General features: G+C 35.2%; 47 protein-coding genes, 3 tRNA genes, 1 CRISPR repeat array and 1 riboswitch (1 of these 52 running past the window's edge). Of the genes, 29 read left to right on the forward strand and 21 right to left on the reverse strand.

Annotated elements, in window-relative coordinates:
* Positions 1 to 628: 628 nt before the first annotated feature.
* The 3 genes from WFZ86_RS11055 to WFZ86_RS11065 are packed head-to-tail and all read right to left on the reverse strand — an operon-like array spanning position 629 to position 3,589.
* Complete coding sequence (locus WFZ86_RS11055) at positions 629 to 1,414, reverse strand: ABC transporter ATP-binding protein (RefSeq protein ID WP_342691967.1); 786 nt, start codon at positions 1,412 to 1,414, stop codon at positions 629 to 631.
* Positions 1,414 to 2,445 (reverse strand): iron chelate uptake ABC transporter family permease subunit, encoded by a 1,032-nt coding sequence (locus WFZ86_RS11060; protein WP_342691968.1) that lies wholly within the window; start codon positions 2,443 to 2,445, stop codon positions 1,414 to 1,416. Before WFZ86_RS11060 ends, WFZ86_RS11055 begins: the two co-directional genes overlap by 1 nt.
* A gap of 1 nt (position 2,446) precedes the next feature.
* On the reverse strand, positions 2,447 to 3,589 hold the full coding sequence (locus tag WFZ86_RS11065; protein WP_342691969.1) for an ABC transporter substrate-binding protein: 1,143 nt from the start codon (positions 3,587 to 3,589) through the stop codon (positions 2,447 to 2,449).
* A 119-nt stretch (positions 3,590 to 3,708) separates the two neighbouring features.
* Between WFZ86_RS11065 and WFZ86_RS11070 the strand changes: the two genes are divergently transcribed.
* The 7 genes from WFZ86_RS11070 (at position 3,709) to WFZ86_RS11100 (ending at position 11,864) form a co-directional block, all read left to right on the forward strand.
* Positions 3,709 to 4,224 carry a bifunctional adenosylcobinamide kinase/adenosylcobinamide-phosphate guanylyltransferase gene (locus tag WFZ86_RS11070; protein ID WP_342691970.1) on the forward strand — a complete coding sequence of 172 codons (516 nt, stop codon included), beginning with the start codon at positions 3,709 to 3,711 and terminating at the stop codon, positions 4,222 to 4,224.
* 314 nt (positions 4,225 to 4,538) lie between these two features.
* Entirely contained in the window at positions 4,539 to 6,218 is a 1,680-nt protein-coding gene (gene cobT, locus WFZ86_RS11075; RefSeq protein WP_342691971.1) for a nicotinate-nucleotide--dimethylbenzimidazole phosphoribosyltransferase, read from the forward strand.
* Positions 6,219 to 6,692: 474 nt separating this feature from the next.
* Complete coding sequence (tnpA, locus tag WFZ86_RS11080; protein ID WP_342691972.1) at positions 6,693 to 7,133, forward strand: IS200/IS605 family transposase; 441 nt, start codon at positions 6,693 to 6,695, stop codon at positions 7,131 to 7,133.
* The gene (locus tag WFZ86_RS11085; protein WP_342691973.1) at positions 7,130 to 7,930 is read left to right on the forward strand and encodes an adenosylcobinamide-GDP ribazoletransferase; all 801 of its coding nucleotides are present in this window, start codon (positions 7,130 to 7,132) and stop codon (positions 7,928 to 7,930) included. The genes tnpA and WFZ86_RS11085 overlap by 4 nt, the downstream gene beginning before the upstream one ends.
* The gene (cobC, locus tag WFZ86_RS11090; protein WP_342691974.1) at positions 7,915 to 8,457 is read left to right on the forward strand and encodes an alpha-ribazole phosphatase; all 543 of its coding nucleotides are present in this window, start codon (positions 7,915 to 7,917) and stop codon (positions 8,455 to 8,457) included. The genes WFZ86_RS11085 and cobC overlap by 16 nt, the downstream gene beginning before the upstream one ends.
* Before the next feature lie 204 nt (positions 8,458 to 8,661).
* Positions 8,662 to 8,924, forward strand: a riboswitch (cobalamin riboswitch).
* A gap of 32 nt (positions 8,925 to 8,956) precedes the next feature.
* Entirely contained in the window at positions 8,957 to 10,810 is a 1,854-nt protein-coding gene (locus tag WFZ86_RS11095) for a TonB-dependent receptor plug domain-containing protein (protein WP_342691975.1), read from the forward strand.
* A 4-nt stretch (positions 10,811 to 10,814) separates the two neighbouring features.
* Positions 10,815 to 11,864 carry a YncE family protein gene (locus WFZ86_RS11100; protein ID WP_342691976.1) on the forward strand — a complete coding sequence of 350 codons (1,050 nt, stop codon included), beginning with the start codon at positions 10,815 to 10,817 and terminating at the stop codon, positions 11,862 to 11,864.
* Positions 11,865 to 11,945: 81 nt separating this feature from the next.
* Here the strand turns inward: WFZ86_RS11100 and WFZ86_RS11105 are convergent, their stop codons facing one another.
* A complete protein-coding gene (locus tag WFZ86_RS11105; RefSeq protein ID WP_342691977.1) occupies positions 11,946 to 13,394 on the reverse strand; it encodes a S41 family peptidase in 1,449 nt (482 codons plus the stop codon).
* A 125-nt stretch (positions 13,395 to 13,519) separates the two neighbouring features.
* Here WFZ86_RS11105 and WFZ86_RS11110 point away from each other — a divergent pair, with 125 nt between their 5' ends.
* The 4 genes from WFZ86_RS11110 to WFZ86_RS11125 all read left to right on the forward strand — a co-directional run bounded on the left by WFZ86_RS11110 (position 13,520) and on the right by WFZ86_RS11125 (position 15,800).
* Positions 13,520 to 14,029, forward strand: coding sequence for an RNA polymerase sigma factor (locus WFZ86_RS11110; RefSeq protein WP_342691978.1), 510 nt, complete (start codon positions 13,520 to 13,522; stop codon positions 14,027 to 14,029).
* Positions 14,016 to 14,483, forward strand: coding sequence for a hypothetical protein (locus WFZ86_RS11115; protein ID WP_342691979.1), 468 nt, complete (start codon positions 14,016 to 14,018; stop codon positions 14,481 to 14,483). Before WFZ86_RS11110 ends, WFZ86_RS11115 begins: the two co-directional genes overlap by 14 nt.
* A gap of 13 nt (positions 14,484 to 14,496) precedes the next feature.
* A complete protein-coding gene (locus tag WFZ86_RS11120; protein ID WP_342691980.1) occupies positions 14,497 to 15,072 on the forward strand; it encodes a DUF4252 domain-containing protein in 576 nt (191 codons plus the stop codon).
* Positions 15,073 to 15,260: 188 nt separating this feature from the next.
* Complete coding sequence (locus tag WFZ86_RS11125; protein ID WP_342691981.1) at positions 15,261 to 15,800, forward strand: DUF4252 domain-containing protein; 540 nt, start codon at positions 15,261 to 15,263, stop codon at positions 15,798 to 15,800.
* A gap of 526 nt (positions 15,801 to 16,326) precedes the next feature.
* Here WFZ86_RS11125 and WFZ86_RS11130 read toward each other — a convergent pair.
* The 5 genes from WFZ86_RS11130 to WFZ86_RS11150 form a co-directional block, all read right to left on the reverse strand.
* Positions 16,327 to 17,079: a hypothetical protein gene (locus WFZ86_RS11130; RefSeq protein WP_342691982.1), complete on the reverse strand. Its 753-nt coding sequence runs from the start codon at positions 17,077 to 17,079 to the stop codon at positions 16,327 to 16,329.
* A gap of 1,119 nt (positions 17,080 to 18,198) precedes the next feature.
* Complete coding sequence (locus WFZ86_RS11135) at positions 18,199 to 18,828, reverse strand: nucleotidyltransferase family protein (RefSeq protein ID WP_342691983.1); 630 nt, start codon at positions 18,826 to 18,828, stop codon at positions 18,199 to 18,201.
* Entirely contained in the window at positions 18,818 to 19,579 is a 762-nt protein-coding gene (gene xdhC, locus WFZ86_RS11140; RefSeq protein ID WP_342691984.1) for a xanthine dehydrogenase accessory protein XdhC, read from the reverse strand. Before xdhC ends, WFZ86_RS11135 begins: the two co-directional genes overlap by 11 nt.
* A 163-nt stretch (positions 19,580 to 19,742) precedes the next feature.
* Positions 19,743 to 21,926: a xanthine dehydrogenase family protein molybdopterin-binding subunit gene (locus tag WFZ86_RS11145; protein WP_342691985.1), complete on the reverse strand. Its 2,184-nt coding sequence runs from the start codon at positions 21,924 to 21,926 to the stop codon at positions 19,743 to 19,745.
* Positions 21,926 to 22,387, reverse strand: coding sequence for a (2Fe-2S)-binding protein (locus tag WFZ86_RS11150; RefSeq protein WP_342691986.1), 462 nt, complete (start codon positions 22,385 to 22,387; stop codon positions 21,926 to 21,928). Before WFZ86_RS11150 ends, WFZ86_RS11145 begins: the two co-directional genes overlap by 1 nt.
* Before the next feature lie 246 nt (positions 22,388 to 22,633).
* Between WFZ86_RS11150 and WFZ86_RS11155 the strand changes: the two genes are divergently transcribed.
* From WFZ86_RS11155 to WFZ86_RS11175, 5 genes are all read left to right on the forward strand, one after another.
* The gene (locus tag WFZ86_RS11155) at positions 22,634 to 22,990 is read left to right on the forward strand and encodes a hypothetical protein (protein WP_342691987.1); all 357 of its coding nucleotides are present in this window, start codon (positions 22,634 to 22,636) and stop codon (positions 22,988 to 22,990) included.
* 161 nt (positions 22,991 to 23,151) lie between these two features.
* Positions 23,152 to 24,234 (forward strand): efflux RND transporter periplasmic adaptor subunit, encoded by a 1,083-nt coding sequence (locus WFZ86_RS11160; RefSeq protein WP_342691988.1) that lies wholly within the window; start codon positions 23,152 to 23,154, stop codon positions 24,232 to 24,234.
* A 25-nt stretch (positions 24,235 to 24,259) separates the two neighbouring features.
* Positions 24,260 to 27,424, forward strand: a complete 3,165-nt coding sequence (locus WFZ86_RS11165; RefSeq protein ID WP_342691989.1) for an efflux RND transporter permease subunit — start codon at positions 24,260 to 24,262, stop codon at positions 27,422 to 27,424.
* Entirely contained in the window at positions 27,417 to 28,847 is a 1,431-nt protein-coding gene (locus tag WFZ86_RS11170; protein WP_342691990.1) for a TolC family protein, read from the forward strand. Before WFZ86_RS11165 ends, WFZ86_RS11170 begins: the two co-directional genes overlap by 8 nt.
* A gap of 158 nt (positions 28,848 to 29,005) precedes the next feature.
* Positions 29,006 to 29,524, forward strand: coding sequence for a DUF421 domain-containing protein (locus WFZ86_RS11175; RefSeq protein WP_342691991.1), 519 nt, complete (start codon positions 29,006 to 29,008; stop codon positions 29,522 to 29,524).
* Between the two features lie 46 nt (positions 29,525 to 29,570).
* Here the strand turns inward: WFZ86_RS11175 and WFZ86_RS11180 are convergent.
* From WFZ86_RS11180 to WFZ86_RS11190, 3 genes are all read right to left on the reverse strand, one after another.
* Positions 29,571 to 29,653, reverse strand: a tRNA-Leu gene (locus tag WFZ86_RS11180).
* Between the two features lie 43 nt (positions 29,654 to 29,696).
* Positions 29,697 to 29,769: transfer RNA gene (locus WFZ86_RS11185), tRNA-Lys, on the reverse strand.
* A 38-nt stretch (positions 29,770 to 29,807) separates the two neighbouring features.
* Positions 29,808 to 29,880: transfer RNA gene (locus tag WFZ86_RS11190), tRNA-Lys, on the reverse strand.
* 126 nt (positions 29,881 to 30,006) lie between these two features.
* On the opposite strand from WFZ86_RS11190, the gene WFZ86_RS11195 reads away from it, so the two are divergent.
* Positions 30,007 to 30,525 (forward strand): shikimate kinase, encoded by a 519-nt coding sequence (locus WFZ86_RS11195; RefSeq protein ID WP_342691992.1) that lies wholly within the window; start codon positions 30,007 to 30,009, stop codon positions 30,523 to 30,525.
* Here WFZ86_RS11195 and WFZ86_RS11200 read toward each other — a convergent pair.
* A complete protein-coding gene (locus tag WFZ86_RS11200) occupies positions 30,517 to 31,017 on the reverse strand; it encodes a phosphoribosyltransferase domain-containing protein (RefSeq protein WP_315144595.1) in 501 nt (166 codons plus the stop codon). The genes WFZ86_RS11195 and WFZ86_RS11200 overlap by 9 nt on opposite strands.
* 84 nt (positions 31,018 to 31,101) lie before the next feature.
* Positions 31,102 to 31,500 (reverse strand): RNA-binding S4 domain-containing protein, encoded by a 399-nt coding sequence (locus WFZ86_RS11205; protein WP_342691993.1) that lies wholly within the window; start codon positions 31,498 to 31,500, stop codon positions 31,102 to 31,104.
* A gap of 78 nt (positions 31,501 to 31,578) precedes the next feature.
* On the opposite strand from WFZ86_RS11205, the gene bamM reads away from it, so the two are divergent.
* Entirely contained in the window at positions 31,579 to 32,547 is a 969-nt protein-coding gene (gene bamM / locus WFZ86_RS11210; RefSeq protein ID WP_342691994.1) for a BamM family beta-barrel-assembly machinery protein, read from the forward strand.
* 237 nt (positions 32,548 to 32,784) lie between these two features.
* Here the strand turns inward: bamM and WFZ86_RS11215 are convergent, their stop codons facing one another.
* The 7 genes from WFZ86_RS11215 to cas9 form a co-directional block, all read right to left on the reverse strand.
* Complete coding sequence (locus tag WFZ86_RS11215; protein WP_342691995.1) at positions 32,785 to 33,738, reverse strand: transketolase family protein; 954 nt, start codon at positions 33,736 to 33,738, stop codon at positions 32,785 to 32,787.
* 130 nt (positions 33,739 to 33,868) lie between these two features.
* The gene (locus WFZ86_RS11220) at positions 33,869 to 34,717 is read right to left on the reverse strand and encodes a transketolase (RefSeq protein ID WP_342691996.1); all 849 of its coding nucleotides are present in this window, start codon (positions 34,715 to 34,717) and stop codon (positions 33,869 to 33,871) included.
* A gap of 317 nt (positions 34,718 to 35,034) precedes the next feature.
* On the reverse strand, positions 35,035 to 35,349 hold the full coding sequence (locus WFZ86_RS11225; protein ID WP_342691997.1) for a rhodanese-like domain-containing protein: 315 nt from the start codon (positions 35,347 to 35,349) through the stop codon (positions 35,035 to 35,037).
* A gap of 1 nt (position 35,350) precedes the next feature.
* A complete protein-coding gene (locus WFZ86_RS11230; protein ID WP_342691998.1) occupies positions 35,351 to 35,644 on the reverse strand; it encodes a rhodanese-like domain-containing protein in 294 nt (97 codons plus the stop codon).
* 86 nt (positions 35,645 to 35,730) lie between these two features.
* Positions 35,731 to 40,175: a CRISPR direct-repeat array (repeat unit 46 nt; unit sequence GTTGTGAATTGCTTTCAAAATTGTATTTTAGCTTATAATTCCCAAC).
* Positions 40,176 to 40,289: 114 nt separating this feature from the next.
* Positions 40,290 to 40,637 (reverse strand): CRISPR-associated endonuclease Cas2, encoded by a 348-nt coding sequence (gene cas2 / locus WFZ86_RS11235; RefSeq protein WP_243234943.1) that lies wholly within the window; start codon positions 40,635 to 40,637, stop codon positions 40,290 to 40,292.
* Positions 40,638 to 40,712: 75 nt separating this feature from the next.
* Positions 40,713 to 41,609 (reverse strand): type II CRISPR-associated endonuclease Cas1, encoded by an 897-nt coding sequence (gene cas1, locus WFZ86_RS11240; protein ID WP_342691999.1) that lies wholly within the window; start codon positions 41,607 to 41,609, stop codon positions 40,713 to 40,715.
* A complete protein-coding gene (gene cas9, locus WFZ86_RS11245) occupies positions 41,606 to 46,264 on the reverse strand; it encodes a type II CRISPR RNA-guided endonuclease Cas9 (protein ID WP_342692000.1) in 4,659 nt (1,552 codons plus the stop codon). Before cas9 ends, cas1 begins: the two co-directional genes overlap by 4 nt.
* A 472-nt stretch (positions 46,265 to 46,736) precedes the next feature.
* Here cas9 and tgt point away from each other — a divergent pair, with 472 nt between their 5' ends.
* From tgt to cobA, 11 genes are all read left to right on the forward strand, one after another.
* Entirely contained in the window at positions 46,737 to 47,867 is a 1,131-nt protein-coding gene (tgt, locus tag WFZ86_RS11250) for a tRNA guanosine(34) transglycosylase Tgt (RefSeq protein WP_342692001.1), read from the forward strand.
* 94 nt (positions 47,868 to 47,961) lie between these two features.
* Positions 47,962 to 49,053, forward strand: a complete 1,092-nt coding sequence (locus WFZ86_RS11255; protein WP_342692002.1) for an LptF/LptG family permease — start codon at positions 47,962 to 47,964, stop codon at positions 49,051 to 49,053.
* Positions 49,040 to 49,930, forward strand: a complete 891-nt coding sequence (locus tag WFZ86_RS11260; RefSeq protein ID WP_342692003.1) for a DMT family transporter — start codon at positions 49,040 to 49,042, stop codon at positions 49,928 to 49,930. Before WFZ86_RS11255 ends, WFZ86_RS11260 begins: the two co-directional genes overlap by 14 nt.
* 109 nt (positions 49,931 to 50,039) lie before the next feature.
* The gene (locus WFZ86_RS11265; protein ID WP_342692004.1) at positions 50,040 to 50,993 is read left to right on the forward strand and encodes an acetyl-CoA carboxylase carboxyltransferase subunit alpha; all 954 of its coding nucleotides are present in this window, start codon (positions 50,040 to 50,042) and stop codon (positions 50,991 to 50,993) included.
* A gap of 141 nt (positions 50,994 to 51,134) precedes the next feature.
* Positions 51,135 to 52,673: a replicative DNA helicase gene (gene dnaB / locus WFZ86_RS11270; RefSeq protein ID WP_342692005.1), complete on the forward strand. Its 1,539-nt coding sequence runs from the start codon at positions 51,135 to 51,137 to the stop codon at positions 52,671 to 52,673.
* A 123-nt stretch (positions 52,674 to 52,796) separates the two neighbouring features.
* Positions 52,797 to 53,174 carry a hypothetical protein gene (locus tag WFZ86_RS11275; protein ID WP_342692006.1) on the forward strand — a complete coding sequence of 126 codons (378 nt, stop codon included), beginning with the start codon at positions 52,797 to 52,799 and terminating at the stop codon, positions 53,172 to 53,174.
* Positions 53,175 to 53,176: 2 nt separating this feature from the next.
* On the forward strand, positions 53,177 to 53,800 hold the full coding sequence (locus WFZ86_RS11280; protein ID WP_342692007.1) for a hypothetical protein: 624 nt from the start codon (positions 53,177 to 53,179) through the stop codon (positions 53,798 to 53,800).
* A 99-nt stretch (positions 53,801 to 53,899) separates the two neighbouring features.
* A complete protein-coding gene (locus WFZ86_RS11285) occupies positions 53,900 to 54,691 on the forward strand; it encodes a sensor histidine kinase (RefSeq protein ID WP_342692008.1) in 792 nt (263 codons plus the stop codon).
* A gap of 2 nt (positions 54,692 to 54,693) precedes the next feature.
* On the forward strand, positions 54,694 to 55,356 hold the full coding sequence (locus tag WFZ86_RS11290) for a response regulator transcription factor (protein ID WP_342692009.1): 663 nt from the start codon (positions 54,694 to 54,696) through the stop codon (positions 55,354 to 55,356).
* 384 nt (positions 55,357 to 55,740) lie between these two features.
* Positions 55,741 to 57,003, forward strand: coding sequence for an asparagine synthetase B (locus tag WFZ86_RS11295; protein ID WP_342692010.1), 1,263 nt, complete (start codon positions 55,741 to 55,743; stop codon positions 57,001 to 57,003).
* Positions 57,004 to 57,204: 201 nt separating this feature from the next.
* On the forward strand, positions 57,205 to 57,671 hold the 5' portion of the coding sequence (gene cobA, locus WFZ86_RS11300) for a uroporphyrinogen-III C-methyltransferase (protein ID WP_342692011.1). It continues 307 nt past the right edge of the window; 467 of the gene's 774 nt are visible here — the first part of the coding sequence; its start codon is at positions 57,205 to 57,207; the stop codon falls past the right edge of the window.

Here is a 57,671-nt window from a genome sequence, read left to right on the forward strand (position 1 = left end):
AGAAAAACTATGGAAGAACTATTATCGAAAAAACACTATCATTGTAAACTAATTCTAGTATTAAAAAAAAATGTAAACCTATTCTAGGTATTAATTAAAAACTGTAAACTTTTTTTAGGACGATACAATTGTTTAACTGTTTAATTGTTAGTGTGCTTCGTGTCTTTTTTGTGAATCTTTGTGTTTGAATTTTTTCAGCTATAGATTTCAAAACTAAACTTATATGTCCTTATTTGCCTTATATGGTTCAAAATAAGCATTCCTATTCATAAAAACTTCCATGACTTATATGTTTTTATTTTTTTTGCGAACTTAGCGGTTAAACTTTTTTGCCACGGATTACACGGATTACACGGATATACAGTAATTGTTTACCTGTTTAATTGTTAGTGTGCTTCGTGTCTTCTTTGTGAATCTTTGTGTTTGAATTTTTTCAGCTATAGATTTCAAAACTAAACTTATATGCCCTTATTTGCCTTATATGGTTCAAAATAAGCTGTCAATTCAAAAACTGCTATGACTTATATGTTTTTATTTTTTTTGCGCCCTTTGCGTTATGAATTTGCGAACTTAGCGTTTAATTTTTTTACAACAAGGATTTTATTCCCCCTTTTGGGGGTTAGGGGGCTTAATCCGTAATCACAAACTTCCCTTTTTCAGCATCAAAAACAATATGCTCATCTTTAAAAAGCGTATTGAAGCTTCCTTTTGCAATCAAATTACAAGGTTCATCTTGCACTAAGGTTTCAGGCGTCATAATAATCATTTCGTCACTTAATTGAATCGCCATATCGATATCGTGAGTAGAGAAAAGAATACATTTTTCCGTTTCGTGGGTAAGTTTTTTGAGTAGTTTCAATAACGAAACTTTGTGTAGCAAATCCAAGTGCGTAGTAGGTTCATCCAAAATAATCAAAGGGGTATCTTGGGCTAAAGAGCGTGCAATGAGTACTTTTTGCAATTGCCCATCACTAATTTGATAATGCTTTTTATCGGCCAAATGACTGATTTGAGTAAGCGACAAGGCTCTTTCAACTTGAATTTTATCTTCCTCGGTTAAGGTGCCAATCCAATTGGTGTAAGGCTGACGTCCTAATGCGACTAATTCATATACAGTCAAATTACTGGGAGGTAATTTCTCGGTCAATACCAAACTCATTTTTTGTGACAAATCGGAAGCGCTGAAGGTTGCTATATTTTTGTCGTGTAACAAAACATCACCCTCAAGAGGCTTTTGAATTCCAGTAATGGTTTTTAAAAGTGTCGATTTTCCAATGCCGTTGGCACCGATCAAAGCCGTTAGTTTTCCTTTTTTTAGCGCTATAGAAACGGCTTTAGCAACAAGAGTGTTTACTTTTTTGTTTTGATAACCAATACTTATCGATTGGGTTTGAAGGATTATAGTGTGTTCCATTAGCCCATCATTTTTTGTTTTCTAACCAATAACCAAATCACCACTGGAGCCCCTAAGATAGAAGTCACCGCATTAATGGGTAGACTCACTTCGGTGCCAGGTACTTGTGTAAATATATCGCAAACCAACATAATGCCTGCTCCAAAAAGAAGCGTACTCCAATACAACACACGATGATTACTAGTCTGGAAGGTCAATTTGGCGATATGAGGAACGGCCAACCCAACAAAAGCAATCGGACCGGCAAAAGCGGTAATGCTTCCAGCTAGTATACTAGTGGCAAAAATAATAATCATTCGTGCTTTGTTGTAGTTGAGCCCCATACTCTTGGCGTAGTTTTCACCCAAAAGCAAAGCATTAAGCGGTTTGATGCTAAAGGCACTTAGAACCAGTCCAATTCCCACACAAAGACTCAAAATCGACACCGATTCCCAAGATAAGTTTCCTAAATTCCCCAACGACCAAAAGGTGAATTTTTGCAATTGCTCCGCCGAACTAAAATAGGTGAGTGTCCCAACAATGGCCGAAGTTAAGCTGCCAAACATAAGGCCAATAATGAGTATCGCCATAGTATCACGTAAACGTTGCGATACAATGAGAACTAGTAATAGTACACTGCTGCTTCCAATGGTCGAAGCTAAAACAATACCATAGTTCGAAAGCAACAAGGGAATTAAAAAGGAAGGCATAAAACCAGCACCCAAAATCACAAAAGCAACTCCTAAACTGGCACCAGAACTCAATCCCAACACATAGGGTCCAGCCATTGGATTTCTAAACAACGTTTGCATCAATAGACCACTCATCGATAAGCCCATACCAACCAATACAGCCGTAATCGCTTTGGGCAAACGATAATGTAAGATAATGTATTCCCAAGTGTCTTTGGAAGCGGTTTGTCCTAATAAACTTTTTAAAACTTCTTTAGCAGGAATAGCGATAGAGCCATAACAAATATTGCCCACAAACAGCCCAAATAATCCTAGACTTAAGGTGATAAAAAGAAGAGTATGTGTGTAGTAAGACCTCAATTTATTGTAATTTTTCGGCAAAGGTAAACGTATAATTCGGAAGTAATTCGGGATGGAAAATTTTGATATAATCTTTCAAGACCAAATCGGGTCTACTTGCTGCCAATTCATAATAAACAGTACCACCGGTGGCTCCGTGTTTGTTTTCAAAAGTATAGACGTTTTTGTTTTTCACAGCATCAAATTGTTGGTAATGCGGATTGCTATTTTGCAATTCCGCTAAGTTTTTGAAGGAGCCCGTGGCAATCCAATACTCAGCTTTTTGGGCTTTTTCCAAAATCTTCTCAAAGGGCAACGACAAGCTTCCTGTTCCTTTGGTAGTGCTCCACAAATAATTAGATTTGGCATCTTTTAAAAACTGTGCCACCCAGCTGTCGCCTTTGGCCACAAACCATTGTTCTTGGTACATCGAACCATACAATACGGTTGGATTTGTCTTTTTTTGAGGGACCAAGGCTAGTGTTTCGTTGTAACTTTTTACGATGTCATTAAATAAAACTTCAGCTTCTTTTTCTTTGCCAAACAAAGCGCCGTACAATTTAATCCATTCGGCTTTGCCTAGTGGCGTTTGTTCCATCCAATCGGCTTGAATGAGTACTTTTAAACCGCTTTTTTGTAAGTTATCAATCGTGGGATTCGAATTATCAATACCAAAAGCCACAATCAAATTAGGACTCAAATCAATCAATTGTTCGGTGTCTAATTTTTCATTTTGTCCAATATTTTTCACCTTTCCTGCATCGATTAGTTGTCGTGTTTTTGGAGACGAAATATAATCGGTGTGCGGAAAGCCAAGTAATTTTTGCTCCACACCCAACATCTCCAAAAACGGAATATTGGTAGTCGAAGTCACCACTATGCTTTGTAAAGGCACAGGGATTGTTGGGTATTTTTGTAAACTATCTGGAACAATGCCGTTTTTTTCTTTTAAAATATAAGTGAAGTTCTGTTTCGCATCAGGCCAAGCATTGCGAACCGTTACCACCGAAAATCCTTGGTTTTTCTGTATCGAAAGTCCAGAAGCATAGCGAATACTATTGGTGGCAGCCGTTTCCGAAAGAGGGGTAGTGTTTCCTTTTTTCTCGCAAGCACTCAAAGAGAGTAGCAAGCTAACAAAAGTAATAAGAACAATTTTAGTCTTCATAATCAAATTTTGATAGGAGCAAATGTAACGCAAAAACTAAAATTTCTTGTTTATTTTTAACACTAAAAAATTCAACAAAGACTATCTTTGCTCTTTAATGAAGCCATAAATTATCCCAAATGATGTACTTGATTACTGGAGGAGAACGTTCTGGAAAGAGCGGTTTTGCTGAAAAAATAGCCAAAGAAAAGTCGGATCATCCAATATATGTAGCCACAGCGCGTCAGTGGGATGCCGATTTTAAAAATCGCATCGACAGACACCAAAAAGACCGTGACGAACGTTGGGAAAACATCGAAAAGGAAAAATTCCTGAGCGAGATCAATTTCGAAGACCGTGTGGCTGTCATCGATTGTGTGACTCTGTGGTTGACCAATTTTTTTGTAGACAACAAAAACGACATCGATTTGTGTTTGGCACAAGCCAAGAAAGAAATTGATGCCCTTGCACAGCAACCCAACACCACCATCATTATCGTTTCGAACGAAATCGGGATGGGCTTGCACGCAGATACACACATCGGTCGAAAATTCACCGAGTTGCAAGGCTGGACCAATCAATACATCGCCCAAAAAGCCGATACCGTGGTTTTTATGGTAGCTGGAATCCCAATGGTGATTAAAGGCGAAGTATAAAATAAGATGCTACTCCAATTGTTTGGGTTTGTAATTGATAATAAAAGTAAACACGAATTACACTAATTGACACCAAAAAGAGACCATTTTAAATACATAAATGTATTGACGCCAAAGATATTTGTGTAATTATATTTTAAATTGAATAGTTTTCGTGTAATTCGTGTCGAAATTTGTATCCATACTATTTGAGTTAGAACCTATACTAAAATAGATTTGGGCGTTTCCACAAGGGCCGGGCTGTTCGTTATATCTTTACTGCCGAACCCCGGCAGTAAAGGATGCCACTACCATCCCTAACGCAAAAAAAGACTATGACACTACAAGAAATCATACAATCCCGTCGCGATACCCGCCACTTCACCACCGACGAAGTGCCAGAATATGTCTTGCAAAAAGCATTACAAGCTGGTCATTACGCACCTTCTGTCGGACTTACCGATGCCACTCGATATTACTTTATACGTTCCTCCGAAGTCAAAAAAGCAATCAAGCTTTTGTTTGAAGACTACGATAAAAAAGCAGCCAATGCCACCGATAACGAGCAACAAAAGCAACAATACCAAGCCCTAAAACTCGAAGCCATCGAAGAAGCCCCTGTGGGATTGGTCATTGCTTACGACCGCTCGGTGCTGAATAGCTTTACCATCGGAACGGTGGGGAGTAATGAAGCGATTAAGTTTAGCGCGGTTTGTACGGCACAAAACATTTGGTTATCCTTAACCGAACAAGGCTATTCTATGGGATGGGTGTCGATTCTAAACTATCACGAATTCAAATCTATTTTGGGATTACCCGAAAATATAGAACCCTTGGGCTATTTTTGCGTAGGTAAACCTGCCTCTAATTATGAGCATCAGCCGATGTTGCAACAACTAGGTTGGAAGAAAAAAGAGACATTTCCTTCTGTCACTACGATTGATTCGATACAATCAAAAGAAACTATAATTTCCTCCTCCGAAGAAAAAGTAACGGAGTCCAACGCGATTTTATCGAACCAATTGCAACACAAAATCGATAACAAAACTAAGCCTACAGGAGCCTTGGGAGATTTAGAAGCACTCGCTCACCAAATAGGGATGGTGTTTCAAACTACTTCGCCTCAAATTAAACAACCGCATTTGGTCGTTTTTGCTGCGGACCACGGTATTGCCAATCACGGCGTAAGTGCCTATCCACAAGAAGTAACCCGACAAATGGTAACTAATTTTTTGGAAGGGGGAGCAGCAATCAACGTGTTTTGTACCCAAAACCAAATCGAACTATCGATTGTAGATGCGGGGGTGAATTATGATTTTCCTACTAACACGAAGTTGATTCATAATAAAATTGGCAAAGGCACGCAGTCGTTTTTACATACCGCTGCGATGAGTCCTTTAGAAGTAGCGACTTGTTTTTCGAAGGGCGCTGCTGTTGTGACTCAAATTGCGCAATCAGGCACAAATTGCATCGGTTTTGGAGAAATGGGGATTGGGAATACAGCGACCGCTTCGGTAGTAATGCATTTTCTGACCCAAATTCCCTTAGTAGATTGTATCGGAAAAGGAACGGGGGTTTCAGATGAAAAGCTGCAAAACAAACATCAAATTTTAACAACAGCGATTGCCAATTATAAAGGCGCTACCGATTTAGACTCGATTTTGGCGTATTTTGGAGGTTTCGAAATCCTGCAAATAGCTGGCGGAATGCTCGAAGCACATAAAAATAAGATGTTGATTTTGGTCGATGGATTTATTGCGACAGTAGCCTTTTTGATTGCTTTTAAGAAAAACCCCGCTATTCTGAGCAATGCTGTTTTTTGCCACGCCTCGGCTGAAAAAGGACACCAACAGCTCTTGGAGTATCTAGGAGCAAAAGCATTGTTGCACCTCCAATTGCGCTTGGGAGAAGGAACGGGTTGTGCTTTGGCTTTTCCTTTAGTACAATCAGCAGTAGCGTTTTTAAATGAGATGGCCAGTTTTGAATCGGCTGGGGTGAATAACAGAAAGGAATAATTGTTTTGGCTAAAGCCAATTTGTGACAAATACTAATTTTATTCATCCAGATAGATCTGGAGGCAATTCAAAAGAGAGAATTATAAAAAACATTGTTTTAGATAAATTTGGAAGCAATTCAAATTGAGGAATAATAAAAACATTGTTTTGGATAAATCTGGAGGTAGTTTAAAAGATGAAATATAAAATTCTCTGTTTTGATTGCAAAATTTGAATAGGGATGGGTTTTAACCCATCCTTTAGAATGATTTTAATATTGGGCTTTAGCCAAACTATTGTTATTTTGGCTAAAGCCATTTTGAAGCAAATGCTAATTTTATTCCTCCAGATAAATTTGGAAGCAATTCAAAAAAATGAATAATAAAAATAGTGTCTATTTTATTGCAAAATTTGAATAGGAATGGGCTTTAGCTCATTCTTTAAAATAAAATCTCTAAATTGGTTTGAGCCGAATTTTAAACTAAAAATATAAGAATGCCATTTGTAAAAGTCTATCTTCATTGTGTTTGGAGTACTAAAAATAGAATTCCGTATTTAGATTCTATTGAATTACGCCAAAAAGTTTGGAACCATATAAGAGAGAACGCCATTCAAAAAGGAATTTATATTGATTTTATAAATGGATATTCTGACCACTGTCATTGTTTGATTTCCTTAGGTGTGGACCAGAACATTCAAAAAGTAATTCAGCTTATCAAAGGAGAATCCTCTTTTTGGATTAACAAAAATGAATTGACTAAAGAAAAATTTCAATGGCAGGAGGAATATTTTGCAGTTTCTGTGTCTGAATCGATTCTTGATAAAGTTAGAGATTATATTAAAAATCAAGAGGAACATCATAAAAAGAAGTCATTTCAAGAAGAGTATGACGAATTTATTTTAAAATATGGATTTAAAATGGTTGATAATAAATGAAAAAACAACTCCACATCTTTTTTACCGCTTTGATGTTCTATACCCGAATTCCGTGTCCGAAGAACATTGACCATAATCCTGATTATTTGAACAAAGCGTCTCGTTATTTTCCATTAATTGGTTGGATTGTGGGGGCAATCGCTTTTGGAGTGTATGTTGCGGCGTCTTGGTTGTGGAATGCTGAGATTGGGGTGATTCTTTCGATGATTGCGAGTGTGTTGGTTACAGGCGCTTTTCACGAAGATGGTTTTGCCGATGTCTGCGACGGATTTGGTGGGGGTTGGACTAAAACTAAGATTTTAACCATTATGAAAGACAGCGCTATTGGTGCTTATGGTGCGATTGGTTTGGTATTGCTTTTTTTGCTGAAGTATATGAGTTTGGTCACTTTGGCCAAAGACGATTCACTACTCACAAATTACCATTCACTTTTCACTCTTTTTTTGGTTTTCATAACAGGGCATTCTTTGAGTCGATTGGCGGCGATTTCGATTGTGTTTACTCACGAATATTCTCGCGAGGATGCTACGAGTAAAAGCAAACCCATTGCGCAACAGTATTCTTGGAAAGAAGTTTTGGGCGCTTTGTTTTTTGGGCTATTACCTTTGCTGGTTTTGATGACGAGTCACGCGATTATTGGGTTGGTGGTATTACCTGTTTTTTTGGCCCGTTATTTTTTGGCTCGTTATTTCCAGAAATGGATTGACGGCTACACGGGTGATTGTTTGGGAGCCACACAACAAGTATGTGAAGTTATTTTTTACCTAACCTTACTAGCGATATGGAAATTTATTTAGTGCGCCACACCGAAACCGTTTGTGAAAAAGGGATTTGTTATGGCCAAAGCGATGTTGGCATTCGAGCTCCATATGATGCGATTTTTGATGCGATTTTGGAGCAATTGCCAGAGCAAGGCGTTTTATATACGAGTCCGTTGCAACGCTGTTCGATTTTGGCACAGCATATTCAAAAAGCTAAAGGAATTCCAATAATTGCCGAAGAACCTCGATTGAAAGAGATGCATTTTGGGGACTGGGAATTGCAAGCTTGGAACGCCATTCCGAGGACTGTTTTGGACCCGTGGATGAATGATTTTGTGAATGTTGCGGTGCCCAATGGCGAATCATTTATCGATTTGAACCAACGAGTTTGGGAATTTTTGGAGGAGGAATTAGAAAAACCCAATGAAAAACCGCTGATTTTAGTGACGCATTCTGGGGTGATTCGAAGTGTTTTGTGTAGAATAAATAACATTCCATTGCAGGAGGCTTTTGTTACACCTTTGGATTACGGATTGGTAGTGAAAGTGGAGTATACTCGTTAAGAAGGGTTTGCGTGAGGGATGGCAGTGGAGCTCTCCCGATTTTTTCTATCGGGAAGCGGGAACGTACAGCCCGACCCGACTTTTTCAGGAGGGGCACGCCCAAATTATGAATGGGGTGGTTTATGTTGTTGTATTGTAATGGTTTATGGTTTTTTTTGCTTGTTTTTTGAGTTTTAATTTTAGTATTCCATTTTTTTAAGGCTATATTTGCATCCGAATTGAGGTTGCGTTTTACTTTTTTTAGAAGACGCATTAAAAGGGAATTAGGTTTAAAACCTAAGCTGTACCCGCAACTGTAAGCTACTAAGCTTGTTGTTATCTACAAAGCCACTGTTTTATAAAGTGGGAAATTAGAAATTAGAAATAGAAGTATAACTTCTAAGCTCTAACTTCTAACTTCTAACTTGGAATGGGAAGGTCAACAACAAGACGCAAGCCAGGAGACCTGCCTTTTTTCTCAACCAATAGCGAACTTTCGGGAAAAAAGGTTCAGGAAATTATGGCACATTTTAAATCTTTTCTTTGTTTTTGCTTGCTGGCAAGTCAACTGATTTTTGCTCAGAATGATTCGATTACTCGCTTAAAAGAAGTCGTCATAGCTGATGCGAAGCTGCGCAAATTCTCTAGTTCTCAAACGATTCTTAGTTTGAATGATTCTATTTTGTCTAAAAATAGTGCGTTGCTGACCAATTTACTCAATTACAATTCGGTTTTGTATTTTAAAGAATACGGTCGTGGGATGCTTTCGACAGTGGCTTTTAGGGGAACCACTGCGTCGCAAACTGCGGTGATTTGGAACGGCATCAACATCAATTCCCAAATGAATGGGAGTACCGATTTTAATACAATTTCAGGAACGGATTATAATTCGATTGCTGTCAAAGGAGGTGGAGGAAGTGTGATTTATGGCAGTGGGGCTATTGGTGGCACGGTGCATTTGAACAATGACTTGCGATTTGAGCGTTCTTTTTCAAATCAATTGCGTCTGGATTATGGAAGTTTCAACACGCAGGGCATACATTATAACAGCCAGTTTTCAAATACAAAATGGTCGACTCAAATTGGTTTTTCCAGAAACTATTCTGATAACGATTACGACTATCCTGGTCTTTTTGATTGGAAAGGCAATCAACGTTTTAATGAAAACGGGGAGTATGAAGTGATTGGGTTTAATGCAGCAATTGGTTTTGAAATTTCGGACAAACAAATACTAAAAGCATACAGTCAGTCTTCGAATACCGATAGGAATATTTCTTTGCTATCGCCCTCGGAGTCAAGAACGAAATACAAGAATGATTTTAGCAGAAATTTGTTGGAATACAATGGTGTTTTTGACCAATGGACGATGAATGGTAAGATGGCTTACCTCACCGAAGGCTATCAGTATTATCCGAACAAGTCGCTACAACAATACAGTTTTGGGGATTCTAAGACTTGGATTACCAAAGCAGATGTCAGTTTTCAGGCATCGCCCTCATTTTTGATAAATACGATTTTAGAATACAATACAACCCAAGGTAAAGGCTCTGGATTTGGATACCACGAAAGACAGATTGGTGCAGCATCTGTGTTGGTCAAATATGAAATCGATTCGAAATGGCAAAATGAATTGGGGATTCGTAAGGAGTTTACCAATAATTATAAATCGCCTGTTCTTTTTTCGGCTGGAAGTGCTTTGCGCATCGCACCTTGGTACCAATTAAAAGTCAATGTTTCGCACAATTTCCGCATTCCTACCTACAATGATTTGTATTGGGAAGAAGGCGGTAATCCCAATTTAAAACCCGAAAGTGCGTACCAAGGCGAACTAGCCAATGTTTTTACTTATAAAAATATCAGTTTGACGCAAACGGCCTATTACAATAAAATTAAAGATTTGCTGCGTTGGGTTCCGGGGAATAATGGGATTTGGTCTCCTCAAAATACGGATCGCGTAGCCGCTTATGGAATAGAAGCTTTATTGGCTTGGAAACAACAATTTGGGAAGAGCATTTGGCAAATCAATGGGACGTATGCGTATACCATTTCTAAGAATGAGGAAACCCAAAAGCAATTGTTTTTTGTGCCTTATCACAAAGCTACCGCTGCTTTGGCCTACAGTTATAAAAAATGGAGTGCCAATTATCAATTCCTATTTAATGGTTTTGTCTATACGCAATCCGATAACGATCCTAGCGCTATCGTTCCTTCGTATTGGGTTGCTAATGTGGGCGTAGATTATGAATTTTTTAAACGTAATCCAATAAAAATTGGCGCTCAAGTGCTTAATCTTTGGAATGAAAAATATGAAAGTCTGGAAAATAGAATGATGCCCGGACGTAATTTTAATTTGTATCTAATCTTTAAATTTTAATATAATGAAGTTAACTAGAGTTTTATTAGTAGCCTTTACTTTTGCCTTTTTGGCATCTTGTACAAACGACGACAACGAAAATGTGTCTAAAGGGAATTATGATAATGGCGTATTCATTCTAAATGAAGGCAATGGTTCAGGAAATAGTTCTGTATCGTTTTTAGGAGATGATTTGACTACTTTTAAACAAGATGTGTATGGAGCAGAAAACGGAGGTGATTTTTTTGGACTATATGTACAAAATATCTTTTTTTATGGGGATAAAGCCTATGTGATTGCAGGTGGTTCTAATGTGATTAATGTAGTGAATCGTTATACGTTTAAGTTATTAGCTAAAATCGAAACAGGTTTAATCACGCCAAGATATGGAGTAGTGAAAAATGGTAAAGCTTATGTAACCAATGCTAATACCTATGGAGGAACATCAGGAAACACTGATGATTTTGTAGCTGTTATCGATTTGGCCACGAATAAAGTGGAATCTAAAATTAACTTGAATGCTACCGCCAATCGTATTGTTTTAGAAGGTGATAAGTTGTACATCACAGAACCTTATAATAGCGACAAAGTTTTGGTTGTAAATACGACAACTAAGGCTTTAGAAACACCAATAACCGTTGGGTCAAGCGCCAATACAATGGAAGTAAAAAACGGTGTTTTGTATGTGTTAGCGGCTCCTTACGGAAGTGCAAGCAAAATTGTAAAAGTGAAATTATCGGATAAATCGGTTACAGAAGTGGTGTTTCCAACGGCTTTGACAGATGCAGGAAATTTGGATATCTATGGTTCTAAAATCTATTTCACAAAAGATACTGGAGTGTATAGTATGGATATCACGGCAACACAGCCTTCAGACAAACCTATTTTTAACTACTCGTCTACTTCTCAATATGGAGTGATGTATGGTTTTGCGGTAGAGAATGATAAAATTTACATTGCTGATGGAGGGGACTTCGCTTCGAATAGTAAGGCCTATGTGTATTCTTTAACTGGTGCTTTGCAAAAAGAAATAACAGTAGGAGTTGGACCAAACGGATTCTATTTTAATAATTAATAGGGTTAGCTTAAAAACAAAAAAGGCGTTTTCGAAATGAAAACGCCTTTTTTTGTTTGGAGAGGAGTGATCTCCTATTTTTTACAATGATTTTAATAAACCTTCAGGAATAGTTTCTAAATACATGTCGTTTCTAAAGCCTCTGATGGATTTACCATCTTTAAAAAATTCAAATGTTTTACCTTTGGTGGCAGGGATTGCTTTTGACGTACCTGTAATTTTTCCGATGGCTAGTTTTAACAAAGGCTCGTTAACATCCCCCAAAACTCCAAAAGTACTTATGGTTTCTGCTTGTTGGAAAGTTGGAGTTAAACCACTTTGGTAGTCACCAAAGCCATCAGCGTTTACAATCTTGAGCACCAGAGGTTGCATGGCATATTTGTGAGAAGGGTTTACGTTTTCTTTTTGAAAAGTTGGAGAATCATACAAAGTAATTGATCCTACGTTTTTACCAGTGGTAACATCCCCAATTTGAACGACATTGATAAAAGGTTTCAAGCCATTAATTACTAATTCACTAGCAGAAGCCGTACTTTTTGTGGTGATAATGTATACTTTGGTTAAATTCAAACTATTGATTGGTGTGCTTTCAATTTTATCAGTGAAAAAGTTTTTGAGCGCGTCTGGATTATTAGTACTGAAATAAGCCTCAACTTTTTCGTTCCATTGTTGTTTAGCAAATACTTTTCCAGTGAATTGTCCAGTAATCATACTTGCTAATCGAGTAGCGGTTTGTACAGAACCTCCTCCATTATAGCGTAGGTCCAAAACTAAATCGGTGATGCCTTGTGACTTTAAACTTGCAAAAGCTTCGTTGAGTTGGGTGTCATAATTAGCAAAAAAGCCGTTGTACATCAAGTATCCTATTTTTTTTCCTCCCGTTTCGATTACTTTATTAATTAAAATTGGGTTCTCGTTCAAGACGGTTTTGGTTAGAGCAACAGATTTTCCGTTGCTCACAATGGTCGAACCGTTATAATCGGCTAAATTCAAGGTGTAGCTTTCGGCATTTAACAATAAAGTTTGGTAGTTACTGGCAGTTAATTGGGTTCCGTTTACGGCTGTAAACATATCACCACGTTTAATAGCTTTGGACGAAGCATCAGATCCAGGGATAATGTAACGAACATAACCAAAAATTTCGGTAGTACTTCCTGGTTTGTAGCTTAAGCCAAAATCTACACCATCGTTTTTAGTAGTGCCTTGAAAGGATTGCTCTAACGAAACATAATCATCAACAATCCAGCTAAAACGATCGATGGATTTGTCTACTCGTAAGGCTTCGAATAAACTTTCTGGGGTGCTGTAATTTTTTAGAAAGGCATTTAATTCCGATTGATTTTTAAATTTATCATCGGCCAAATTAGGCACATCACTTTGCCATAAGTAATATTGATTCATCCCTTTCCAAACAAAGTTCTGAATTTCTAAGGCTTTTGGTGCAGCAATATCATCTTCGTCTTTTTGACAACTCTGTAAAATGAAAAGGCTTGTAAATAAAAGGAATACAATTTTATAGGTAGTTTTCATAAATTGAGGTTAAATGGAATTAGTTTTTGTAAAAATACTAACTTTAAAATTATTTTTTTATTGTTTGTAACAAAAATAATTGTCGTTCGTCTTGCTTATATGAACCGCTAGAAATAACTATTAGAATGAACCAAAATGAGTTTGTACAATTGATTACTCCTTTCAAAGACAAGGTCTTTCGATTGGCCAAACGATTACTCGTTAGTACCGAGGAGGCTGAAGATGCTACACAAGATGTTTTGGTAAAGTTGTGGAATAAAAATGAAAGTTTATCCGGTTATGCTAGCGTTGAAGCCTTGGCCATGACCATGACTAAGAATCATTGTTTGGATCAGTTGAAAGCAAAACGTTCCAGTAATTTGAGAATTGTACATAACAATTACACCGATCGAGAACCAAGCTTGCAGCAAAAAGTTGAAGACAATGATAGTTTGAATTGGGTGGCTAAAATAATTGATCAGTTGCCAGAACAGCAACGTATGATTATTCAGCTTCGAGAAGTAGAACAATATGAGTTTGAAGAAATCGCCAAATTATTAGAAATGAATGAAACCGCCATTCGCGTGGCACTCTCTAGGGCTAGAAAAACCATTAGAGAGCATATGATAAAAACACACCGTTATGGAACTGTATAAAATAGAAGAGCTTTTAGAAAAATACTTTCAAGGAGAAACTAGTATTGCCGAGGAAAAAGAATTGACGAATTATTTTTCTTCATTGAATGTTGCGCAGCATTTAGAGCAATACAAACCAATGTTTGGTTATTTCTCTTTAGCAAAAGAACAAATAAACCCTAAAGAATTACCAGAATTACCTACCCAAAAAGAGGCTATTTCAAAACCCGTTTGGTGGTCTTTAGCGGCTTCATTAGTGATTTTGCTCGGAATAGGAATGTATGTTTATACCAACAATGAAACAAAAACTAGTATAGCTTCTAACGAATTGGGAACTTACGATACGCCCGAAGAAGCGTTTAGAGAAACCCAAAAAGCACTAGCACTGTTATCAGGTCACGTAAATACCGGCATAGAAAGTGTGCAGGTCATTCAGGAATACAATGAATCAAAAGGAAAAGTTTTTAATCAATAAATCAAAAAACAACATGAAATCAACAGTTATAATTAGCAACAAAACTCGTTTCACTTCAGTAACGAAAAAAGTATTTTTAGCTTTAGTATTTTTACTAGTCGCTACCCCCTTTTTTGCACAAGGTGCCTTCGACAAATTCGATGGTCAAGACGATGTCACTTCGGTTATCGTCAACAAAAAAATGTTCGAAATGATGAGTAAAGTCAAAGTAGATGCCTCTGATAAAGAAATGCAACAATATCATCGTTTAATCAAAAAATTAGACAACTTAAAGGTGTTTACTACCAAAAGTTCTCGTGTTGAGGCCGAGATGAAAGCAACAGCTGAACGTTACATGAAAACGGCTAATCTAGAAGAACTTATGCGTGTAAACGATAATGGTCGTAGCATTAAAATTTTAGTAAAATCAGGAGCCAAAGACACACAAATCAGAGAACTATTGATGTTTATTGATGGTGGAAAAGGAGAAGACAGTGTATTGATGTCCTTGACAGGCGATTTTGATTTGAATGAGATCTCAGTATTGACCGATAAAATGCGCTTTCCTGGCGGAGATGATTTGAAAAAAGCCACCAAAGGGAAAAAGTAGTAACTAATGCTTAGCTGTGAGTGATTAGTAATTAGCTTACTCTTCAATAATAGTTTATTTCAAAACCTTATAGGTCTGTTTTCAGAATCTTAAAGTGCAAAAACAAAAAAGGAACTAGAAGGAATTGGAATAGACTTAGCGTAAGAGTATTCAAAATGGAACGCAATTAATATAAAAAGGGTAAAAAAATGAAAACAGTAGTTGGTTTGGCTATTTTCCTATGCCTATGGTTGACAAGTTGTAACTCTGAACCGAGTTTGCAAAAGTATTTTGTAGAAAATACAGAAAATAAAAATTTCATAGCGTTTGATATTTCCTCTTCGATTTTGAATGTGGACAAAACGAAACTCTCTCTAGAGCAGCAACAAGCCTTACAATCGTTTGAAAAAATAAATATTTTGGCTTTTAAACGCAATCCAAATAATACTGCTGAGTTTGAAACTGAGCGTTCCAAATTAAACGGAATTTTGAAAAACCCAAAGTACCAACAACTCATGAAGTTTGGTTCTGGTAAAGAAGGTGCTTCGGTAAGTTTTGTAGGAGCAGATGAGCATATCGAAGAGTTTATTTTATTTGCCAACCAAAAAGAAACGGGTTTTGCAGTAGTTCGGGTATTAGGGAAAGACATGAATCCTACCCATATTATGAACATGATGTCGGTTTTGCAGCAATCAAAAATCGATTTGGATCAGTTGAAACCATTACAGGGATTGTTGAAGAAGCAATAATTTCAGATAATTATCAATAAGAACGGCTGGCGAATTGCTAGCCGTTTTTTTGTTGATAAACTGAAATCAAATAATAATTTAGTATAAAATATTAGGCAAAAGCTCTCCCAATTATTAGTTGATAGCATTCGATTGATTGCAAGTATTCTAACTAACATGAATAACAGTTTAGTTTGATGGAAAAAAGTAGTAAAAAATTACTTATTAAACTGTCAATAATTCAAATAGTTAATGATGAGCTAAAAATATTTACTAGCTTGAACAATTTAGTCATAGCTCATTTATTACTACCTTTTTGCAAATTTTATCGCTAGAATAATAGTTACTTACAATTTTCTACTTAGACAACTTTCTTTAAAATATGAATACTTAAAAAGCAAACAATTAGTTATCTTTATATTGATTGAGTTCAGGTTTGTTATTGAATATGGTGAATTTTATTTTTAGGACTTCTTAATAACTGTAGTAATCTAAAAGGGTAGTTAGCTTCATGCTTCACTACCCTTTAAAAGTATAAAAGAAAAGCTTATTTTCTACCTCTTACTATTCCAGAACAAGTGGCTCCAACTATTGTAGCACCAACTTGTATGCCTACTATATTGCCACCAGTAATAAACCCACCTGCAAAGCCTCCAACAATACAACCCGCAACATCTGCACAAACGGCAGCGGTTTTTTTATTACATTTTTTCTTTGATGCTTTGGGGCCAATTCCATCATTTATTTCATCATCGCCTTTATCTATATTCAGCCAATAATGTGCGCTATAACGTGCAGTACTTAATGCACTAAGAAGAACTGTTCGTTCCTGAGCTACCCAATCTGTTGACATAATGCGCTTTTCCCAAGATCGGCTTGCCTCTAATGAACTAATGATGTTATTTTGCCCCCCACTCATCAAAATTAGATTTAAAAGCCACTTCAATTCTTGCTTGCAAGGGTTAGTCATTTTTATTCCCTCTAGAACATCAAAGATAGAATTGTTACTATTTTGAAGATTGGTAATAACTTTGTTTGCTTCCAATTGCAATTTGTCAATAAATGTTTTATCAAAGGTATTGATAAAACCACCATCCAATTTACTGTACCATTTTGCAGTCATTTGGATATTTTTATCAATAGAGTCTGTCTGATTCTGCATGAGCATGGTTAATAGCTCATTGTGTTGTATACCCACTAAATTCATTAGGTTGTACTGATCGTCAGAAATAAAATCTACTTTTTGAGAATTAGTAGATACCGTTAGTTTTTCTTCAGAAATAAAATCTTGTTTTGTCATTTTAATTAAATATTAATTGTTTTTGCCTACTCTTGTATACGGTTTTCAGCTTCCCCATTTTTAATTTTTTATTAAATCTTAATTTTAAATAATTTCTATACTTGGCAATTAGCTTCTCGATGTTTATTATTACATCAAGGAAAAACATATAAAATTTTCGCTTGAGTTTTTCACTTATATATGTAAAGTAAAATTGACTTTAGTGATAGTATCTATTTTTTAGTTGATTGATATTGATCGATGATTTTTCTCATATTTTTAAGAATGCAATACACGATTAACTCCATTCATAATGTTTAAGTGCTATTGTGATAAATAGGTTTGTATAAGCTAGAATTTTTATTTAAATAAGCTAAAACTTTGTACAAATGAGTTTGTATCTTTTTTATAATTGTCTTTACCATTAATAATGATTTATTTGATATGCATAAAAAACAATGTTTTTTTATACTGGTTTACGATTGTAAAGTCATGAATTTTCAAACAAACATTCAAGAGGATAAACACTAATTTTTTAGGGGTGTTTTCCCTGTGGGAGCTATATTTATTTCCAATGATGAACTCAGAATAATTCTTTGTTCAAAGTTTAAAAAAAGGAAGTTATATCAAATAGACATATATTTTTAGAAGATATTTATTTAGATATCGTTAATTAAATATTTTCAACATATCACTTTGACAAAGAATTGTATGAACTCACATTTCGAAAGATCGATAAATTACTATGGCAAGTTCTGATAAAATGAATAAGGAAACTTTCTGAGGTTGTGAATCTTCGATTGAATATATGGTATTGATTCAGAAAGAAGTTTTTGGGATGTAAGTATAGTAGAGATTACGTTAGCTAAAAGCTTTTTTAATTGTTAATTTATTAAAACACACTTGTGCTAATATGAAAATAGTTTAATGGAAATAAGAAAACAAATTTTGCTTCGTAAACTGTCAATAATCGAAATGGTTAACGATGAGCAAAAAATATTACTAACTTACGTACTTTAGACATAACTTATTTATAAACTTTTAATCAATCTTATTGCTAGAATAATTGTCTATAATTTTTTACTTAATACACTTTTTTAAAATGCAAAATATTTAAAAACAAATAGTTAGATGTTTTTTTTATTTGTCGATTTTAGTTTGATAACTGATCCAATCCTCAGGTGTATTCAGATTCAGAATTACCTCCGAATTTTCAACGGGTACAATGCCAATCATTGACAAAGGACAAGCTTTAATCAAATAATCCAACCGACTGTTACTCGGATTCAGTTGAACTAGCGATTTCCAAAAGGAAGGGTTCATCACGATAGGATGTCCGTTTTTGCCTTTGTAATTAGGGATAGCAATGGCTTGCTGTTTTTCTAAAAGTAGTTCTAGTGTTTCGTCTTTGGGTATTGGGACATCAATGGGGCAGAGTAGTATAGTTTTAGGTTTTTCTATTTGAGAAAGAACCGTTTGTAAGCTCGAAAAAGAACCTCGTTCAGGGTTTGGATTTTGAACGGCTCGTATGTTGAGATTTAAATAAGTGATAGGTACTTGTAAAGCTGAGGTTAACCAAGGTAGTGTCTCACAATAAGCGGCCGTATGAAACCCCAATGCGATATAAACTTCGGTACCACCAGCGGAAGCTATGCTTTTTAATTGGGTTTCGAGCCAATATTCTTCTTTGTTGAATAGTAATCCTTTGGGTTGCCCCATTCGTTCTGATTTTCCTCCTGCCAATACTACAAAAGCAACATTATTTTTCATAGTAAACTTGTAGTAGTTGAGCGGCAATGCTAATGGCAATTTCTTTTGGAGTATGACCTCCCAAGTCTAATCCAACGGGGCAATGCACGGGATTCATACCTGCTTCAAAACCCAATTCGTCTCTAAGCATATGATGGAATTTATAGCGTTTGGTTTTACTTCCAATGAGGCCAATAAATTTTGTGCTTTCTGCTAGGCATAAGGCAGTGATTTCAAAATCCAATTTATGGTCGTGGGTGACAATGATGGCATAACAATTTGGTCCCCAATGTACACTGCTTTTATACAAATCAAAAGGTGCAGCGCTATAGGTTACGGAAGCGGGAAGTGACAAGGTACTTTCCCATTGTTCTCTCGTATCCAATAGTGTGATTTGAAACGGGGTATTGGCTAGTACTTCGCACAAGGCAACACCAATATGGCCTGCGCCAAAGAGATACAGTTCTGGATTTTGATTCATAGGTTCGATTAAAAGGGTTACTTTACCGCCACAGCATTGTTCGAATTCGGGGCCTAACGTATAAGTAGTAGATTGGATTTGATTTTCTTGAATGGCTTTTTGTGCTTGAGTAATGATATGAAATTCAAGTTTCCCTCCTCCAATGGTGCCAAAAATCTCTTTTTGATGGGTTACAATCATTTTTGAACCTATTTTACAAGGAGCTGAGCCCAACACTTGAGTTACAGTGACCAAGGCAATCGGTGTTTTGGTGGTTTTGAAAGTATGTAATAGTGTAATCCAATCGTTCATAGAAAGGGGAAATGTTTTTGCGTTAGGGATAGTAGTGGAAAACCTTTTTATACCCGTAGCCATTGCGAAGGGTATAAAAAGTTTGGGAACGGATAGCCCGACCCCGAGGAGCAGTGACTTGTGGTTTAGTAAAGTCGTGTGCCTCGGGGGTACGCCCCATAAATTATCCTACGATTTCATAATCAATTAAAGGTAAATTATAGTATTTTTTTCCAGTGAGTTGAAACAAAGCATTGACGATGGCTGGTGCGATTACGGGTACGCCAGGTTCACCTACACCAGTTGGGTTTTCGGTGCTTTCTACGATTTCTACGTGTATTTTTGGCGCTTCGTTCATACGAATTAAAGGATAATCACTAAAGCTGTTTTGTTCGATGGCGCCGTCTTTGGCGGTGATTTTGCCGTAATAGGTCAAAGACATTCCGAATATAGCGGCACCTTCTAATTGTGCTTTTACTGTATCGCGATTGATGACGGTACCACAATCGATAACGGTGTACACATTATGAACTTTTACTTTATTGTTGATGAATGACACTTCGACCACGGAGGCGACATAGGAATAAAAACTGTATTGAACCGCGATACCAAAGGCGTGACCTTGAGGTAAAGCTTTTCCATAGTTGGCATTTTTTGCAGCTTGTCGCAAGACGTGTTTCATTCTTGCCGTGTTGTATTTTATGGCGTCTTGTGTATTTTCAATGCGGTCAGGTCCGATGAGTTTCAAGCGGAATTCCAAAGGGTCTTTTTTAGCGGCATGCGCTAACTCGTTAGCAAAAACATTCACAGAAAAACCGTGAGGAATATTGATAACAGAGCGCATCCAGCCGATTCGGACGTGAGCGGGCGCTTTGCCTGTTTCTACTTTAAAATTGGGGACATCTAACGGTATGTCTGTGGCACTTCCAGCTTCCCATTCGGCAGGATATTCGGTACCGGGTACAAAAGTAGACATAATAGAAGGCAAGGCAAAACGGTGTAGCCAAGCGGTTACATTGCCTTGTGCATCCAAAGCGGCTTTGAGATATTGGGCACTTTCGGTATGATAATAACCGTGTTTGATTTCGTCTTCGCGAGTCCAAACTACTTGCACGGGTGCATTGATAGCTTTGGAAACCATTACGGCTTCTACGATATAATCGGGTTTTGATTTACGGCCAAAACCTCCGCCAAGGAAGGTAATATTTACTGAAACCTTGTCTAAAGGAATTTTTAAATAATCTGCCACTTCTTTACGAGCGGTTTGTGGGTCTTGAGTAGGTGCCCAAACTTCGCAGGAATCGCCTTTTACCCAGGCAACAGCATTAGGCACTTCCATTGGTGCGTGCGCTAATAAAGGCAATTGTATGGTGCTTTCGACAATTTGATGCGCTTTAGCAAAAGCTTGATCTATATCGCCAATCGATTTAGCTACTTTTCCAGGTTGCAACACGCCCTCGGTGATTGTTTTTTGATAATCGGCTGAGGTATAGGATGCATTGGAACCATAATTCCATTCTATAGTTAAGGCTTTCTTACCCTCAAAGGCAGCCCAAGTATTCGAAGCAATCACAGCCACACCGCCTAATGGACCAAATGGTTTGGCAATTCTAGGGATTTCTATGACATCGATCACCCCACGAATTTTGAGTGCTGCTTTTTTATCGAATGATTTTACAGTGCCAAAAGTGACTGGACAGCGGGCAATAGCCACGAATTTCATATTGGGTATGCGTTTGTCAATACCAAAGACAGCACTTCCATTGGCATAGTTGGCAACATCGACACTTTTTAAGGTTTTACCAATATATTTAAAGTCTTTCGGGTTTTTTAAAGTAACGTTTTTAGGGAATTCTAAAGTTTTGGCAGTAGCAGCGAGTTCGCCAAATCCTAATTTTTTACCACTACTGTGAACAATAAAATGATGTTGAGCGATACATTCTGCTTCAGGAACGTTCCATTTTTGCGCAGCAGCAGTAATGAGTAAAGCCTTGGCTGTGGCGCCCATTTTTCGCATGGTTTCATAGAGGTATAAAATACTTCGAGAGCCATCAGTATTTTGATCGCCATATTTTGCGTCTCCCAAAGCTTGTTGCACCACTACTTTAGACCAATCGGCTTCCATTTCGTCAGCTATAATTGAGGGTAACGAAGTACGAACGCCATTACCCATTTCGGAACGTGAAGCGATAAGCGTAAGCGTGCCATCGGTTTGCAAGTAGACAAATAAATTAGGGTTGAAAGTTTCTATAGCTGAGGTTGATTCAGAAGCAAATAAGGAACTATTTGCAGCAAGTAGTAATCCTCCAGATGCCAATCCAATGGTTTTGACAAAATCACGTCGACTGTAGTTTTGAATTGCCTCCATTATTTTCCTTGTTTTTTGAGTTCAACGGTATGGTGAATGGCATTTTTAATACGTTGGTAAGTACCACATCTGCATAAATTGCCTGACATAGCGGCATCAATTTCTGTCTCAGAAGGCGACGGGTTCGAATTGAGTAAGGAAGTAGCTGTAATCAATTGTCCGGGTTGGCAATAGCCACATTGTGGTACATTGTACTCAGCCCAAGCTTCTTGCAGCAGTTGCAAATTAGGGATTTTGCCTTCAATAGTGATGATTTTTTTGCCTTTGGCATCGCTGACAGGAGTCAAACACGAGTACGTTGCTTCGTTATTGATCAGGATTTTACAAGCGCCACAAGCACCGATACCGCAGCCAAATTTAGTGCCCGTTAACCCGACTATGTCGCGAATCGCCCATAATAAAGGCATTTCGGGAGCAACATCGAGATTGTATTTTTTACCATTGATATCGAGTGTGACCATAACAAGAAAAATAAAGTTAGACGGTACAAGTTACACTTTTTTTATGGAGATGCTATAGCCTTTTATTTAGAGATTTTTGTTTCGTCAATTGGTTGTTTGGCTTTTACTATTTTTACTATTAAATTTTATGATTTTATTATAAATTTTATAAACCCTTACAAAGAAATTTTTTCTAATCTTTGTGATTGATAAAAGTTTCTTTTAATAATTATGAGGGTAAGTCTGTTTTTTTTACAACTTTATTTTTTGCTGCTTGCTGGAGTGGGGGCTTTGCATGCGGCTCAAAATAAAAGTGTTGTAACAAACGGAATCCAATCAATTATAGAAAAAAAAGAGGGGCCGACATACAAAGCGTATACGCCCGGAACTAACTTTGTTCAAGAAATTAGTGTTGAGATTGAGGAAGAATTACTAAACAGTCATGAACGCACTGATAACAAAGGAGCTTATTCTGTAGTTATAACTACTGGCTTACAACCTTGGCATTTAGTTTTTTCTTTTCAAACTTCTCCCACAAAAAGTATCACGAACTTAAAATACTTCAAACAAGTTCATCGATATGCTAATCCTATCTATATTCTTCACAACGTACTGAGAATATGATGTAATTATGGAAGCACATCAATTCTGTAGTGTGCTTTAATCGTAAAAAATAGTGTATATAGACTTCTTGTTTCAAGGAGTTATTCTTTACGTATTCATTTTTTAGCTAAAGGAATTTTTTGAATTCCAATATCAATAAATTTTAATTCCCAATTTACATCATGAAGAAAATAATCATGTGCACAGGCTTGATGGCCTTGTTGTGCTTAACCAATTGTACCTCAAAAAAAGAAGAAAAGGAAGAGCAAGTGAAGTTTACGGTAACCAATCCTATCGCTATCGATACTTCATTTACCAAAGAATATGTTTCTCAAATTCGTTCCATTCGTAATATAGAACTGCGTACTCAAGAGAAAGGTTTCCTTCAAAATATTTATGTAGACGAAGGACAATTTGTAAAAGCAGGTCAGCTTTTGTTCCGAATTATGCCAGGCTTGTATCAAGCGGAGTTTCTAAAAGCACAAGCCGAAGCAAAAGGAGCAGAAATTGAACTTCAAAATGCAAAAACATTAGCCAATAAAAACATTGTTTCTAAAAATGAGCAAGCAATGGCTCAAGCCAAACTAGATCAGGCAAGAGCTGAGGTTGCTTTGGCGAAATTGCATTTGTCATTTACAGAAATTAGGGCGCCATTTGACGGAATCATTGACCGAATCCCCAAAAAATTAGGAAGCCTTGTAGAAGAAGGTGAGTTACTTACCAGTCTTTCGGATAATACTAAGATGTTTGCTTATTTCAATGTGTCTGAACCAGAATATTTGGAATACCAAAACAATGTAAAAGGAAGAGGAAGTAGTACGGTTGGATTGCTTCTGGCTAATGGTGAAGCGCTTAAATACAAAGGAAAAGTAGAAGTAATTGAGAGTGAATTTGATAATGAAACTGGAAATATTGCTTTTCGTGCTAGTTTTCCTAACACAGATCGATTACTGAAAAACGGACAAACGGGAAAAGTTTTAATGAAAATTCCAGTTAGAAACGCCTTGATTATTCCCCAAAAAGCTACCTATGAAATTCAAGATAAAAAATATGTTTTTGTGGTAGGTAAAAACAATGTGTTGAAATCTGTTGAAATCACGATTAAAGGAGAAATGCCAGACGTATATGTTGTGAATACTGGAATAACAGCTGCGGATAAAATTGTCTTAGATGGTATTCAGAAGGCAAATGATAATGATAAGATTACCTATGATTATCAAAATCCAAAAGAAGTTTTGGCACACTTGAGATTAAAGACAGAGTAGCGTTTAACAATTTAAAAGATAAAAAATGTTTAGCAAATTTATACAAAGACCAGTATTGTCGATAGTGATATCGCTAGTTGTTGTCTTTTTGGGTGTATTGGCAATGACCAGTTTACCTATAACACAATTTCCCTCAATTTCCCCTCCTAAAGTAAATATCACGGCAGATTATCCTGGTGCAAATGGTGAGTTAATGGTGAAAGCTGTAGTTATTCCTTTAGAAAGAGCGCTGAATGGTGTTCCTGGAATGAAATACATTACTTCTGATGCAGGGAATGATGGTGAAGCTTCTATTCAAGTAGTCTTTAATTTAGGCACAGATCCTAATCAAGCGGCTATTAATGTGCAAAACCGTGTAGCATCGGTCATCAATAAATTACCTCCTTTAGTAGTAAGAGAAGGGGTGAAGATTACACGAGAAGAACCTAATATGCTTTTGTATGTCAATTTATTTAGCAAAGAAAAATCTGCAGACCAAAAATTCTTATACAATTATGCTGATATTAATATTCTATCGGATTTAAAAAGGGTAAATGGAGTAGGTTTTGCTGATATTTTAGGTAATCGTGACTATGCGATGCGTATTTGGTTGAAACCAGACAGAATGTTAGCGTATAAAATTTCCGCCGATGAAATAATGGAATCCTTGAGTAACCAAAGTTTGGAAGCTTCGCCAGGAAAAACAGGAGAAAGTTCAGGGAAAAGATCTCAAGCTTTTGAATATGTTTTAAAATACAAAGGACGATACACGACTAAAGAAGGTTATGAAAATATTGTAGTTAGGTCCAATGCTAACGGAGAATTACTTCGTTTGAAAGATGTGGCCAATGTCGAATTTGGAAGCTCTATGTATGACATCTATTCTAGTATTGATGGAAAACCTTCAGCAGCAATTACAATCAAACAGTCATATGGAAGTAATGCGAGTCAAGTTATTAAAGATGTAAAAGCAAAACTTGAAGAATTAAAGAAATCGTTTCCCAAAGGAATGGATTACGAAATTAGTTATGACGTTTCAAAATTTTTGGATGCTTCTATTGAAAAAGTAATTCACACGCTTGTTGAGGCTTTTGTTTTGGTAGGTTTAGTAGTCTTTTTGTTCTTGGGAGATTGGCGCTCTACCTTAATTCCTGCCATTGCGGTACCGGTGTCTTTAATAGGAACATTTGCTTTTATGCAGCTCTTTGGAATTACAATTAATTTAATAACGCTTTTTGCTTTGGTTTTAGCCATTGGAGTCGTCGTTGACGATGCGATTGTGGTCATCGAAGCGGTGCACGCCAAAATGGAAGAGGAACATCTCTCTGCTCGAAAAGCGACTAAAAAGGCGATGAGCGAAATTGGTGGAGCTATTATAGCAATTACCTTTTTGATGGCGGCTGTTTTTATTCCTGTTGCTTTTATGTCAGGACCTGTAGGGATTTTTTACCGTCAATTCTCGATAACAATGGCTACTGCGATTATACTTTCTGGAATTGTAGCACTAACCTTAACGCCTGCATTGTGTGCATTATTGTTGAAAAATAATCACGGAAAAGAAAGACCTAAGAATTTGGTGAATCGTTTTTTAGATGGTTTCAACAATAAGTTCAATACACTGTCAAAAGGATATCAAAAGGTATTAGCTATATTAATAAATAGAAGATCCATTTCATTAATTGTATTGATTGGATTTTGCGCAGGGATCTTTTTCATCAACAATAGCCTTCCTTCTGGCTTTATTCCTAGTGAAGATCAAGGGATGTTTTATGCTATTATTCAGACACCACCAGGTTCTTCACTCGAAAGAACCAATCAAATTGCTCAGAAATTACAAAAAGTAGCCGAAAAAATTGAGGGTGTAAAATCCGTTTCGGCTTTGGCAGGGTATGAGATTCTAACCGAAGGTACAGGGTCCAATACTGGAACTTGTTTGATTAATTTGAAAGATTGGAAAGAACGCGATCACAATGTAGAAGAGATCATTAAAGAATTAGAAGAAGAAACTAAAAATATTTCGGGAGCGACAATCGAGTATTTTCAGCCGCCTGCCGTACCGGGCTATGGAGCCGCTGGTGGATTTGAGCTGCGATTACTTGATAAAGGAGGCTCTGGAGATTATAAAAAAATGGAAACAGTAAGTAAGGACTTTGTTCGTGAATTAAAAAAACGTCCCGAATTAACCTCTGTTTTTACGTTTTATAGTGCAAGTTTTCCTCAGTATATGCTCGATATCGATAATGATTTGGCGCAACAAAAGGGAGTGAGTATAGAGAATGCAATGAATACTTTGTCGACATTGGTAGGAAGTAATTATGAAACTAACTTTATCAAATACGACCGTCAGTACAAGGTAATTGTTCAGGCCTCACCTGAATACAGAGCGCTTCCAGAAGATATTTTGAAATTGTATGTCAAAAATGATAGAGATGAGATGGTTCCTTTTTCGGCTTTTATGAAAATGAAAAAAGTGTATGGTCTTTCTGAAATTACTAGACACAATATGTACAATGCTTCCGAAATTAGTGGAGCTCCTGCTATTGGGTACAGTAGTGGAACGGCCATTGAGGTGGTAAAAGAGGTGGCTGCCAAAACGCTTCCTAGAGGTTTTGGGATTGATTGGGCTGGAATTTCGGCAGATGAGGTAGCAAGAGGGAACGAAGCAGTTTATATTTTCTTGATTTGTTTGGGCTTTGTTTATCTCGTTTTAGCGGCACAATACGAGAGTTTTGTTTTGCCGCTGATTGTGATTTTATCCTTGCCAGCTGGAATTTTTGGAGCCTTTTTATTTCTAAAACTTTTTGGATTAGCTAATAATATTTATGCTCAGGTGGCATTTGTAATGCTAATCGGTTTATTGGGTAAAAACGCCGTACTGATTGTAGAGTTTGCCGCCCAGAAGCACAGTCAGGGCGCCTCTGTTCTTGATGCTGCAATGGAAGGAGCTGCGGTTCGTTTTCGCCCTATTTTAATGACTTCTTTTGCATTTATTGCGGGATTAATTCCGTTAGCAGTTGCTACAGATCCTGGAAAAATAGGCAATAGAACTTTAGGATCTGCAGCAGCTGGAGGTATGTTTGTAGGTACAGTTTGTGGGGTTTTAATTATTCCTAGCTTGTACTACATTTTTGCCAAAATTTCAGAAAAATACAAATTGTCTAAGGACGAAGATGAAAATCCATTCACCGAATATTTGAATCACAATGAATAAGACAAAGTTTAAAAGATATATAGTACTACTAAGTTTTGGTTTAGTGGTCATCAGTTGTAGTCCAACATTAACTCCTTTGGCAGCGACCAAAGGAGTTCCCGAGTCATTCGATAAAAAAACGGATACTACCAATACTGCAACAATGCCGTGGCGTACCTATTTTAAAGATCAAAATCTGATCAACTTGATAGATATGGCCTTAAAAAACAATCAAGAATTGCAAATCACTTTGCAAGAGATTGAAATTGCTAAAAATGATATCCGAGTGCGAAAAGGAGCTATTTTGCCCAAAGTAGCAATAGGTGCGGGTTCAGGAGTTGAAAAAGTTGGAAGGTATACCAGCCAAGGTGCTGGCGATGCCTCTACCCAAATAAAACCTGGAAAAGAAATGCCAAATCCTTTGGGAGACTTTAAATTAGGAGCTTATGCCAACTGGGAAGTTGATATTTGGAAGAAATTGCGCAATTCCAAAAAAGCCGCAGTCAATAGGTATTTGTCTACCATTGAAGGTAAAAATTTTGTGACTACCAATCTTATTGCAGAAGTAGCAAATTCCTACTACGAGTTATTGGCATTGGATAGTCAACTCGAAATTGTGAAGAAAAACATCGCCTTGCAAAGCGACGCGCTAGAGATTGTTAAAGTTCAAAAAGAAGCTGCGAGAGCTACAGAATTAGCGGTGCAGAAATTTCAAGCTGAAGTTTTGGCTTCAAAAAATATGGAATTTGATATTCTTCAAAGCATTAAGGAAACTGAGAATAAAATCAATTTTTTGCTAGGGCAGTATCCTCAGGAAATTAAACGGGACAGGAGTGATTTGGTAAAATTGTTGCCTAATACGCTGTATTCTGGTGTTCCTTCTCAATTGCTAACCAATCGCCCTGATGTTAAACAAGCAGAATTTGAATTGGAAGCAGCAAAACTCGATGTGAAAACTGCTCGTGCAGAATTTTATCCCTCGCTAGATATTACGGCATCAATTGGAGTAAATGCTTTCAAACCGACTTATTTATTTACATTTCCGGAGTCGTTGTTGTATTCTCTAGCGGGTGATTTGGTAGCGCCTATAATTAATAGAAATGCAATTAAAGCCGAATACAGTTCTGCTAATTCACGTCAGATTCAAGCGTTGTATAATTACGAACGCACTGTTTTGAATGCTTTTGTAGAAGTGAGTAGTCAAATGTCTAGAATCGATAATTTAGAGAAAAGTTATACTTTAAAATCGCAACAAGTGGCGGCAATGAACCGTTCGATTGATGTGGCTGGTGATTTGTTTAAGTCTGCAAGAGTAGATTATTTTGAGGTTTTAATGACACAAAGAGATGCTTTGGAATCACAACTTGAACTTATTGCTACCAAAAAAGAGCAATTCAATAGTGCGATTACACTTTACAAAGTGTTAGGTGGAGGTTGGAAATAGTTTGCTTTTTGTTGATACAAAAACCGCAAAAGCTTAAGGAAAGTGATTGCGGTTTTTTATTTGTTAGCTTAAGGTTTGTCAATCAAAATACAGCTAAAAGTACTTACCTTTGAAGGGCTTAGGAGTAAGAATAGAGTGTTAAATTAATTTTTAGACTAATGAATGATCCGTATATAGAAGTAGTTTTTCGAAGTGTTAGCGTGTACTTGTTCATGATAATTGCGCTTCGCGTTTTTGGAAAAAAGCAATTGTCACAGTTGAATACGGCCGATGTGATTTTGATTTTATTGATCAGTAATTCGGTTCAAAATGCAATGGTTGGAAGTAATGTTTCTCTTATGGGCGGTATACTTGCTGCTTTGTCTTTATTTGTTATGAATCTTATTTTTAAAAAATTGGTATTCAAGTCTGAGTTGATAAAAAGTTGGATACAAGATAAGCCTCAAATTTTAGTCCATAATGGTAAAATTGAATTTGAGACCGCAGCCAAGTTAGGAATTACTTCTGAGGAATTAGAGGAAGTGATGCGTGAACATGGAATAGAACATTTTAGAGATATCAAGTTGGCTATGCTTGAAATTGATGGTGATATTAGTATGATATCAGGTAATAACACCTTACGACAGACACATCATAAACGAAAAATCCACAAATCACTTGGGGATGTGGGAGAGTAATAAATTAAAAAAGGTATAAATGAAATTCATTTATACCTTTTTTTTGTGACCACGGTGGGATTTGAACCCACACGCCCTTACGAGCACCACCCCCTCAAGATGGCAAGTCTACCGTTTCTCCACGTGGCCTTCAAATAAAAAAAAGGTCATTCACCGTAGCGAACAACCTTTGTGACCCGACTGGGGCTCGAACCCAGGACCCCATCATTAAAAGTGATGTGCTCTACCGACTGAGCTATCGAGTCAATCATTCAAGAAACTAATGCGTAGTTCACAGTATTTGTGACCCGACTGGGGCTCGAACCCAGGACCCCATCATTAAAAGTGATGTGCTCTACCGACTGAGCTATCGAGTCATTTCGTTTCTTGAATGCGGGTGCAAATATACGTACTTTTTTTTCAAGTTTCAAAGCAATTTTATTATAAATTTGTCTTTTTTAATTAAAAAGCCACAATGCCTTAATTAGTAAGGTTTTATTGCCATGAAAAAAATTATATTATTAGGGTATATGGGCTGCGGTAAGTCGACCATTGCCAATAAACTGTCTGAAAAGACAACTATTCCTTTTTTGGATTTAGATCAATATATAGAAGAAAAAGCCAATTTAAGCATCAAAGAACTTTTTGAAAAGCACGGAGAAGTCTATTTTCGTAAATTAGAACACGAAGCTTTTGTAACGCTTTTAGAGCAAGAACAAGCCATAATCCTTGGTCTTGGTGGAGGAACTCCTTGTTATGCGAACAATCACGAATTATTGCTACGACCTGATGTAATCTCAATTTATCTAAAAGCTTCAGTGACTACTTTGTTCGAAAGATTGTCTAGAAATAAAAGCAAACGCCCTTTGATTGCTAATTTAAACGATGCCGAATTACAAGAATTTATTGCCAAACATTTATTCGACAGAAGCTATTATTACAATCAAGCAAAATACAAAGTAGCTGTTGATGGTAAAACAATAGATGAAACGGTTGATGATATTCTAGCTTTATTAGCTTAAATAGGCATAGCTGTTTCCTGAGTCTTCAAAAACTACTTGAACATGTTCGAACAAGGAAGTAGATAATGAAATTCCTTTAAAATCAGCTTTTACGGGATATTTTTTGTGATTTCTGTCAATGAGTACCGCTGTTTTGAATTTTTTTAGAGGAACTTCTAAGAAATGACGAACGGCATAAATTAATGTTGTTCCTGAATTCAAAACGTCATCAACTAAAACCAATCCTTTGTCAGTATAGTTTTCTTTAGCCAATGAAGTGCGAATAGCCAAATCAGGTTGGTGTTTGTTGAGCTCGACTTCGCAAAGCGAAACTTTAATAGGAGCAATCAAGGCTAGAGCAGCAGCAATTTTTTGAGCAAATACAAAGCCGTTTTTGGTAATCCCAGCGAGTACAATTTCTTCTTCGTCTACAAAGGTTTCATAAATTTGGTAGGCAATTCGCTTGATTTTGTGTTCTATTTCTTGATGGGTTAGAATGATATTTTGGCTCATAGTTTTTATTTTGAAAGGTACAAAAGGAATAATTTGAGTTTGATTTTAGAGATGATTTTTTTATTTATTTTAGAAGTTTGCTCATTATAAAAGGGAGTCCTCTTCTTCGTCCTCTACAATGATATTGCCAAATTCATCAATGTCACGACGGTCTTTTTTAGTTGGGCGTCCAGTTCCGTTTTTTCGATAATGTTCTTTTGAAAGTTTTAGTAATTCTAAATGTTGATAGACTTCTGCCGGGGTGTCATTGCGTCGATATATGTCGACTAATTTCGCGCCTACACGACTTTCTGGGATGTCTAAAACGGTTATGATTTGGGTAATTTGATCTTTACGAAAGGTGATTTTGTCTGTAGGGAAAACTTCTTTTGAAGCTTTAGCTACTTGACCATTTACGGTTACATGATTTTTTTTACAAGCCTCGGTAACCATATTTCTGGTTTTGTAATAACGAACGCACCATAAATATTTATCTATTCGCATATATTTTCAAAAATCAAAGTTAAATAGTTTATCAAAATCAATCTAAATTGTATCTTGCGCACTCAAAAAGCAGTACTAATGAACAAAATTAAGTTTTATTTTATTTTATCAATGCTATCCTTGGCATTATTTTCATGTTCTAAAGACAAAGACGAGGAGGTAACACCACCAAGAGAATTTAGTGTACAATATGCCACTGACATTAAAGACATTGAAGAATATTTAAAAACTTATTATATTGAAGAAGTTACCACAAACTTCGATATTAAGATTTCTAAAATTCCTACAGGAGGTTCTCAGAAATCAGTTTGGGATCAAACGACTTATCCACTTCAATTCAGAGAGGTGAATTTACATGGATTAAAGTACAAACTGTATTATTTGATTTTAAATGAAGGAGTTGGAGTTTCACCAGTTAATATAGATAGTTATTATGTAGCGTATAAAGGAGATTATTTACAGCAAGTTACTAAAGAATCAGTTACTACGCTTACAGTAACCGAATTTGAAAGAAATAGTTTTACTTTGCTTTCAGGTGTTATAACAGGATTTTCCGAATTCATGCCTAAATTAAAGACAGGAACTTATAGTTCTAATCCAGATGGTACAGTAGCATATAAAGATTTTGGGGCTGGTGTGGTTTTTATTCCTTCAGGATTGGGGTATTATAATAGTTCACAGGGTAGTATTCCCGCTTATTCGCCGCTTGTCTTTAATATTAAAGCTTATGAAATCCAACGTAATGATCAAGATGGCGATGGTATTCCTTCATATTTAGAAGATTTAGATGGTGATGGCTATATGTATAGTTTTACCAATACTACTTTGTATCCGACCAAACCCACTACTAATTTGGATGACACAGATGGTGATGAGGTGCCAGATTGTTTTGATGTAGATGATGATGGAGATAATTATACCACCAAATTAGAGCGTTCTTATAAAGATGCTAACGGAGTGGTCAAATACTATGATTTTGCAAACATTCCTTTGTGTACTGGAGGTAACGGTAAGAAAAGACATTTGGATCCAAAATGTCATGATTAAAAAAATATATTTCTTAGAATATTTGAAACCGTTCCTAAATTTGGAACGGTTTTTTTTTTTGGAGTCAACTTAGGTTTTGGTTTACTTTTTTAGTTAGCAATACAAGATAATAGTGCTTCGTGTAATCTCAGTTTTTGGTTGGGTTTCAGTATAATTTAGAAGTAATGATTTAAAACGTCAAGGCATAAAAAAATCCCGCCAAGTAGTACTTGACGGGATAAAATAAAAACGCTAATATTATTTTCTAGCCAATACACGCTCAACAGCGGCTTCAATCGCTTGATGATTCAATTGGTATTTTTCCATTAATTGTTCTGGGGTTCCAGATTCTCCAAAGCTATCGTTAACGGCTACGAATTCTTGTGGAGCAGGCGTGTTTAAAGCTAAAACTCTAGAGACGCTTTCGCCTAAACCGCCTAAGATATTGTGTTCTTCAGCTGTTACCACACATTTAGTTTTGGTAACTGATTTCAAAATCGCTTCTTCATCCAAAGGTTTGATGGTGTGAATGTTGATGACTTCGGCAGAAATTCCTTTAGCTTCCAAAGCTTCTGCAGCGATTAAGGCTTCCCAAACTAAGTGACCTGTGGCAACAATCGTAACATCTGTTCCTTCGTTTAATAAAATAGCTTTTCCAATTACAAAAGGTTCGTCGGCTGGCATAAAGTTAGGCACCACTGGACGACCAAAACGTAAATAAGCAGGACCATGGTGATCTGCTAAGGCAATTGTAGCTGCTTTAGTTTGGTTGTAATCACAAGTGTTGATTACTGTCATACCTGGTAACATTTTCATTAAACCAATATCTTCTAAGATTTGGTGTGTAGCTCCATCTTCACCAAGCGTTAATCCTGCGTGAGAAGCACAAATTTTTACATTTTTGTCAGAATATGCTACCGATTGACGAATTTGATCGTAAACACGACCTGTAGAAAAGTTAGCAAAAGTTCCTGTAAATGGAATTTTGCCTCCAATAGTTAAACCAGCTGCAATTCCAATCATGTTAGCTTCTGCAATTCCGATTTGGAAAAAACGCTCTGGGTGGTTTTTTTTGAAATCATCGAATTTTAATGACCCAATTAAATCCGCACAAAGTGCTACTACATTTTCGTTCTTCTGACCCAATTCTGTCATTCCCGCTCCAAAACCTGAGCGAGTATCTTTACTACCTGTATTTGTATATTTTTTCATAAGCCTCCCCCAACCCCTCCAAAGGAGGGGAGTTCCTATTGGGGTAAATAGGATTTATATTTTTTTTTCTTTTTTCTTTTCTTTTCTAAGTTTCTTAAGCTTTTATTTCCCCCTTTGGGGGATAGGGGGCTTAATAATCTGCTAAAGTTGAAATGTTTTGTGCTAATCCATTTTCTAATTGAGCATCATTAGGTGCTTTACCATGCCAAGCATGTGTATGCATCATGAAATCTACACCATTACCCATTTCAGTATATAATAATACACAAACAGGTTTTCCTTTTCCTGTTTTAGCTTTAGCTTCAGTCATTCCAGCAATAATTGCATCGATGTTGTTTCCTTCTTTGATTTCAAGAACATCCCAATCAAAAGCTTCAAATTTAGCTTTTAAGCTTCCCATGTTCAATACTTCATCAGTAGTACCATCAATTTGTTTTCCGTTTACGTCAACAGTTGCAATAAGGTTGTCTACATTTTTGGCAGAAGCATACATAATAGCTTCCCAGTTTTGACCTTCTTGCAATTCGCCGTCTCCATGCAAAGTATAAACGATATGTGAATCTTTATTTAATTTTTTCGCTTGAGCAGCACCCAGAGCAACCGATAGACCTTGACCTAAAGAACCAGAAGCCATTCTAATACCTGGTAAACCTTCGTGAGTAGTTGGGTGTCCTTGCAAACGAGAGTTTAATAATCGAAAAGTAGCCAACTCAGCTACAGGGAAATAACCGCTTCTAGCCAATACGCTATAGAATACTGGGGAAATATGACCATTAGACAAGAAGAAAACATCTTCTCCAATACCGTCCATGTCAAATCCTTCTTTGCGATCCATTAAGTATTGATAAAGAGTAACCAAAAATTCTGTGCATCCTAGAGAACCACCTGGGTGTCCAGAATTAACAGCGTGTACCATACGAAGAATATCTCTTCTAACTTGGATAGTTAAATCGTTTAATTGTTGTGTGTTAGGCTTCATTTTGTGTGTAAAAGTTAAACTGGTGCAAAAGTAATTTTTATTTTCGGGAAGACCAATGATTTTGTATGCAATTTCAAGAGAATGTTGAGGTCACTTCTAAATTTTAAAACTGCGTAGGAATTGTAATAAAAAAGACCAGCGAGAAGCCAGTCTTAAATTAATTAAAGTCAAGGATTGAAGAAATGTAAAGTCAAGAACATCCTTGTTCTGTAGTGTTTGCCTATTCATGATTCATGCTAATAACTACAAGCCATAAACTAGATGCTTTGAACTATAAACAATTAACCATAAACTACAAATCCTTAACATCAAAAGGTTTACAATTTGCTTTTTAGACTACTCCAGCCACCACCATTGTACACTTCGGTGTAGCCACTTGCTTTTAAGATGCTTTTGGCTGAGGCACTTCGCATGCCCGATGCACAACACGTAATAATGACTTGGTTTTTATTTTTTAATTGGTTTAAATTTTGACGTAACACATCAACAGGAATATTAAGAGAACCTTGGATGTGACCTCCGTTGAATTCACCTTTGCTGCGTACATCTACGATTATGGCGCCTTGTTGAAGTAATGTTTTATAATTTATGGCTGGCCCCAGACCTAAAAGGCGTTTTAAAAAAGTTAGCATATTAATCGATTTTGTTTTGTAAGGATTGATAAAAATTCACGTTTAACCAAGAGCCGCCATTCAGACACTCTATGCCTTGTTGTGATAGGTAATGTTCAGCTTGACCGCTCCGACCGCCAGAAGCACAACACAAAATAAGAGGGCTTGTTAAGGCTTTGATTTCTTCCATGCGCTCTGGAATTTCATTTAGCGGAATATTGATTGAAGTGGCTACATGTCCGCCCATAAATTCCTCTCGGGTTCTTACGTCTACAATGGTACCGCGTTTTTCTTTAATGAAATGTTCTACTGTCATAAGAATTCAATTTTGTTTTTTGTTTGACTAAGGCAAAAGTAAAGGTACAAAATGGTTTTTTGAGTAACAATTGTTACATAACTCTCGTTGTGAATTGCTTTCAAAATTGTATTTTAGCTTATAATTCCCAACGAGTGGTATGTTGTTATAAACCACGTCGTTGTTGTGAATTGCTTTCAAAATTGTATTTTAGCTTATAATTCCCAACAAATATTAGAAAGGACAACATCAAAATCAAGTTGTGAATTGCTTTCAAAATTGTATTTTAGCTTATAATTCCCAACCTATTTTAATATCTGATTTAGCCATATTTTGTTGTGAATTGCTTTCAAAATTGTATTTTAGCTTATAATTCCCAACTTTTCTGATGGGGATTTAGATTATGTTTTTGTTGTGAATTGCTTTCAAAATTGTATTTTAGCTTATAATTCCCAACAGTTGTTATGAATATAGTATCAATAAATCAGTTGTGAATTGCTTTCAAAATTGTATTTTAGCTTATAATTCCCAACCAGCCTAAATTGAAGGTTAGATTCTGACCGTTGTGAATTGCTTTCAAAATTGTATTTTAGCTTATAATTCCCAACTTCAAAAGGCGGTGGAATGGGAATCATTTCGTTGTGAATTGCTTTCAAAATTGTATTTTAGCTTATAATTCCCAACACAAAATCCATATAAAGTATCTCCTATGTTGTTGTGAATTGCTTTCAAAATTGTATTTTAGCTTATAATTCCCAACGAAAAACTTAAATACAACAACTATTTTATTGTTGTGAATTGCTTTCAAAATTGTATTTTAGCTTATAATTCCCAACTACAAAAAAGCGCAGGAAAAGTACCAGCTTGTTGTGAATTGCTTTCAAAATTGTATTTTAGCTTATAATTCCCAACACAATCAACAACAGAAAGCAAAGGACGTATGTTGTGAATTGCTTTCAAAATTGTATTTTAGCTTATAATTCCCAACCGATAGTAAGAAATGAACTCACAAAAGCACGTTGTGAATTGCTTTCAAAATTGTATTTTAGCTTATAATTCCCAACACAAACAAAAGGCGTTGCGTGATGCCGCCGTTGTGAATTGCTTTCAAAATTGTATTTTAGCTTATAATTCCCAACCTTTGACAGCTTTGGAAATCCCCTTGGTTAGTTGTGAATTGCTTTCAAAATTGTATTTTAGCTTATAATTCCCAACCTGAAACTGGCTTGGTTAAATCTATATCCAGTTGTGAATTGCTTTCAAAATTGTATTTTAGCTTATAATTCCCAACTTAGCATTTTGTAAAGATATAAAAAAACCTGTTGTGAATTGCTTTCAAAATTGTATTTTAGCTTATAATTCCCAACTTTACCAGATATTACTTTTATGCTTTCGGAGTTGTGAATTGCTTTCAAAATTGTATTTTAGCTTATAATTCCCAACCTTTCCCATTAGCTCCAGAACCTGCCCCAGGTTGTGAATTGCTTTCAAAATTGTATTTTAGCTTATAATTCCCAACATAATCCGGCATCAAAATAACGTGCATTCTGTTGTGAATTGCTTTCAAAATTGTATTTTAGCTTATAATTCCCAACCGAGGTTTTCCGTTAATTAACTCGTGTTGAGTTGTGAATTGCTTTCAAAATTGTATTTTAGCTTATAATTCCCAACTCACGAATATTATTGTTGTCCCAACAATTCGTTGTGAATTGCTTTCAAAATTGTATTTTAGCTTATAATTCCCAACAATAGAAGATTTTAAGATTAAAAGTCATTAGTTGTGAATTGCTTTCAAAATTGTATTTTAGCTTATAATTCCCAACTTAATTTTTCTAAAAATACGTCCATTTTAGGTTGTGAATTGCTTTCAAAATTGTATTTTAGCTTATAATTCCCAACACAACAACTGTTGGAACAAATGTATTTCTAGTTGTGAATTGCTTTCAAAATTGTATTTTAGCTTATAATTCCCAACAATATAATGCAAACCTAAAACAAATTTTTCGTTGTGAATTGCTTTCAAAATTGTATTTTAGCTTATAATTCCCAACACATTTGTAGCTAGATTGCGTCACGCAGTAGTTGTGAATTGCTTTCAAAATTGTATTTTAGCTTATAATTCCCAACAATATTCCTCTCTTTTTGTATCAATTGATTGTTGTGAATTGCTTTCAAAATTGTATTTTAGCTTATAATTCCCAACCACCAAAAAAAACAAACTTTAAAACATTGTGTTGTGAATTGCTTTCAAAATTGTATTTTAGCTTATAATTCCCAACACGTATTATATTTTTCATTATATTTACGCAGTTGTGAATTGCTTTCAAAATTGTATTTTAGCTTATAATTCCCAACCTTTGAACCAGGTTTGTTCATCCATCCTTCGTTGTGAATTGCTTTCAAAATTGTATTTTAGCTTATAATTCCCAACCACGTTTGCTTTATAAACCCCGTCAATCATGTTGTGAATTGCTTTCAAAATTGTATTTTAGCTTATAATTCCCAACAGACCAACAGGACTGTTTGCCCCAATCATGTTGTGAATTGCTTTCAAAATTGTATTTTAGCTTATAATTCCCAACAAGTTTGGGCTTGGTTTATTGAAGGCTTGAGTTGTGAATTGCTTTCAAAATTGTATTTTAGCTTATAATTCCCAACATATATAAAAACATATGATAACAACGGCTCGTTGTGAATTGCTTTCAAAATTGTATTTTAGCTTATAATTCCCAACGTCCGATATTTGGCAATTTATAGACGCCCGTTGTGAATTGCTTTCAAAATTGTATTTTAGCTTATAATTCCCAACATGTATTTCGTGAAGCAAAGGTGCCAGTTGGTTGTGAATTGCTTTCAAAATTGTATTTTAGCTTATAATTCCCAACTGACTGAAACGGCTGATAAAATTTCAATTTGTTGTGAATTGCTTTCAAAATTGTATTTTAGCTTATAATTCCCAACAATCGTGGGAACGTTAGCAAACATTGATTAGTTGTGAATTGCTTTCAAAATTGTATTTTAGCTTATAATTCCCAACGATATTTTCTAATGCAGCATCAATCGTATTGTTGTGAATTGCTTTCAAAATTGTATTTTAGCTTATAATTCCCAACATATTGCAGTAAGGCTTTCGAGCCTTACTGTTGTGAATTGCTTTCAAAATTGTATTTTAGCTTATAATTCCCAACAAATAAGTGTGAGGGAGATTATAACTTTCTGTTGTGAATTGCTTTCAAAATTGTATTTTAGCTTATAATTCCCAACTCTTGTGGACTACGCGCGTTTTCCAATGCTGTTGTGAATTGCTTTCAAAATTGTATTTTAGCTTATAATTCCCAACAAGTTAGGCGATAACTTGCTCAGCATCGTGTTGTGAATTGCTTTCAAAATTGTATTTTAGCTTATAATTCCCAACTGGAATTTCGGCTGTTTTGCCGTTGTCGTAGTTGTGAATTGCTTTCAAAATTGTATTTTAGCTTATAATTCCCAACTTTATTTTCTGGCTCTGTATTGCTGATATTGTTGTGAATTGCTTTCAAAATTGTATTTTAGCTTATAATTCCCAACATCAAAAAAGATATAAAACAATACTGCATCGTTGTGAATTGCTTTCAAAATTGTATTTTAGCTTATAATTCCCAACGCATAACATCATCCGTATTGCCATCAATGGTTGTGAATTGCTTTCAAAATTGTATTTTAGCTTATAATTCCCAACGACTTGGAATGAAAGTATCTGGATTCTGTTGTTGTGAATTGCTTTCAAAATTGTATTTTAGCTTATAATTCCCAACCAGTATTCAGTTTTTAACATTAGACGTTATGTTGTGAATTGCTTTCAAAATTGTATTTTAGCTTATAATTCCCAACAGAAGCAGAATTAGTATTAACAACAAACGGTTGTGAATTGCTTTCAAAATTGTATTTTAGCTTATAATTCCCAACCTACATAATATGGAAGCAAAGCAAAGAAAAGTTGTGAATTGCTTTCAAAATTGTATTTTAGCTTATAATTCCCAACTCATTGGAGCAGGCTATGTTACCATTTATGTTGTGAATTGCTTTCAAAATTGTATTTTAGCTTATAATTCCCAACTTTAAAATTTGAATATTTAACCTATGATGAGTTGTGAATTGCTTTCAAAATTGTATTTTAGCTTATAATTCCCAACTCTTGCGTTTGCATACCCATCAGTACGTCAGTTGTGAATTGCTTTCAAAATTGTATTTTAGCTTATAATTCCCAACGGCACCTTCGAAAAGTATATTGCATGTTGCGTTGTGAATTGCTTTCAAAATTGTATTTTAGCTTATAATTCCCAACATAATGGCTAATTTTGTAGAATACGTAACTGTTGTGAATTGCTTTCAAAATTGTATTTTAGCTTATAATTCCCAACCTAGTTGTAGCTATGATTATTTACATTTTAGTTGTGAATTGCTTTCAAAATTGTATTTTAGCTTATAATTCCCAACCGCCTGGTACAATTTCTTGGACATGACAAGGTTGTGAATTGCTTTCAAAATTGTATTTTAGCTTATAATTCCCAACATATATCGAGTTAATCGACTGATATGTTGGTAGTTATGGGTTGTTTTTGAAGCTAAAAAAAAGCATTATTTATGTACTGAGCTTCAGAAGATTATCCTTTTTTTAAATTCTAGTTTAAAAAAGTTCTAATTGTTGCGATGGTTTTTCAGGTTCTACTGGTTTCTTCCCATAAAAAAGTTCCATCATTCCAAATTGTTTGTCTGTGATTTGCATCACACCAATTTTTCCGTGTTCGGGCAGACTGTTTTTGATTCTTTTGGTGTGGACTTCTGCATTTTCACGGCTCGCACAAAAACGCATATAGATGGAAAATTGAAACATAGAAAAGCCATCATCCAACAATTTCTTGCGAAATCCACTGGCAATTTTACGCTCTTTACGTGTTTCGGTGGGCAGATCAAAGAATACTAATATCCACAAACTTCTATATTGGTTTAAACGGGTGTAATGTTCGTCATACATATAGCCTCCTAACCCCTAAAGGGGGGAATTAATAGTATCGAAATAAAAAGGTTTTTTCATTTTAGATAGTTTGAATTAGGTGTAAATTGGGTATAAAATTTTCCTTGCTGTTCCTTCAAAACATTCGTGTAAGGAATGAGTAGTTCTACTCATGGCAACCATCAACGGACTGTTCTTTCCGTCTATAAATACATCAATAGTGGCAATACTTAACAATTGTTTTTTGATTTCGATGGTCAGTTCCTCATACGAATCTTCGGTTTCCATAATGTGGCAAACAATCAAATCTACATAAGGCCGATAAGGTTCCATAATGTCATCGGAAAGACAATAGGCATTGTATTTGTTCCGATGAAAAATACCCAACGTGGGTAACATTCCAGAACTGACAATCGCTCTTGCTGTAATGGCTCTAAGAATTGCATAACCATAATTCAGTAAATTGTTCGGTGGAATTCCTTTTTGACCTCTGGTAAAGTTTTCTATTGTGATGAGGTTTTGCCAATAAAAAACCGCCGCTCTCGATTCGTGATTAAGCGCATCCCCAGAGGTAACTTCTTTAGCCCAAAGTTCCATTTTTCGGCAAGGAATTCCTTTTTCTTTCAATAATCCCGCTTGGTTTGATATTTTTGCACTAATGGTTTGTTGCCACAAATTCTTTTTGAGTGGCACAGAAGCATTAATTTGGTTTTTAAAACGTTCTGTTTGTTCCGTATGCCCGTTGAGTGGCATTAACAAACCAATAGGCAAGTGCTGTTGGTCACAATTGATTAATGCTACATTGTTATGGGTTAGTTTTTCGAGTAAACCATTGGTAATAGTGATTTGCTGGTTTTCCAAAACGATCACGCCAATATCCTCGATAGCCACTGTTTTGGTTTCTTGATCCTTGTCGGGATAAGAAATTACGAGTTGCTCGTTTTTAGTACTCAAATAAGCGGGATTACCAAAGAAAAGGGTGCGTTTTATCATCGGATGATTTTTTTAATTTTTCCAAGTCTATCAACTTCTAGTTTCCAACAAACAGATTTAATTTGAATTCCATTTAAAGAATTTTGATTTTTTGACTGTGGGCTTCCTAATCCATATTCATTTTGTATAGGATAACTTAAGCCGATTTTCTCTTGATCTTTTTTTGTTATACTGAATATTAAACTTGAAGAACTTGCAGGTATGAAATTACAAGTTGTATCACTACTGTCGGTAAATTTGTATATTCTTTGGGTTTGTTCTTTTGTGAAGTTTTGAATATTAATATTGTCAGGATTTTCAATTTCTTCAATAGTAGGTACAAATACTAAATCGTTAGGATTTAGATAAAACAGAAGAGAAGATAATTCTTGAGTTTTTTCATCTATATAAATATTTGGAACTGAACATTCGTTAGGTTTTAGTTTTTCAAAAGCACCTATTTTTTGACTCTCAATGACTTCATTTAAAGGAATCGTTTTATAATTTCTTTTACCATTATTGTCTTTGTAAATTGCAAAGAATAGATTTGTTCCTGATGCAGTTTCTACAAATTTGTCTTTTTTGTTTCCTGTATCTCCAAGGAAGAATCTTCCACTTTCCTCAAAAACTCTAACTTTCTTTATGGGTTGATGATTTTTGCCATTATTTAAAGTTGTTATATTTTTATTTAATTCATTTAAACCATTTTCAGAAAAGGCAATTTCGTGTGCAGGGATTTTTTTACCATTTTCATCCATCGCATTTTGATACATTTCTTGTTTCAAATGGTTTAATAGAATTTTTTGTATTCCTGTATCGGTTATTTTTTCAATTTTCTTTTCATCAAAAGAATTGTCAAGTGTTTTTCTTGTGGCTGTGGCTTCTATAGTTTCATAAATCTGAACTTTGTCAATTGCTTTACCATCAATCATTACCGGAAAAGCTTTGAGGTGTTTTTTTAAACCTACCAAATTGGTTGGATATTGTTTAATTTTTTCCGTCAATTGTTTTTTAACTTCCTTATCAACAATTAATTCTATTTGCTCAATAGCATTTGCAATAGTAATATGACTTTGTTTAATTCGTTTCAAAAATACTTTTCCGCTTACGGTTTCTGCGTGCATTGGTTTTCTAATTGCCCAATTATCGCCTTTTGTTTGTTTTAGGGTGACTTTTTTCATTGCGCCATCTTCTTCTTTCCAAGCCTGATATTTATTAACTGTTTTGTTAATAACACGGGTGTTTTGTTTGAAACTGATAATGGTTTGATCCAATTGATCTTCTGCTTTTTTTGTAAAATTATCCCAAGGTTTATGGAATTCTTTTGCAATTTTTTGTTTTTTTTCATTTATTACAATTTCTTCAGTTCTACGTAGTTTAGAAACTAAAAAATAATTGGTTCTTTCAGAGTTGATTGAGTTTAAATAATTAATATGGTCTTTTGTTACACAAGCAATTACCAAAGCATCCAATGCGTGATGGCGGTGGTCAATTCTTTTTTTTGTAAAACCTTTGGCAAGAGCATCGGGTACTGTGGTCTGAAAAACTTGTTTGCCTTTGTTTCCAAATTCATCTTTTTTGAGTTCTATTTTTCCAAAATCGCTCGAGTTTGTTAAGGCATTCAAACGTTCAAAACGTGGTGTAACGATGTTGTTCCAAACATCATTCAAGCCCCAATCTTGTTTCATTCTTGATGTGATGGAACCATTTAAGGAAACAATATGTTTTGAGGTTACTTCCTGCTCATCATCTTCTCGAACTATTTTGCTCAATAAGTTTTTTATGATTTTACTTATGTATTTGGTGTCATTTAATTGTCTTTCAATAAATTTTTCAGGAATTTCTTCGCTCAATAATCGTTTTTGCTTGTTTTTATTTTTGTTGTAATAAGCAGTTATGTGTTGGCTATAGGCATCTTTAGTGAAAATTTTAACTGTTTTTCTTCCAGTTAAGGTTACAATTCTATCTTCGTTTTTCTGAATAAACTCTAAAGCTGTCATATTGCTTTTTAATTCATTTACTTCAGATTCGCAAATCACTTTATTGGATAATGAATCATCAAATAATCTTGATTGTGGAATAATATGTTCAATTTGATATTTAGTTGTAAACAGTTCGCTTAATGGGATTAGCTTTCCAGTATAAGGCGAAATATAGCCTTGTTCTAACCAAAGTTTGTATTTAATAATTTCAGAAGGAGTTGGTTTTGCATTCTTTCTAATTTTATCAATTTCTTCTAACTTTTCTTTTTTAATTTCACTACTATATACCCCTTCTTCATAAATCTTAAGAATTTCTTGTTGGCTTGGCGAGTAGGGGCGAACATCATTTATGCCATCATTTTTCAATTCAGTTAAAATAGCTTTGATACGTAAATTTGTGTTTTCATTTTGATTGATATTGTCGGTAATTCTTTTTCTATCCGCAGCATTGTTTTTCATTTCTCGACCTAACTCAATATGAATTTCATTAAAGAAATTTTCTTTTCCCTCTCCATAATGTTGCCAAATATCTTTTACAACGCGCAAAGTTTCAGTAATTACTTGTTCCACAATTGGATTGCGTAGTGAGTGTTGTTTGAAGCCAGATTTGTTTTTAGGATTTAAAAACCATGCTATATCTGCGGGAGTTTTCCATTTTGAAACATCACTAGCTTCGCTGTGTCGGTCATAAATAATATACGATGCTAACCACAAAGGTAAGCCTTGAAAATCTGTTGTTTTACTTAAATGAATTGCTTTTTCTCGAACACGAGTTCTCATGTTTTCATCAAATTCTCCGGTTTGAATTTTGTCAATTCTCGCCAAGGTTTTGATATCGATGTTGCTTTCCTTCCAATAGCTCCCAAAGCGCATTAATGGTAATAATTTTTTTATTGCTTTTTCAGAATAGGAACCGTAATCACGTTTATAAGGTTTTAATTTTGAGAAATTCGCTATAAATTCATCTGGTAAATTATGTCGTTTGGCAAAAGTGGTAATTGCTTTTGTAATTTCAATTTTATCCGTAACTGAATATAAAATGTGCCATAAATCTTGAGTGTTTTTGGTATCAAAAAAAGATTTATCTACATCAATTTTTGCAATGGCATTCAAAAATTGATTTCTTGTTTCGTTACAAGGATAGATTTTGTCCTCTACAAAATTCCATCTGTATTTATCTTCTTTTAATTTGAATTTTGGATACGACAAAAATTGCTTTTGGCTAATTTCTGCTTTGTCATTTAGCCAATTAAATAATGCTACTACATCTTCTTCTGTTTTTAGAAAATCATGGGTTACATCAACATCATTTACAATTTCTTTTTTGTAAATTTTAAGGTTTTTTACAAATTGCAACAATCTAAATTCTTGAAAAATAGGATTTGATTTTGCAATACATTTCAAAGGTTTTACAACTTGTTTGCCATTGCTGTCTTTTACCAAAGCCCCTTTTTTGTCTTTAATAGGAACAAATTCTAAACTACAATCACTAATTAATGAGGTTTTACTTTTAAGCGGACGCTGATAAAAAATAATATCTTCTAAAAATAAGTACTCAAAACTTTTGTCTTTGATGTTGTTTTTATGTGAATCATTATGTTTGTACAATTCATCAATACATTTTTTATAAAGATTTTTGTCTCCAAAAATTTCATTATGAAATGCAATTTGGGCTTTTAGAATTTTTGATAATTCATCCTTATAAAATTTTCTTTCGATGGTTCTTACCAACTCGCCTTTTATTTTTTGATTTGGATTTTTTAAAAGTTCATCGTAAATATAAGTACCAACCGATTTTTCACTATGATTAATGGTTTGTTCCGTTCTAATTTTTACTAATCCCCAATCGTCTTCTTTTGGAGATCTAAAACTTCTCTTTTCTTCATTGTCTTTGTTTAGTTTTACGGTTCCATCATCATTTAATTCAGTTGTTACGATAAAATTCTTTTGCTTTCCAATCCAGTCAAATAATGCAATTTTGCTTTCACGTTTGTAAACCCAACCGTTTTCAAGAATTACATTATACCAGATTCCTGATTTTCCTTTCTCTCTTTCAATTACATCTACAACTGTAAGTGTGTGAAATTCCTCGAGTTTATTTTTGTTCTCTTCTTGTTCCTCACCACGCAATTGATAATACCCTCTTTTTTGATTGAAGTTCAATAATATCCAAGCCAATTCTTCTTTGGATATTTTTTTGGTTAATGCTTTTTTTCTTAAATAGTAAATGGTCCAATCATAAGGAACTTGTTTTACATCAGGATTTGTTAATTTAAACTCAGCAAGCATTTCTTGGTGGCTATCCAAAAATAAAAATTGGTTTTTACTATTTGTATTTTTATAAAAAGACAGTTTTTCTTCTCTTTCAGGTTTAAATTGTCCAAGCTTTTTCTCAAAATCTATTGATTCAGAGTAGTGTTGAGGGAGAAAATTAAGGATATTTAATACCCGGTGAAGTCTTTCTCTTCTTAATAAAAAACGTTGAACTAATCTTCTTGTTCCTCTATACTTTGTTCTTTCTGCAGTTTGTGAAATAGACACTCCGCTGTCAAATTTGCCTAGAACATCTTGACTCATAGGAATTATTCTACTTCCTAATCCTTCAATATCTCCCAGTTTATTCTCGAAATCATTGTTTGTTAAAGCCCATCCAATGCTATTTGTCCCTAAATCCAATCCTAATATTTTCTTCATTTCAAACTATATTTTATAATGATTTTTCTCGTTATCCAAATTCATCTCGAAATTTAATCAAATAAAAATTAATGTATTTACGGGAATCCTCATATGATAATTTAAAAAAATGTTATACTATTGTACTACAATTTTGAAGCAATTCACAATAAGGATTATTCCGTTGTGAAAACATTTAAGGCGGGGAGACTCGCCTTTTTCTATGGATTGAACTTAAATGTTTCACGAACACCAAAAAAAAGCTATATAAAATAGTGCGCTAAAACATTTAAAGCGGCCTCACAAGGGTCGCTTTTTCTATAGGTGTATTTTATGTTTTACAAACACCATCACTAAAAACATTTAGCTAAAACACTCAAATAAGCATTCATTGGATTGTTTTTTGTTTCAAAACAGCATTGTTAAATAAAATCCTAAATCGTAATTCGTAAATCTGAAATAAATTATCTTTGCGCACTGAAAAAAGAGAGAGATGAAATTTGAATTATTACAAAAAGATACACAATCTAAAGCCAGAGCGGGAAGTATCACTACAGATCATGGGGTAATTGAAACCCCAATTTTTATGCCTGTGGGTACTGCAGGTACTGTAAAAGGGGTGCATCAACGCGAATTGAAAGACGATATTAATCCAGATATTATTTTAGGAAACACCTATCACTTGTATTTGCGTCCGCAAACTGATATTTTGGAAAAAGCGGGAGGATTGCACAAATTCATGAATTGGGATCGTAATATTTTGACCGACTCAGGAGGGTATCAAGTGTATTCATTATCAGCAAATCGAAAAATTAAGGAAGAAGGAGTAAAGTTTAAGTCACATATTGATGGATCATACCACTTTTTTACGCCAGAAAATGTAATGGAAATTCAGCGTACCATTGGGGCTGATATTATCATGGCTTTTGATGAATGTACACCTTATCCTTGTGATTATCGTTACGCACAACGTTCGATGCACATGACGCACCGTTGGTTGGATCGCTGCATCAATCATTTGGACAAAGTACCTTATAAATATGGGTATGAGCAAACTTTTTTTCCTATTGTACAAGGAAGTACTTATAAAGATTTGCGTCGTCAATCAGCAGAATATATTGCTAATGCGGGACAACAAGGAAACGCTATTGGTGGGCTTTCGGTAGGGGAGCCAGCAGAAGAAATGTATGCTATGACCGAAGTGGTTTGCGAAATCTTACCTGAAGACAAGCCACGTTATTTGATGGGTGTTGGGACGCCAATTAATATTTTGGAAAATATTGCTTTAGGGATTGATATGTTTGATTGTGTGATGCCAACACGTAACGCTAGAAACGGAATGTTGTTTACCGCCAATGGTTCCATCAATATTAAGAATAAAAAATGGGAAGCTGATTTTTCACCTATTGATGAAATGGGAATTACCTATGTAGATACTTTTTATACCAAAGCCTACTTGCGTCATTTGTTTGCCTCGAATGAAATGCTTGGAAAGCAAATTGCTACGATTCATAATTTAGGGTTCTATATGTGGTTGGTTCGTGAAGCAAGAAAACATATCTTAGCGGGCGATTTTAGACCTTGGAAAGAAATGATGGTCAAAAACATGAGCCAAAGATTGTAACAACAAAATTAAGAAGTTGGAAATTATAGTTTAGAAGTGTTCGGATGAAACCTATAACCTTTAATTTCTGACCTCTAACCTCTAACTTTAAGAAATGAAATTGACCATAATAGACAAATACATACTAAAGCGCTACTTGGCGACTTTTGCTGTAATGTTGTTATTGTTTATCCCGATTGGAATTGTAATTGATGTTTCAGAGAAGATCAATAAGATGCTGGAAAACAAAATCCCGTTTTGGGATATAGCAACCTACTATTACAACTTCACCATCTATTTTGCTAATTCTCTTTTTCCGATATTTTTGTTTTTGTCAATTATTTGGTTTACGTCCAAATTAGCGAATAATACTGAAATTATTGCTATTCTAGGCTCGGGTATTTCATTCACCCGATTTTTACGTCCGTATATTATTGGCGCTTCTATCGTTTCGGTTTTGGTGTTGTTGATGGGATTTTTCCTCGTGCCTTCTGCCAGTGAGGGGTTTAATAATTTTCGGTACACCTATCTAAAAGGTGGAGGAAAACAAGCCATGCGCGGAGACAATACCGATGTGTACCGACAAATCAACGACCATGAATTCATTTATGTGAATAGTTTTGATCCGGAGACTAAAATGGCTTTTAATTTTTCACTAGAGAAGTTCAAAAAAGAACAATTGGTTTCTAAAATCACGGCGAGTAGAATCAAATGGAACCCTAAGGATAGTACCTATACACTTTATGATTATACTAAAAGGACTTTGGGATCAATGGAAGATAAAATTGAGAAAGCGCCTGAGAAAAAATTCCGTTTTGCGTTTGATTTAGAGGATTTAACTCCTGTAGTCTATATTGCAGAAACCTTGAATCTTACCCAACTGAACGCGTTTATTGAAAAAGAACGCAAAAGGGGGTCTTCAAATATTAACACCTATTTGGTAGTATTGTATAAAAAATACAGTGTTCCTGTTTCAGCCTTTATTCTTACAGTAATTGCGGTTTCTGTTTCGGCAATGAAGCGTAGAGGAGGTATGGGAACCAATTTAGCCATCGGAATTGCTATTGCTTTTGCTTTTGTCTTTTTCGATAAAATCTTTGGCACCATAGCTGAAAAATCTTCTTTCTCACCTTTGTTAGCCGTATGGCTACCCAATATCTTTTTCGGAATATTAGCCATTTATTTATTACGCAATGCCAAACGATAATTTAAAAAGTTACTTGAACCTCCATTTAATTGTTTTTATTTGGGGTTTTACAGCCATATTAGGCGCGTTAATTACTATCGATGCTGATTTTTTAGTGTGGTATAGAATGCTGTTTGCGGCGATTTTTTTGGGAAGTTTTCTTTTGTTGAAGAAAATTCCATTCCAAATTTCTTACAGAGCCGTGCTAAAATTGGTTTTTGTAGGACTACTTATTGCACTGCATTGGATTACTTTTTTTGAATCGATTAAGGTGGCTACTGTTTCTATCACGCTGTCTGTTTTTTCTTTGGGTGCTTTTATTGCTTCTATTTTAGAACCAATTTTTTACGGACGAAAAGTATTGTGGTATGAAGTGTTTTTTGGATTAGTAATTATAGCAGGATTGGCCTTGATACTTCAGGTAGAAATCAATTACTTACATGGTATGCTTTTGGCTTTGGTTTCCATTGTTTTAGGGGTTGTATTTACACTATTCAACGGAAAATTGATTGAGCACCATGAACCTTCGGTAATTGCTTTCTATGAGTTTTTGGCAGGTTTTATTTTTATTACCATTTACTTTGTTTGGAATGGTTCATTCTCGGCAGATTTCTTTGTTTTAACTCCAAAAAACTGGGGACTAATTTTGATTTTAGCTTCTATTTGTACAGCATATGCCTTTACGGCTTCGGTAAAAGTAATGCGTCGTTTATCGCCTTATACTGTGATGCTTACTACAAATTTAGAGCCAGTTTATGGTATTGTTTTAGCTTATTTTATTATTGGAGGTAAAGAAAAAATGAGTACTGAATTTTATGTTGGCGCCCTGATTATTGTGATTACAGTTATCCTAAATGGAGTGATCAAACACTATATGGAAAAACCCAAAAAGAAGTAGCTAATTTTGATATAATTCAGAGTTAAATAAAAAATAATCTTTCGAAACGATTTTAAATTTTTACATTTGCACATCCAAAATTGCAAAATAATACAAACGCAAAAATCCTATGGAATATTTAGATTTTGAGCTTCCCATCAAAGAATTAGAGGAGCAATTAGAAAAATGCGTCATTATCGGTAAAGAGTCGGATGTTGATGTTTCACCAACTTGTAAAGAAATTAACAAGAAGTTAGTGGAGACCAAAAAAAACATCTATAAAAACCTTACTGCTTGGCAACGTGTTCAGTTATCCAGACATCCCAACCGTCCTTATACCTTAGATCATGTTAGAGCACTCTGTGGTGATACATTTTTAGAATTACACGGTGATCGTGGCTTTAAAGATGATAAAGCTATGATTGGTGGTTTAGGAAAAATAGGCGGACAATCTTTTATGATTGTGGGGCAACAAAAAGGATACAATACCAAAACTCGTCAATACCGAAACTTTGGTATGGCCAATCCAGAAGGATACAGAAAAGCGTTGCGCTTGATGAAAATGGCTGAGAAATTCGGTATTCCCGTATTGACTTTAGTGGATACTCCTGGGGCTTATCCTGGTTTAGAAGCTGAAGAAAGAGGGCAAGGTGAGGCCATTGCGAGAAATATTTTTGAAATGGTACGATTAAAAGTGCCTATCATTACAGTAATTGTTGGAGAAGGAGCTTCTGGAGGAGCTTTGGGAATTGGAGTAGGAGATCGCGTGTATATGCTTGAAAATACTTGGTATTCTGTAATTTCACCTGAATCTTGTTCTTCTATTTTATGGAAAAGCTGGGAATACAAAGAGCAAGCGGCAGAAGCCTTAAAATTGACTTCAGCCGACATGAAAAGACAAAAATTAGTCGACGATATTATTCCTGAACCACTTGGTGGAGCTCATTATGATAGAGAAACGACTTTTAAAACTGTGGAGCATTATATTTTGAAAGGATTTAACGAGTTGAAAGACTTATCAACAGCAGAATTAATCGCTCAAAGGATGGATAAATACAGTAAAATGGGGCATTTTAAAGAATAAAATCCTACAAATTATTTTGAAGTCCGAAGCCGTTTGGTTTCGGACTTTTTTTATGGTTATCAACAAAAAAACTTTAGTTATAAACATTATTTTGTAATAACTCAATAGCAAAAACCTTCTATTTTTTTTTAATTTCGCTGAATGGAAAATTTTAAATCAATAAACCCTATCAAAGTGGATCGCTCCACTATTATTAACCTAGAAAAAGGAAAGTTACCACCGCAAGTCCTAGAATTAGAAGAGGCGGTTTTGGGAGCAATGATGATTGACAAAAAAGGAGTAGATGAGGTAATTGATATTTTGCAACCCGATGCTTTTTACAAAGAAGCTCACAAGCATATTTTTGAAGCTATTGTTCAGCTGTTTACGGAGTCGCAACCTATTGACTTATTAACAGTTTCGGCCCAACTCAAGAAAAATGGAAAGTTAGATCTTTCAGGAGGAGATTTTTACCTGATTCAGCTGACACAAAAAATATCTTCTTCGGCGCATATAGAATTTCATTCCAGAATTATTCTGCAAAAGTATATTCAACGAAGTTTGATTCGTATTTCTTCTGAAATTATCGAAGAATCATATGACGAAACTACCGATGTTTTTGATTTGTTAGATAAAGCCGAATCAAAATTATACGAGGTTACTCAAGGAAACGTAAAACGTAGTTCTGAAACTGCACAAAGTTTAGTGCTGCAAGCGAAAAAGCGTATTGAAGAAATAGCTGGTCAAGAAGGATTGAGTGGTGTAGCTACTGGTTTTGAAAAGCTCGACAAAGTTACCTCGGGTTGGCAGCCATCGGATTTAATTATTATTGCAGCGCGTCCAGGTATGGGGAAGACGGCCTTCGTGTTGTCTATGGCAAGAAATATAGCTATTGATTTTCAAAAACCTGTAGCTGTTTTTTCATTAGAGATGTCGTCTGTACAGTTGATTACCCGTTTGATCTCTTCCGAAACAGGTTTATCTTCTGAAAAGTTACGTACCGGGAAGTTAGAAAAACACGAGTGGGAACAATTGAGTACCAAAGTGAAGAATCTAGAGAAAGCTCCTTTGTTTATTGATGATTCTCCCTCTCTGTCTATTTTTGATTTACGTGCCAAATGTCGTCGTTTGGCCTCACAACACGGGATAAAATTAATTATAGTAGATTATTTGCAGCTGATGACTGCAGGTGGAAACGGAAAAGGCGGAGGAAACCGTGAGCAGGAAATTTCTACTATCTCTCGAAATTTGAAAGCGTTGGCTAAAGAATTAAATGTTCCTGTAATTGCGCTTTCGCAATTATCGCGTGCTGTTGAAACCCGTGGTTCTAGTAAGCGACCTTTGCTTTCAGATCTTCGTGAATCGGGTGCTATTGAGCAGGATGCGGATATTGTTTCCTTTATTTATCGTCCTGAGTATTACAAAATTGAAGAATGGGATGATGAAGAGCAATCTCCAACAGCAGGTCAGGCAGAATTCATTATCGCCAAGCACAGAAACGGTGGTTTGGAAAACGTGCGATTAAAATTCGTAGGAAGCTTAGGTAAATTTGATAATTTAGAGGATTATAGTAGTGGCTATGATGATTTGCCTTCTAGTATGAATCAAGAAGATTTTACTAGAAATTTACCTTCAGCTAATGAAGCCTTTGGTAGTACATTTAATAATGATGCCGACGATGATAGTGATGTGCCTTTTTAATGGTTTTCTAAAGTAGAGAGGAACGAAAATATAGAAAGAGAATTCTTCCTTAATTTTTATTTCAGTAATAAAAAAATGACTAGCTTAGCATAAACTATTATTAACCAATAATTTATTAAAGTTATGAGTGAGGAAAAATTACCTAGAGAAATTGAAATTACATTACCCACGGCACAAGAATGGGTAAGAAAATACAAAGATCGCGACGTTGAGTCCGTGTTGAGGGCTAAAAGAATCGATGCTTTTTTGATCCCACTTGATGCTTTGCAAAAAGTAATGAGTCAAAAAATAGATGCTGTTCGTGCCTACAAAGGAATTAACCCAGCTGGAGAATTAACCTTAATGCTTGTAGGAACCGTGCTAAATACAGAAACAGGTGTCTATGAAGATGTTTTTCAAAATGAAAATCCTTTGTCTGGATCTGCAGATACCGAAATAGTATTTGATGGAGTACGTACTTGTCCACCTTATGAAGATCCCAATAGCCCAATGAATAAATAAAAATGAATGATTTTTTAATTTATTTATCGTATACCATTTTAGTAATAAATTTAAGTTTATTTGCCATTAGCTTTTTCAAAAAAGAAAAGGTTAATGGCTTTTTTTTAGCGTACCTACTTTTTGCTACAATTTTGCAGCTTAGTATGGAGGTGCTCTACCTTTTGCATTTGAAGAATTTGTTTTTGATGAATTTATTCTTCATTGGACAGATGATTATATTAGGTTTTTTTTATGGTTCATTGACGTATTTTAGTAGTCAAAAAACAATCATTTATACTATGATGGCTTTAAATATAATAGCTATCGGAGTGCAAAGTTGGTTGGATTATGAACAATTTTTTAAATATAATCTATTGGTTATAGTGATTACCAATCTAAGCGTCATTGTATTTGCTGTTCTTCATTTGTATAATATGCTAACTTCAGAAAAAAAATACCATTATGTCACCATTGGTGTTATCCTATATTTGTTAGCTAGTACCATGGTTTTTATAGTTGGTAATATAAATGCAAAATTGAGTAATGAATTAAAGTTCTTACTTTGGACTTTCAACTCCGTTTTAGTGGTTTTGTATTATTTGTTTATTTTATATGAATGGAAAGTCAGTTTTTTTAGAAAAAAATAAGTGATGCTGTCATTTTAGAGTTAATTTAAAGTGTTTTTATAAAAAAAAAGCTATTTTTGGTAGTAGAATAGTCCCAATTTTTTAATACCACTTTATTACATGGAAACTACTTCCATTTCAGAAAAAGAAATTGTTTTAGTTATTTTGTACACTTCCTTCTTTTTTATCATTTTGGCAGTTGTGCTTATTGTTTTTTTCTTTTTTTCTAGAAAAAAAATTATCCAAAAAGAAATTGAAAAAAAAGATAGCGAAATCACGCATCAAAAAGAGCTATTAAAAGCTGTAATCGAAACGCAAGAAGCAGAACGAAAGCGAATTGCTCAAGATTTGCATGATGATATCAGCTCTAAGTTGAATGTAGTGGCTTTGAATGCTCACTTGTTAACAACTCCCAATCTTTCAGCAAATGAATTACAGGAAATAAAGGCCAACGTGATTGCATTGACTGGAAAAGCGCTAGAGAATTCAAGGAAGATTGCCCATGATTTATTACCACCTGTGTTAGAAAAATTTGGCTTAGATGCTGGTGTAGAGGAATTGTGTATGGAGTTTAGTTCTGCCAAAGGGGTTACGGTAAGCTATATAAATGAAGTTACATTTGATGATGCTGATACACGAAGACATTTGCATGTGTTTAGAATTTTACAAGAATTGTTAAATAATTCTATACGTCATGGAAAAGCTACAAAAATGACTGTTAGTTTTATTCCCAATGGAGAATACACCAAATGTTTGTATACGGATAATGGGGTTGGTTTTGATGAGACTAATTGCGCACATCAAAAAGGTTTAGGATTAAAAAATATAGAGAGTAGGATTTCTTTTTTGAAGGGAAGTTTGTCTTTCCAGTCAAAAGTTAATAAAGGTGTAAATGTTGAATTTATTTTTTAAGGATGGATCAAAAAATTAAAATTGTTTTAGTTGATGATGAGGTATTGTTCAGAAAGGGATTGTCTTTTATTTTAGAAAGAGAACCTAATTTCACGATTCTTAATGAGGCTTCTAATGGTCAAGAGTTAATTACATTCCTAAGAAGTGCTAGCGTACTACCAGATGTCGTACTAACCGATTTGAAAATGCCTATAATTAATGGAGTAGAAGCTACTAAAATCATCCACAAAGAATTCCCTAATGTAAAAATCATTGCACTTACAAGTTATGATTCCAAATCTTTTATCGCCAATATGATTGATGTTGGAGCCGTTTCTTATTTGCTAAAAAACGCTTCACCAACAGAGCTAATTAATACTATTAACGAAGTATCCAGCAAAGGATTTTATTACTCTGATTATGTCTTAAAAGTAATCAAAGAAGTGGTGCTTTCAGGAAACAAGTTAAAAAGTAGTTTGGATAGAACGTTGCTTTCCGATCGTGAAATTGAAGTTTTGAAATTAATTTGTAGACAAAAAAATGCCACGGAAATAGGTGATTATCTGTTTATAAGCCCAAGAACTGTTGAAGGACATAGAACTAATTTGTTGCTAAAAACAAATTCCAGAAATGTAGCAGGATTGGTGGTCTATGCCTTACAAAATGACTTGGTGCAATTGGATTAATTTCAAAGGATAAAACTAGTTTAGCTTTTTAATAAAAACTGAAACGAGAGTACATAAAAAGTAATCAATAGAATAAGTAGCAAGCAAATGCATACTTTTTTTAGGGTATTAAGATGTTCCACTTTGTTTGGAGTTGAGCTAAGATAGTTAACAGAATATTTCATGACTAGGATTAATTTTGATTTCAAATATATTGTAATTCAGTAAATTATAAACAAGTGTTTTTACGTGTTTTTTGATGTTTTTCATATAAGAAAATAATCTGCTTTTTCGCTTCATTTTTTTCTTTTTAAAGCGTTTGATAATAGTTTTTTAAAGTATTTTAGTTAAAATTGAGTAGAGTTTAGCGCTATCGTTTTATCTTTGAGAAACAAATTGCACTCAATGAAATCAAAATCACTTTGTTTATTATTCCTTTTTCTATGCACGATTTCTGCCCATGCGGGTTTTATTTTATTACCCATGGACGAAACCTCACAGCAAAATCACCTCAAGGCTTATGGGATTACCTATTGGTGCTTAGATAAAAATTATAAAGCCAGTTGGTTACTCAATTATAGAGGAGGATCTTTTTTGTTACCAGATGCTCCCGAAATTCGTAAAGAATGCCAGATTCGAGGAGTAAGTTTTGAATTACTGTCAGATAGTGAAGAAACGGATTTATTAAACCAGATTGCAAGTCCTTCTCAAAATATGGAATCGGTATTGTTGGAAAAAGCACCCAAAATAGCCGTTTATACCCCCAAAGGAAAACAGCCATGGGATGATGCAGTGACTTTGGTGTTGACTTATGCAGAGATTCCTTTTACAGCTGTTTATGATGAAGAAGTATTGTCGGATCAATTATTGTTGTATGATTGGTTACACCTACATCACGAAGATTTTACCGGTCAATATGGTAAATTTTATAGTGCCTATAAGAACACTCCTTGGTATATTGAACAGAAAAAAGAAGCCGAAGCTTTAGCGAAGAAACTAGGTTATAACAAAGTTTCCGAGGAAAAAGGTGCGGTAGCACAAAAGATTAGTCATTTTGTTATTGGTGGAGGTTTTATGTTTGCTATGTGTTCTGCGACCGATAGTTTTGATATCGCTCTAGCAGCCGAAGGAATTGATATTTGCGAAACTATGTTTGATGGCGATGCTAGTTCGCCTAATTATCAATCATTGTTAAATTTTGAACGATCTTTTGCTTTTAAAAACTTCACCTTGGAGCGTCGTCCCGAACAATATGAATTCTCTAATATCGATATGACGGGTAGAAGAAAAATTCCTATGGAGAAAGATTATTTTACCTTGATGGAATTCTCAGCCAAGTGGGATCCAATTCCCAGTATGCTGTGTCAAAATCACACTCAGTTGATTAAGGGATTTATGGGACAAACTACCGCTTTTGACGCTGAATTAGTAAAATCCAACATACTGCTTTTAGGAAGTTGTGAACTTAATGGAGAAGCACGTTACATTCATGGGCAAAAAGGCAAAGGAATGTTTACCTTCTATGGCGGACATGACCCCGAAGATTTTCAACACCAAGTAGGCGATCCCGCTACGGTACTAGACTTACATCCTAATTCGCCAGGTTATCGTTTAATCTTAAATAATGTGTTATTCCCAGCGGCCAAAAAGAAAAAGCTTAAGACTTAAGGTGGGGATTTAGAAGAACTTTATTTATTCTATTTAATTTAGTGTAGAATTTCATAATAATGTGGCTGAAGTTGGGATATATTTTAAGAAATCAACTTTCTTGATGTTGCACAGCTAAAAAAAGAGAATATTGTTTTTGTGTTTAGTAGAATTACGTATATTTGAATTAAGTATTTTTACTTAATTTTAAATTCTAAGAAGATGAACGAAACAATACAACCTCAGTTAACCCTTGTTGGTGCTGGCCCAGGAGATGAAGAGCTAATCACTTTAAAAGCAATTAAAGCTTTGCAAAAGGCGAATGTGGTGTTGTATGATGCCTTAGTCAATGAGAATTTATTGCAATATACTTCAGCTTCCGAAGTAATTTTTGTTGGCAAACGATTGGGGTGCCACGCTTATACGCAAGATCAAATTAATGAACTAATCGTTGTTATGGCTCGTAAACACGGTCATGTTGTTCGTTTGAAAGGAGGTGATCCATTTGTTTTTGGACGTGGAATAGAGGAGATTGCCTACGCAGCACAATACGGTATTACAACTGCCATAGTTCCAGGAATTTCATCAGCTTTGGGTGTGCCAGCGGTCAATGGGATTAGTTTGACACAACGCCGAATAGCCGAAAGTTTTTGGGTCATTACCGGCACCACCTCTAATCACGAGTTGTC

The organism is Flavobacterium polysaccharolyticum (genome assembly GCF_038739875.1).
Lineage (GTDB): Bacteria > Bacteroidota > Bacteroidia > Flavobacteriales > Flavobacteriaceae > Flavobacterium > Flavobacterium polysaccharolyticum.

Excerpts from the sequence above, each read along its gene's own strand:
- WFZ86_RS11055 (WP_342691967.1), bottom strand. The coding sequence starts at position 1,414 with ATGGAACACACTATAATCCTTCAAACCCAATCGATAAGTATTGGTTAT.
- WFZ86_RS11065 (WP_342691969.1), bottom strand. The coding sequence starts at position 3,589 with ATGAAGACTAAAATTGTTCTTATTACTTTTGTTAGCTTGCTACTCTCT.
- WFZ86_RS11070 (WP_342691970.1), top strand. The coding sequence starts at position 3,709 with ATGATGTACTTGATTACTGGAGGAGAACGTTCTGGAAAGAGCGGTTTT.
- cobT (WP_342691971.1), top strand. The coding sequence starts at position 4,539 with ATGACACTACAAGAAATCATACAATCCCGTCGCGATACCCGCCACTTC.
- tnpA (WP_342691972.1), top strand. The coding sequence starts at position 6,693 with ATGCCATTTGTAAAAGTCTATCTTCATTGTGTTTGGAGTACTAAAAAT.
- WFZ86_RS11085 (WP_342691973.1), top strand. The coding sequence starts at position 7,130 with ATGAAAAAACAACTCCACATCTTTTTTACCGCTTTGATGTTCTATACC.
- cobC (WP_342691974.1), top strand. The coding sequence starts at position 7,915 with ATGGAAATTTATTTAGTGCGCCACACCGAAACCGTTTGTGAAAAAGGG.
- WFZ86_RS11095 (WP_342691975.1), top strand. The coding sequence starts at position 8,957 with ATGGCACATTTTAAATCTTTTCTTTGTTTTTGCTTGCTGGCAAGTCAA.
- WFZ86_RS11100 (WP_342691976.1), top strand. The coding sequence starts at position 10,815 with ATGAAGTTAACTAGAGTTTTATTAGTAGCCTTTACTTTTGCCTTTTTG.
- WFZ86_RS11105 (WP_342691977.1), bottom strand. The coding sequence starts at position 13,394 with ATGAAAACTACCTATAAAATTGTATTCCTTTTATTTACAAGCCTTTTC.
- WFZ86_RS11110 (WP_342691978.1), top strand. The coding sequence starts at position 13,520 with ATGAACCAAAATGAGTTTGTACAATTGATTACTCCTTTCAAAGACAAG.
- WFZ86_RS11115 (WP_342691979.1), top strand. The coding sequence starts at position 14,016 with ATGGAACTGTATAAAATAGAAGAGCTTTTAGAAAAATACTTTCAAGGA.
- WFZ86_RS11120 (WP_342691980.1), top strand. The coding sequence starts at position 14,497 with ATGAAATCAACAGTTATAATTAGCAACAAAACTCGTTTCACTTCAGTA.
- WFZ86_RS11125 (WP_342691981.1), top strand. The coding sequence starts at position 15,261 with ATGAAAACAGTAGTTGGTTTGGCTATTTTCCTATGCCTATGGTTGACA.
- WFZ86_RS11130 (WP_342691982.1), bottom strand. The coding sequence starts at position 17,079 with ATGACAAAACAAGATTTTATTTCTGAAGAAAAACTAACGGTATCTACT.
- WFZ86_RS11135 (WP_342691983.1), bottom strand. The coding sequence starts at position 18,828 with ATGAAAAATAATGTTGCTTTTGTAGTATTGGCAGGAGGAAAATCAGAA.
- xdhC (WP_342691984.1), bottom strand. The coding sequence starts at position 19,579 with ATGAACGATTGGATTACACTATTACATACTTTCAAAACCACCAAAACA.
- WFZ86_RS11145 (WP_342691985.1), bottom strand. The coding sequence starts at position 21,926 with ATGGAGGCAATTCAAAACTACAGTCGACGTGATTTTGTCAAAACCATT.
- WFZ86_RS11150 (WP_342691986.1), bottom strand. The coding sequence starts at position 22,387 with ATGGTCACACTCGATATCAATGGTAAAAAATACAATCTCGATGTTGCT.
- WFZ86_RS11160 (WP_342691988.1), top strand. The coding sequence starts at position 23,152 with ATGAAGAAAATAATCATGTGCACAGGCTTGATGGCCTTGTTGTGCTTA.
- WFZ86_RS11165 (WP_342691989.1), top strand. The coding sequence starts at position 24,260 with ATGTTTAGCAAATTTATACAAAGACCAGTATTGTCGATAGTGATATCG.
- WFZ86_RS11170 (WP_342691990.1), top strand. The coding sequence starts at position 27,417 with ATGAATAAGACAAAGTTTAAAAGATATATAGTACTACTAAGTTTTGGT.
- WFZ86_RS11175 (WP_342691991.1), top strand. The coding sequence starts at position 29,006 with ATGAATGATCCGTATATAGAAGTAGTTTTTCGAAGTGTTAGCGTGTAC.
- WFZ86_RS11195 (WP_342691992.1), top strand. The coding sequence starts at position 30,007 with ATGAAAAAAATTATATTATTAGGGTATATGGGCTGCGGTAAGTCGACC.
- WFZ86_RS11200 (WP_315144595.1), bottom strand. The coding sequence starts at position 31,017 with ATGAGCCAAAATATCATTCTAACCCATCAAGAAATAGAACACAAAATC.
- WFZ86_RS11205 (WP_342691993.1), bottom strand. The coding sequence starts at position 31,500 with ATGCGAATAGATAAATATTTATGGTGCGTTCGTTATTACAAAACCAGA.
- bamM (WP_342691994.1), top strand. The coding sequence starts at position 31,579 with ATGAACAAAATTAAGTTTTATTTTATTTTATCAATGCTATCCTTGGCA.
- WFZ86_RS11215 (WP_342691995.1), bottom strand. The coding sequence starts at position 33,738 with ATGAAAAAATATACAAATACAGGTAGTAAAGATACTCGCTCAGGTTTT.
- WFZ86_RS11220 (WP_342691996.1), bottom strand. The coding sequence starts at position 34,717 with ATGAAGCCTAACACACAACAATTAAACGATTTAACTATCCAAGTTAGA.
- WFZ86_RS11225 (WP_342691997.1), bottom strand. The coding sequence starts at position 35,349 with ATGCTAACTTTTTTAAAACGCCTTTTAGGTCTGGGGCCAGCCATAAAT.
- WFZ86_RS11230 (WP_342691998.1), bottom strand. The coding sequence starts at position 35,644 with ATGACAGTAGAACATTTCATTAAAGAAAAACGCGGTACCATTGTAGAC.
- cas2 (WP_243234943.1), bottom strand. The coding sequence starts at position 40,637 with ATGTATGACGAACATTACACCCGTTTAAACCAATATAGAAGTTTGTGG.
- cas1 (WP_342691999.1), bottom strand. The coding sequence starts at position 41,609 with ATGATAAAACGCACCCTTTTCTTTGGTAATCCCGCTTATTTGAGTACT.
- cas9 (WP_342692000.1), bottom strand. The coding sequence starts at position 46,264 with ATGAAGAAAATATTAGGATTGGATTTAGGGACAAATAGCATTGGATGG.
- tgt (WP_342692001.1), top strand. The coding sequence starts at position 46,737 with ATGAAATTTGAATTATTACAAAAAGATACACAATCTAAAGCCAGAGCG.
- WFZ86_RS11255 (WP_342692002.1), top strand. The coding sequence starts at position 47,962 with ATGAAATTGACCATAATAGACAAATACATACTAAAGCGCTACTTGGCG.
- WFZ86_RS11260 (WP_342692003.1), top strand. The coding sequence starts at position 49,040 with ATGCCAAACGATAATTTAAAAAGTTACTTGAACCTCCATTTAATTGTT.
- WFZ86_RS11265 (WP_342692004.1), top strand. The coding sequence starts at position 50,040 with ATGGAATATTTAGATTTTGAGCTTCCCATCAAAGAATTAGAGGAGCAA.
- dnaB (WP_342692005.1), top strand. The coding sequence starts at position 51,135 with ATGGAAAATTTTAAATCAATAAACCCTATCAAAGTGGATCGCTCCACT.
- WFZ86_RS11275 (WP_342692006.1), top strand. The coding sequence starts at position 52,797 with ATGAGTGAGGAAAAATTACCTAGAGAAATTGAAATTACATTACCCACG.
- WFZ86_RS11280 (WP_342692007.1), top strand. The coding sequence starts at position 53,177 with ATGAATGATTTTTTAATTTATTTATCGTATACCATTTTAGTAATAAAT.
- WFZ86_RS11285 (WP_342692008.1), top strand. The coding sequence starts at position 53,900 with ATGGAAACTACTTCCATTTCAGAAAAAGAAATTGTTTTAGTTATTTTG.
- WFZ86_RS11290 (WP_342692009.1), top strand. The coding sequence starts at position 54,694 with ATGGATCAAAAAATTAAAATTGTTTTAGTTGATGATGAGGTATTGTTC.
- WFZ86_RS11295 (WP_342692010.1), top strand. The coding sequence starts at position 55,741 with ATGAAATCAAAATCACTTTGTTTATTATTCCTTTTTCTATGCACGATT.